Here is a 56080-nt window from a genome sequence, read left to right as displayed (position 1 = left end):
CTACATAAAACTCCGAAGGGTCGAGTCAAGGGATTATGTAATCGTGACTACAAATATATTGCGCCGGCGCGGACGCCCCCGGCGCTTCGATCCCGACGAGGCTGTCGCCACCGCTCAGCATCTCTTCCACGCTCGCGGGTATGACGCCGTCAGCGTCGCGGACGTCACTGAGGCGCTGGGCATCAACCCGCCGAGTTTCTACGCTGCCTTTGGCAACAAGGCCGGCCTCTACACCCGCATTCTGGATCACTGGGCGGGCACTCGGGCGATTCCCCTCGACGAGATCCTGCGCCCCGACCGCCCCGTCGCCGAAGCCCTTGCGGCCTTGCTGGAAGAGGCTGCCCGCCGCTACGCCGCCGATCCCGCGGCGGGCGGCTGCCTGGTGCTGGAGGGCATTCGCTGCAACGATCGGGAGGCGCGCGAGGCTGCCCGCGCGTTCAACCTCGCCGCGGAGGACGCCATCCAGCGCTATATTGCCGCCCGCCACCCGGAAGAGGCCGAGCGTCTGATGAATTTCGTCAGCACCACGATGTCCGGCCTCTCGGCCAAGGCCAGGAACGGGCATGGCCTGGACCAGCTCCTTGCCACTGCCCGCCTTGCCGGCACGGCCGTCGCCCTGGCCCTTCCGGCCTGAACGCCGAGCTTGGCTCAGCCGGCGCCCCATAGGCTCGCCGGGACCATCACCTCGCCATCCTTGTAAAGGCTCGCGGCGAGCGGATCATCGGCGAGGAACCAGGGGCCGTCGAGATCGACCACGTCGCAGAGCTGGGCGAGGATAAAGGCGGGCGCAGTCGACAGCGTCGCACCGGCCATGTTGCCGACCATCACCTTCAGCCCAAGCCGGCGGGCATGATCGGCCATCAGCAGTGCCTCGGTGAGGCCGCCGCATTTGTCGAGCTTGATGTTGATCACCTGGAAACGGCTGCGCTGCGCATCGATCTCCGCCAGGTCCTGCACGCTTTCGTCGGCGGCGACCGGGATGGGCGACTGCCAGCCGTCGAGCAGCGCCTCCGCGCCGCGGCGGACCGGCTGTTCGAGCAGCGCGACATTGTTGTCGACCAGCATAGCGACCAACCCGTCGAGATCTTCGCCGCCATAGCCCTGATTGGCATCGACCCCGAGCCAGACCTGCGGGCGTGCCCGGCGCACGACGCGGACGCGTTCGGTATCGGCGGCGAGATCGCCCTCGAGCTTGAGCTTGATCGCGAGCGCGGTCGGCAGCGCCGCGAGACGCTTGAGGATTTCGGCCGGATCGTCGGCGGGAAGGGTGAAGGTGGTGACGCGCGGCCGGGGCGGACCGACACCGGCGAGCTGCCATACCGGCACGCCGGCGCGACGCGATTCGAGTTCCCACAAGGCACAGTCGAGCGCGTTGCGCGCGCCGCCCGGGGGCAGGAGGTCGCGCAGGCCCTGGCGATCGATGCCCGCCTCGATCGCGTCGCGGCACCGCTCGATCTCGCCTTCGATATGGTCGGGGTCGTCGTCGAGATAATAGACCCCGGCGGCTTCGCCCCGCCCGGCATGCGCGCCGTCGGAGAGCGTGGCGATCACCGCGGGCATCGATTCGAACAGATAGCCCGAGATACGGAACGGCTCGCGCATCAGCATCGCGTCGCGGCGATGGATGAGGTTGAGCGGGCGGGCGCGCGTCGTCGCGGTCGGGGTCTCCATGCCCCGTCACATCACATGAAAGCGCTCACGTTTCAATATGAGAAACATCGTTCCCGGATAGCGAACCCGATTCGTCGGAGGAGATGAGATTCCAGCTTTTCCCGGCAGACTGTACCACGCGTTGCATGCCCGGGCCCGCGCACACCGCCAGCACGCGGCACGGCTCCTCGCCAACCAGCGCATAGCCGTGCGCCATGCCCGAATCGAAATAGACCGAGTCGCCCTCGGTCAGCAGCAGGGGCGCGTAGAGATCGGAATGCAGCTCCATCGCGCCCTGCAATATATAGAGATATTCCTCGCCCGAATGGCGCACCAGCCCGCCCAGTTCGTCGATGCTGCGCGCCTTCACCTCAATGATGATCGGCACCATCATCTTCCCCAGCAGGTCCGACGCGGGATAGTGATGCGTGTGGCGTTCGGAGCTGGCGCCGGGCAGTTTCCCGGCGCGTTGCACGCTGCGGCGGCCCAGTGCGGCGGGGGCCTGTGGGGTTGCCGCCGTGCCGGCCACGAGGCTGCCCATGTCGATGCCCAGGCCCTGCGCCAGGCGCACGAGCTTGTCATAGGTCATGGCCATCTTGCCGTTCTCGAGCTTGGACAGCGTCGAGAACGGCATGTCGATCTTCGCCGCGAGCGCGCGCAGCGTCAGCCCCTGCTCGATTCGCGCCGCGCGCAGCGCGAGGCCGGGGTGCGGACTGTTGGTGCTTGCCTTCTTCGCCATATGCCCTCTCGCCCGGACGCTAGCGCAAAGCCGGGGGATTGGGAATGCTCGTCGCTCGATAAGAAAACAGTTGCCATAAGTGAAACATCCGGCATGATGACGCCCATGTTTCGAAGGGATTGGGCGATGGCGTTTCAATCAAGGGCGTTGTGGCTGGCAGCCACGGCGATGGCGGCATGGGTACCGGCGGCGCAGGCGGCGGAAGCGGCGCAGGACGCCCGGACGCCGGCGGCGGAGGACCGCGAGGGCTGGGGCGAGGATATCGTGGTGACCGCCCAGAAGCGGAGCCAGAACCTGATCGACGTGCCGCAGTCCATCTCGGTCGTCTCGAGCCAGGTACTCGAGCAACGGCATGCGACGAGCCTGGTGGATTATGCGGCGCTCGTTCCCGGCCTGACCCTGCAGCAGCAGAATGCCGGCGAAACGCGCGTCATCCTGCGCGGCATCAACACCGGCGGCGCCAGCCCGACCGTCGCCATCTATATCGACGATACCCCCTTCGGATCGAGCACCAGCCAGACCAATGCCGCGCATCTTGCCGGGGACATCGACCCGTTCGACATCGAGCGGATCGAAGTCCTGCGGGGCCCGCAAGGCACGCTTTACGGGGCGAATTCGCTGGGCGGGATGCTCAAATATGTGACCGCGACGCCGAAGTTCGACCGTTTCTCCATCCGCGGCCAGGCCGGTGTCGAGACGGTCGACGGCGGCGGCACCGGCTGGTCCGGCAATGGCGTGGTCAATGTGCCACTGAGCGATACGCTCGCCGTCCGCGTCAGCGGCTTCTACCGCAAGACGCCCGGCTATATCGACGCGGTCGGCATCCCGGACCGCGACATCAACGATTCCGCCAGCTATGGCGGCCGCGCCTCGCTGCTGTTCAAGCCGAGCGACCGCTTTTCGGTCCGGCTGACCGCGATCGCGCAGAATATCCGCGCGCATGGCCGGGACGCCGTCGATGCCGATCCGCAGACGCTCACGCCGATCACGGCCGATCCCTTTACCGGTGCGGCGGGGGACGGCCTGGTTCGGTATCAGACGCTGCGGGAGAGCAACTCGGTCGATTACCGGCTCTATTCCGGTACGCTGGACTATGATTTCGGGCCGCTCAGCCTGACCTCGGTCACCAGCTACGCCACGTTGCGCCAGCATGAGGACATCGACGCCACGCCGTTGTTGGGCGACATCGCTCCCTTCTACGGCGCGGCGACGCCCTATGGCACGGACCAGCCGTCCAATATCAGCCAGAAGAAGTTCGCGCAGGAAGTGCGGCTGACATCCGCCAAGTCGGACAGTTTCGAATGGCTGATCGGCGGCTATTACACCCGCGAGCCGGGCCAGATCTATCAGCTCTACCGGCCGTTCGATCCCGCGACGGGGGCGTTCCTTCCCGAGGCCGGCACCATTCCGCAGGATCTGTTCGGTCCGGGCGTTCCCGCCAGCCCGCTTCCTTTCACCCATTTCCTGACGGCGCAGCTGGATTCGGTGTACAAGGAATATGCGGCGTTCGGCAGTGCGACATGGCATGTCACCCCGGCCTTCGATATCACCGGCGGGGTCCGGTACAGTCACAATGAGCAGCGCACGACCCAGAGCCTGGGGGGTGGATTCGCCGTGTTGCAGGGCGCCGACGCGACGCTGCTCGGCAACTCGTCGGAAGGGGTGTGGACCTGGTCGGTCTCGCCTCGGTACGAGATCAACGACCGGGTCGCGGTCTATGCGCGCGTCGCCAAGGGCTATCGGCCGGGTGGCCCCAATGTCGTTCCGCCCGGCGCGCCCGCCGATTATCCGGCGCAGTTCAGGGCCGATACGCTGATCAGCTATGAAGCCGGCGTGCGCGCGGAAACGCCCGACCGGACCTTCGGCATCGATGCCTCGGTCTATTATCTCGACTGGAAAGACACCCAGATCACGACCACCTTCGACACCGCGATCGGCCCGGTCACGGCGGACGGGAACGGCGAGGGCGCGAAGAGCTATGGTGCCGAAGTAACCGCGACGCTCCGGCCGATCCGCGGTATGTCGGTGGTCGGCTCGGTCGCGTACAACCACACCGACCTCAAGGGGAACATCCTGGTGGGCGGATCGGACGGCGACCAGCTTCCTTATGCGCCGCGCTGGAGTGCCAGCATGTCGGCAGACTATGACTGGGCGCTCAACGACCGGATGAACGCGTTCGTCGGCGGATCGGTCATGCTGGTGAGCGATCGCCCCGCGGACTTCGATTCGGGCTATCAGGCCACTTTCGGCCATCGCCTCATGCTCGACGGTTATGACAGCGTCGATCTGCGTGCCGGCATCGAGATGAAGCCGGTCACGCTGAGCGTCTATGCCAAGAACGTCACCAATTCGCGCGGGCAGACCTATGCCGGCATCTATAGCGGTCGCTATGCCGGGTTGATCGACCTCGCGATGATCCGCCCGCGCACCATCGGCCTCAGCCTGGGATTCGATTTCTGATGCATATTGGATTGATCGACCTCGCCACGCGCCTGCTCCGGCACGCGCTCCCGTCCCTGTTGCTGGTGGCGGTGCCGATCGCCGCGCAGGCACCGACCCAGCTCGACCCCATCAAGCCGCCTGCGTCCGAACAGCCTGCCGGCTCGGCGCCCGGCGTGCTCCCGGCAACGGGCGGCGCGCCGCTGACCGCGACCGATGTCGATGCCTGGCTCGACGGGCTGATGCCCTATGGCCTCGAATCGGGCGGCATCCCCGGCGCGGTGGTCGTGGTGGTCAAGGATGGCAAGGTCCTCACGCAGCGCGGCTTCGGCAAGGCGGACATGAAGACGGGCAAGCCGGTCGATCCGGCAGCGACGCTGTTCCGGCCCGGCTCGGTCTCGAAGCTGTTCACCTGGACGGCGGTGATGCAGCAGGTCCAGGCGGGCAAGCTCGATCTCGACAAGGACGTGAACACCTATCTCGACTTCAGGATTCCGCCCGCCTTCGGCAAGCCGATCACGCTTCGGAACCTGATGACGCACACCTCGGGCTTCGAGGAGACGGCGAAGTTCCTGATCACGACCGATCCGAAGGCGGTCAAGCCGCTCGGCGACGTGCTGAAGCGCTGGGTGCCGCACCGCATCTATGCGCCGGGCAGTACCGCGTCCTATTCCAACTATGGCGCGTCGCTCGCCGGCTATCTGGTCGAGCGCGTGTCGGGCGAGAAGTTCGAGGATTATGTCCAGCGCCACATCCTGACGCCGCTCAACATGCGCCATTCGAGCTTCGCCCAGCCGCTGCCGGCCGCGCTCGTACCCGGCATGGCGCAGGGGTATGAAGTCGCCTCGGGCGAGCCGCAGAAATTCGAGATCATCCCGATGTCGCCGGCCGGCGCGCTCTCCGCGACGGGCGCCGACATGGGGCAGTTCATGATCGCGCATCTCGCCCAGGGCGGGCCGCTGCTCAATCCGCAGACCGCGGCGCTGATGCATGCGACGGCCAACACCCCGATCCCGGGGCTGCCGGGCATGGCGCTGGGTTTCTATCATGAGGGCGCCAATGGCCTGAACATCGTCGGGCATGGCGGCGACACCAATTTCTTCCATTCCGACCTGCACCTCTATCTCGACAAGAATGTCGGCGTGTTCGTGTCGTTCAATGCGGGCGGCAAGGCGGGGGCGGCGCATATCCTGCGCGGCAAATTGTTCGACAGCTTCACCAACCGCTATTTTCCGCAAGCCAAACCACCGCTGCCGACCCTGGCCACCGCGGCCGAGCATGGGCGGACCCTGGCGGGCCATTATGTCAGCAGCCGCGGGTCGCTGACCAACTGGCTGCGCCTGGTGACTCTGCTCGGCGAGACGACGGTCGCGCTCAACGACGACAATACGATCACCGTTGCCGCCCTGACCGATGCCGCCGGTGCGCCGAAGCGCTGGCGCGAGGTGGCGCCCTGGCAGTGGCAGGAAGTCGGCGGCGAGGGCCGGCTCGGCGCGCTGGTCAAGGACGGCAAGGTCGTCAGCCTGTCTCCTGCCGAGTTCGCCCCGATCATCCTGTTCCTGCCGGCGTCCGGCTCGCTGAATGCCGGGTGGATCATTCCCATGCTGCTCGCCGCGCTGGCGGTGATGCTGGTGACGGCCTTGTCCTGGCCGATCGTGGCGCTGGTCCGCCGGCGGTACGGCTATCGCCCACAGATCGCTGGGCGGCCGCTGATGCTGCACCGCGCGACGCGGGTCACCGCATGGATCGCGGTGATCGTGGCGGGGGGCTGGATGGCGATGGTCGGCGTGCTGAGCAGCAACCTCGAGGCGCTCGACGGCCGGCTCGATATCTGGATGCGCCTGTTGCAGTTGCTGACGCTCGTCGCCGTCGCCGGCACGGTCCTGACCCTGTGGAACGCCTGGACGATGGCGCGCAGCCCGGAGCGCAAGCGGCTGGCGACGGCATGGACGGTGCTGGTCGCGCTCTCGGCGGTCTATCTGGTCTGGCTGGCGTTCAGCCTCAAGACGATGACCTTCGGCCTGAACTTCTAAGGCATGGCATCAGGCACATCGGTTCCGGCGGGGAAGGCGCTGTTCGGTCACCCGCCGGGCATGACCGTGCTATTCATGACTCAGATGTGGGCCGAATTCTCCTATTTCGGGCTGCAGGCACTGCTGGTCTATTACATGACTCAGCATCTCGGTTTCAGCCAGGGCAAGTCGTCGCTGATCTACGGCACATATGGCGCGGCCGCGTTCTTCAGCCCGTTCTTCGGGGGGATCATTGCCGATCGCTGGCTGGGCCGGAAGCGCAGCGTAGTGCTGGGCGGCGTGCTGATGATGCTCGGCCATTTCGCCATGGCGTTCGAGGCGCTGCTGTTCCCGGCGTTGGCGCTGGTCGCGATCGGCAACGGGCTCTTCATCCCGCCCCTGGCCGTCCAGGTCGGCAATCTTTACGCCGACAAGGATCCGCGCCAGACCCAGGCGTTCAGCGCTTATTATATGGGGATCAATCTCGGCGGGCTGCTCGCGCCTTTGGTGTGCGGCACGCTGGGCGAAATCTATGGCTGGCACTGGGGTTTCGCGGCGGCCGGCTTCGGCATGCTGGTCGGGCTCGCCGTGTATCTCGGTTTCGGGCATTTGCTGCCGCCCGATCCGCCGACGCGGTCGCGATCGCCGGGGGGCGTTCCCGTCGCGCTGACGAAGCCGGAATGGCGCAACCTTCGCCTGCTGGTGGCGATCGTCGCGGTCGTCGTGCTGTTCCGCATCGCGTACGAGCAGAGCGGCAACGTCATTGCGCTGTGGGTCGAGCATCAGACCGACCGGCATATCGCGCTGCTCGGATCGGGCGTCGAGATTCCGGCGACCTGGTTCCAGTCGATCAATCCGCTGCTGATCATCCTCGCGACGCCGTTCCTGATCCGCTTCTGGGCGAAGCGCGCCGAACGGCGCGGGCCGGCGAACCTGTTGCAGCGGATGAGCCTGGGCTGCGCGGTGGCGACGCTCGCGATGCTGGTGATGGTCGTCGCGGCGGCACTGAATGCCGAGACCGGCCAGCGCGTCGGGGCGGAATGGGTGACGGCCTATTTCATCCTGCTCACCCTGGGCGAGCTGATGGTGATCCCGGTCGGGCTGACGCTGGTCGGCGCGCTTTCGCCGGTGCAGGTCGCGGCGATGGCGATGGGCGCCTGGTATATCGCGAAGTTCCTCGGCAGCCTGCTCGCCGGCGCGATGGGGGCGTGGTGGGGCGCCATCCCGGCGACGCTGTTCTTCGGTGCAGGCGCGCTTTCGGTCGCGCTCGCCGCGGTGGTGCTGTTCGCGATGAGCCGCAGGACGCCGATCGAGATCGGCTGACCCGGGCGCTTTTTGAAGGCAAGTCCCGGGGTGTGTCGATCCGCCGGCGGGGCCATGTCATGATCCGCAAGAACGGAGCGATGACATGACCTATTCTTACAAGACGATCCCGTCGCCGGTCGGCGAGTTGAAGCTGGTCGCGCGCGACACCGGGCTGGCCGCGATCCTGTGGGAGAATGACCGGCCGGGCCGCGTGCGGTTGGGCGCAATGATCGAGGATGTGGACCATCCCGTGCTGGTCGAGACGGAGAAGCAACTCGGCGCCTATTTCGCCGGCACGCTGACCGCCTTCACCGTCCCGCTCGATTTCGCGGGCACCGATTTCCAGAAGAGCGTGTGGCATGCGCTGCTGACCATCCCGTTCGGCGAGACGCGCAGCTATGCCGAGATCGCGCGGCAGATTGGCCGGCCGAGCGCAGTGCGCGCGGTCGGTGCGGCGAACGGCAGGAATCCCATCTCGATCATCGCGCCCTGCCATAGGGTGATCGGATCGAACGGCGCGCTGACCGGCTTTGCCGGCGGGCTTGCCGCGAAGGAGCGGCTGCTCGGGCTCGAAAGCGGGCAGGCGGCGTGATCGACTGGGAGGCAGTCCGGGCGGATCTGGACGGGCAGGGCTGGGCGATCCTGCCCGGCCTGCTTTCCGCCGCCGAGTGCGACGCGACGGCCGCGCTCTACGGCCCGGGGCCGATGTTCCGCAGCCATGTGGCGATGGCGCGGCACGGCTTCGGGTCGGGCGAATATCGCTATTTCGCCTATCCCCTGCCGCCGCTCGTGGCGGGCCTGCGCGCGGCGCTCTATCCGCGGCTCGCGCCGATCGCCAATCGCTGGAACGAGCGGATGGGGATCGATATACGCTTCCCTGACGCGCATGCCGATTTCCTCGACCGCTGCCATGAGGCGGGACAGGTCCGGCCGACGCCGCTGCTGCTCCGTTACGGCGCGGGCGACTATAACTGCCTGCACCAGGACCTGTATGGCGAGCATGTCTTCCCGCTGCAGGTCGCGATCCTGTTGTCGGCGCCGGGCGAGGATTTCACCGGCGGCGCGTTCGTGCTGACCGAGCAGCGCCCGCGCATGCAGTCGCGCGCCGACGTCGTGCCGCTGGCCAAAGGCGATGCCGTGGTCTTCGCGGTCAGCCAGCGGCCGCACCGGGGTTCGCGCGGCGACTACCGCGTGACGATGCGGCATGGCGTCAGCACGTTGCGGTCGGGGCATCGCCACACGCTGGGCGTCATCTTCCACGATGCTCACTGATGGCGAGGCGATCCTAAACCAAGGTGTGGATTATATCGTCCCGGCCAAAGCCTATCTGACGAGGCGGGCGGCACCTGCCGTCCCCGACTTCGAGGAGACGCTTGATGACCAGCCCGACCATCGCCGAACGCTTTCTGGGGACCCCGACCGATCTCGGCACCGAGGCGACGCGCGACATTTCCGCCGGGCTTGCCGGGCTGCTCGCCGATGTGTTCGCGCTCTACCTCAAGACCAAGAATTTCCACTGGCACATGAGCGGCCCGAATTTCCGGGATTATCACCTGCTGCTCGACGAGCAGGGCGACCAGATCTTCGCGATGACCGATGCGATCGCGGAGCGCGCGCGCAAGATCGGCGGGACGACGATCCGCTCGATCTCCGACATCGCCGGCCGCCAGCGCATCCTCGACAACAATGCCGATTATGTCGACCCGCAGGACATGCTGGCCGAGCTGCACGGCGACAACAAGCAGCTCGTCGCCGAGATGCGCCGGGTACACGCGCTGTGCGACGACTATGCCGATGTCGCGACCGCCAGCCTGCTTGAAGTCTGGATCGACGAGACCGAGCGCCGCAGCTGGTTCCTCTATGAGAGTTGCCGGTCCCCAGTCTCCCGCTGAGGGACGGCCGCGGCGGCGCGCCTTCCCTCCCCCCGGTCCGGGCGCGTCGCCGCGAAACTATTGGAGCGAAATTTGCGGCGGCGGGCCTGGCTCGTCGCCAATTCCTTGCGTGTGGGCCGAGCCGAAACATCCCCTTTCCGTTCGTGTCGAGCGACGTCGAGACACTTGGTTGGGTTCGACGCAGGTTTCTCGACTTCGCTCGACACGAACGGAAAGGGGGATTGTAGACGGCTGGACTAATTCGCCGCCCGCTCGATCGCCTCGATCAGCGCATCCGGATCGATCGGCTTGGACAGGAACGCCACGGCCCCCGCCGCCAGCGCCTGGTCCCGCGCCGCGTCGGTCGGATAGGCGGTCATCACGATCACCGGATGGCGCCACCCGCGCCGCACGATCTCGGCCTGCAGTTCGAGGCCGGTCATGCCTGGCATGTGCAGGTCGGTCACGATGCAGGCGATCTGGCCTTCCAGCCCGCAGCCGAGCAGCGCCTCGCCGCCGGAAAAGCATCGCGGCGTCAGGCCGGCCGACCGCATCAGGCTGTTCAGGCTGCCCCGCACGCCCGGATCGTCGTCGACGATCGCGATGAGGGGGGATGCGGTCACGGTGGATACTCCAGTCACGATAAGGGCCTAACGCCGGGGTCAGTCCTCCGGATGCGCCGCGCCGAAGAATTCCACCATTATACTCAGGCGTTAAACCGGTGGATCGACTCGTCGCGCACGCCGAGCTGTTCGGCCATGCGGACGAGGTCGGCGAGCGACTGCGCCTCCATCTTGCGCATCACATTGCCGCGGTGGATCTTCACCGTGATCTCCGACAGGGCCAGCCGGCCGGCGACCTGCTTGTTCATCAGGCCAGTGACGACCAGCCCCATCACTTCGCTCTCGCGCGGCGTCAGCGAGGCGTAGAGTTGCTTCAGCCGCTCGCTGCCGGCCGATTCGGCGCGCCGCGCCCGGTCGCGCTCGATCGCGGCGGCGACGGCTTCGAGCATCTGGTCCTCGCTGAACGGCTTGGGCAGGAAATCGACCGCGCCCGCCTTCATCGCGCGCACCGTCATCGGGATATCGCCATGCCCGGTGATCAGGATCACCGGGATATGGATTCCCCGCGCGGCAAGGCCCTCCTGGAAATCGAGTCCGTTCTCGCCCTTGAGCCGGATGTCGAGCACCAGGCAGGAAGGAAGGCCCGGCACGCCCGCGGCAAGGAAGGAAGCGGGCGACTCGTGAAGCGCGACCGCGAGCCCGGTCGAGCGGAACAGGCTGCCGAGCGCGCCGCGTACATCATCGTCGTCGTCGATGACGCACACACAGCCCTGGTCGATGCTCATGCCACGGCCCTTTCGTCGTCGGCGACGGGCAGGCGGAAGCGAAAGCTCGCGCCGCCCTCGGGGTTGTTGCCGGCGGTCAGGCTGCCGCCATGCTGCTCCAGGATCGACCGGCAGATCGACAGGCCCATGCCCATGCCGTCCGCTTTGGTGGTGAAGAAGGGGCGGAACAGCGCCTCCGGATCGTCGCCGGCAATGCCGGGGCCGCAATCGCGCACCGCCACGGTCACGCCGCCGGCGTCGGTCTCGGCGTCGAGGCACAGGTCGCGGCGGTCGAGCGGGTTCTGGCCCATGGCCTGCTCCGCGTTGAGCATCAGGTTCATCAGCACCTGCTGGATCTGCACCCGGTCGCCCGTCACTTCGGGCAGGCCCGCCGGGATCGCGGCCTGGACCGTCACATGGTTTGCCTGGAAATCGCGGTCGAGCAGCGCGATCGTCTCCTCGATCAGCGCGGCGAGATCGATGCGGCTCTGTTTCGGCTCGGCCCGGCGGGCGAGGTTGCGGATGCGCTCGATCACGCTCGCGGCACGCGTGCCGTTGGAGGCGATATGGTCGAGGCAGTCGGACACTTCCGCCGCGCCCGGCGCCTCGCGCGCCAGCCAGCGCTTGCCCGATTTGGCATAGGTAATGATTGCCGACAGCGGCTGGTTGACCTCATGCGCGATCGAGGCTGCGAGCTGGCCGAGCGTGGTGATGCGCGCGACGTGAGTCAGTTCGGCCTGGGCCTGGGCGAAACGCGCCTGGGCGCGGTTCCGCTCGGTGACGTCGAGCGCCATGAGCAGCACGCGCGACCAGCCCCGATTGTCCTGCGGCAGGGTCACGCGCAGCACCACGTCGACGGTCTCGCCCGACAGCGTGCGGAACTGCGATTCCTCTTCGATCCATTCCTCGCCGCGCTTCAATGCGTTGAAGATGCGGATCAGTGCCACGCCGCCGAGCGGCGTATAGTGGCGGAAGATGCCACCGGCGATCAGCGTCTCGCGGTCGGGCAGGCCGAACAGCAGTGCGGCGGCCAGATTGGCGTCGCGCAGGCGCGCGCCGCGTGCCGCCTGTTCGACCAGCTCCTGGTCGGCCTCGCGTCCGTCCCGCAACAGGGCAAAGGCCGTCGACCAGTCCGATTCCCAGATCGGGAAGCCGGCGGCGTTGAAGATGGTGCGATAGCGTTCCTCGGACCGGCGCCGCGCCTCGATGTCCGACAGATGCCGGGCCGACAAGATGGTGGTGATGCCGATCGCGACGAGGCTGACGACGAGCCGCATCGCGGGGGAGCCGAGCGGCTCGGCCCAGTGGCTCATGACATAGCCGATCATGGCGAGCAGTGCGCAGACCAGGCCGGCGGCGATCACCATGATGCGATCGTTGCTGCGCGAGGCGATCAGCACGACCGTGGTGTAGAGCACGGCGACCGCGCCTTGCAGCGGGCTCAATATGTCGAGCGCCAGGATGCCGAGCGCCACGACCATCGCCGTCGCGGTGCGCAGGCGGGCGGCCAGTCGCCTTCCCTCCCGGTCTCCGCGCATCATCGTCTCCCGCCACCGCCGGGGCCATCCCGACCAGACGGGTTCCACGCTGAACGAGAGGGTGCGCGAGCGCAACAGTTCCGATTGGTGGGACCAGGGGATCATCGCGTCCCGACGCACAGTTCGAAACAGGTGCCGGGGTTGGCGTCGAGCCAGGCATGATGGCCGCCCAGCCGCGCCGCCATCATGCCGACCAGCCGGCCGCCCAGGCCGGTTCCCCTTGCGGCCTGGTTCGGGTCGCGGCCCCGGCCGCAATCCCTGACCTCGAGCAGATAGCCGCCGCCCGCGCCCACGCGCAGCACGACGCTGACGATGCCGGCTTCACCCGGCGCATAGGCGTGCTTGAAGGCGTTGGTGACGATCTCCGACACGATGATGCCGACCGACGTGGCCTCATCCGCCGGCACGAGCACGCCGGCGGCGTGCACGATCACGAAGCGGCCGGCGGCGCTGTCGGCGACGCTTTGCTCCAGCTCGCCGCCAAGCTCGTCGAGATAGGTGCCGAGATTGACCATGGCCGCCTGGTGCGACCGGTAGAGCTGGCGATGGACACCGGCGATCGCGCCGATCCGGCGGAGCGTCATGTCGAACGCGGCGGCGGCCACCGGATCCTGGATGCCGCGCGCTTCGGCCGAGACCATCGCGGAGAGCAGCTGGAGGCTGTTCGCCACGCGGTGGTTGACCTCGTCGGCGGTGCTGGGTTCGGGCGCCGGCGGCAGGACGGTCACACGGGCATCCTGCGCAACGCGGTCGATGGTGGTCATCATCATGACGGTCCCCTCCGGGCAGCACTCCCGCTGCCGAGGACTGCAGTGATCCCCGATCGTCGCCGGGCGGGCCATCATACGGTGGTTTAGGGTCGGACCACCCCTTGGTATGATGGCAACAGCCCATCGTGCGGCAGATATCCGGCGTCATCATAACCGAGAGGAATAGTGTCATGATGGATCGCCGGACTTTCACCCTGACCCTGGGTGCCGCCATGGCGAGCGCCGCGCTTGCGCCGGTCGCCCGCGCCGCCGCGCCCGCCATCCGTAACGTCGTTCTGGTGCACGGCGCTTATGCCGACGGATCGAGCTGGAGCGCGGTCATCCCGCTGCTCCAGGCGGCGGGCATGAAGGTGACCGCGGTGCAGAACCCGCTGACCTCGCTCGCCGACGACGTCGCCGCAACAAAGCGGGCGATCGCGTTGCAGGACGGGCCGATGGTGCTGGCGGGTCACAGCTATGCCGGCATGGTGATCAGCGAAGCCGGTGCCGATCCCAGGGTTGCCGCCCTGGTCTATGTCGCCGCCCGCGCGCCCGATGCGGGCGAGGATTATCCGGCACTGACGAAGCAGTTTCCGACGCCGCCGGCCTCGGCCGGGCTGACTCATGCCGGTGGCTTTGCCCAGTTGAGCGAGGAGGCGTTCCTGCGCGACTTCGCCAATGGCGTCGATCCAGTGCGCGCCCGTGCGCTCTACGCCGTGCAGGGGCCGATTGCTGACACCTTGTTCGACAGCCGCACCACCCAGGCGGCGTGGCGCAGCAAGCCGAGCTTCTATGCCGTGTCGCGCAACGACCGCACGACCAATCCCGACCTGGAGCGCTTCCTCGCGCGGCGGATGAAGGCGGCGACCATCGAGCTCGACTCAGGTCATTTGTCGCTCGTCACCCATCCGCGCGAGATCGCCGGGCTGATCCTGCGCGCCGCCGATGGCGGCGCGGCCTGATCGCCGGTTAGTCGAGCCGGTTCTCAGAACCGCTCGCCGACCATCTCCTCGCTCTTTGCCCAGAGCGCGCGGGCATGGTCGGGGTCGAGCGCATAGGCGCGCACGCCGCCGCGAATGCCTTCGCCCTCGACGATCTCGGCGACATGGCAATCCTCGCAATATCTGCCGCCGACCTCTTCCGGGGCGGCGACGATCGCGGCCCAGACCGAGGTCGCGGCGCCTTGCGGGATGGTCTTGAAGCGGAAAGCCTCGGCGCCTGCCGCCTTCTGGGCTTCGTTGATCGATGCGATCAGTGTCTCCATCGCCTCCTGCGTCATGTGGCGCGCGAGCTCGGTATGGATGCCGCCGGGATGGACCGCCGTCGCGCGGATGCCCTGGTCCTTGTGGCGCCGGTCGAACTCGACCGCGAACAGCGCATTGGCGGTCTTGGACCGGCCATAAGCGACGAACTCGGCATAGGGCGTATGCTCGAAATTCGGATCGTCGAGATCGACATCGGCGAAGCGGTGCCCGGCCGAGGACAGGTTCACCAGCCGCCCGCCCGGATTGATCAGCGAGGCGATGCGGTTGACCAGCACGAAATGGCCGAGATGGTTGGTGCCGAACTGAGTCTCGAAGCCGTCGGCGGTTTTGCCCTGCGGGGTGGCCATCACGCCCGCATTGGCGATCACCACGTCGAAGCGGCGGCCATCGGCGAGCAGCGCATCGGCGCAGGCGCGCACGCTGGCGAGATTCGCCAGGTCGAGCTCGATCAGGTCGAGGCCGCCGCCATTGGCGGCCTGCTCGCGGACCACCTCGGTCGCGCGGTGTGTCTTGTCGAGGTCGCGGGCGGCGCCGACGACCTGTGCGCCATGCGCGGCGAGGACGCGCGCGGTCTCGACGCCGAGGCCGGCCGAGACGCCGGTCACCAGGATGCGCTTGCCGCGCAGGGATACGCCGTCGAGGACCTCGTCAGTGGTCGTGGTGTCGCCGAAAATGCTGCTCATGGGAGATCTCCTTGGAGAGGGGGCATTGCGGCGCCTATCTGGTCGCCGGACGCGCGAACCGGACGCCCGATCGTGTCGAGTTCTTGCCTGATCCTCTCAGTCCCCCGTTCGCGGCGCTTGTTTCGCGGGCCGCGTGCGCCATGTTGCGCCCATGCGGGAACAGCTCGATCGATTGTGCGCCCTCGCGCTGCGGCATCAGGGCGATGGCGAACGCGGCAGAGTCATTCCGCGCCTCGGCATTCATGTCAGCGGCGCTCCCACCGGCGCTTTGCCCGGCATGTACGAACCGATGATCTGCATCGTGCTGCAAGGAGAAAAGCAGGTGATGATCGGCGACCGCCTGCTCCAATATGGTGCCGGGGATCAGCTGATCGCCTCGATCGACCTGCCCGTATCGGGGTGCATCGTGAAGGCGAGTCCCGACCGGCCCTATATCGTCGTCGGCATGGCGCTGAACCAGGACATGGTGACGTCGCTGTTGTCGGAGCTGCCGCCCCGGGCGGAGGAGCCGACCGCCGGCTTCGCCGTCGGCGCGGCGAGCCCGGCCTTGCTCGACAGCTGGGGCCGGCTGCTCGCGCTGTTCGAGACGCCGGAGGACGTGCCGGTGCTCGCGCCGATGCTCGAGCGCGAGATCCTGTACCGAATCCTGCAGGGGCCACAGGGCGGCATGCTCCGCCAGGCGGCGATCACCGACAGCCGCCTGTCGCAGATACGCGCCGCGATCGGCTGGATCAGGAGCCATTTCGACAAGCCGCTCCGGATCGAGGCGCTCGCCGATATCGCCGGGATGAGCCTCGCGTCCTTCCACCGGCACTTCAAGGCGGCGACGGCGATGAGCCCGCTGCAATATCAGAAGTCGCTCCGCCTTCATCAGGCGCGGCGCCTGCTGATCGCCAGCGCCGACGCGTCGCGCGCGGCCTATTCGGTCGGTTATGAAAGCGCCTCGCAGTTCAGCCGGGAATATGCGCGGATGTTCGGCTGCCCGCCGGCGCGCGACGCGGAGCGGCTGCGCGGGCAGGGGCTTGTTCAGGCCATCGTCGCGGCGTGAGTCGCACGGCAGCTATGGCGTCGGCCTGTCCGGCGCGCTAGGGTTTGTGGATTATATATCCTATAGGAGCGGGTTCGGTGACAATCAGCATATGTCGGTCGGCGGCACTTTCGGCCGCCCTGGTTCTCGGCGGCGTCGCGGCGGTGCCGGCCCAGGCGCAGGATTGCCGGTCGATCGCCGATCCGACTCAGCGCCTCGCCTGTTACGACCGGCAGCAGGGCGTACCGGCCGAGGTGCCCGCACCGGCCGCCGAGCCGGCCCAGCCGGTCAACCGCACCGGCCTGCGCGAGGCCAAACCGCCCAAGCCGCCCAAGGCTGCCAAGGCGGCGCAGGCGAAATCCGGGTTCACCAGCACGATCGTCGGCATCTCGCCGCTGAACTTCGGCCTGTTCGAGCTGCGCCTGGCGGACGGCAGCGTGTGGAGCACCACGACCAGCAGCGGCCGCCGGCCGGTGGTAGGCGACGTCGTATCCTATCGCCGCAGCATGCTCGGCGCGCATTTCTTCGACATCAAGGGCCAGGGCCCGGTGACGGTGCGCCGCGAGCGGTAAAGCAATAGCTCCCCTCCGTTCGGGCTGAGCTTGTCGAAGCCCTGCTCTTCTCTTCCTGGGAAGAAAGAACAGCCCTTCGACAGGCTCAGGGCGAACAGAGGGATTTCAGCCACCCCCCAGCACGTTGATCGAAAACGCCAGCACGCCGATGTTGAACACGAAGGCGGCGAGGCAGTGGCCGATCACCACGCGGCGGATGCGCGGCGACGTTATCTGGCTGTCGGACGTCTGGAAGGTCATGCCCAGGGTGAAGCTGAAATAGACGAAGTCCCAATAATCGGGCTCCTTGGTGTCGGGAATCTCGATGCCCCCGGCATCCCCGCCGCCGCCGCCGCGCGAATAGTACATATGCGCATAATGCAGTGCGTAGATGGTGTTCGAGAACAGCCAGGCCAGCACCAGGGTGGCGACGAGCAGGGCCGTGGTGAGCGGACTGCCCTTGCCGTTCATCATCTCGCTCGCGACCGAGACGAGCACGACCAGCGAAACCACGGCGCTCAACCCCAGCAACAACGCGCGATTGGCGTCATTGTCCTTGGCGCGCTGTCGCATATCGTCTGCGCGGTGACGCAGCAGGGGGGCGACGATCACCAGGAACAATGCGCTGGCGATGTCGAACGCGGCCATGGTGCCCAGGCCCTTGCCCATCCGCGGGATGAGGATCGCGAGGCCCGCCACGAACACCAGCACGAAGATGACGAATCGGGTCGGCGCGATCTTCCTGCCGAGCTGCATGGCATCATCCTCGAATATGCGCCGTCGGGTCTGATGCGCGTTTATCCAGAGGCTAGCGCTTGACGCCGCCGTCGCATAGATAGCGCGCCCTTATGGCCCGTATCGAAACCCCCAAACGCATCCGCGGCACGCAGGACATCTTCGGCGACGAGCAACGGCGCTTCGCGCGCGTGCTCGAGGCGTTCGAGACGGTGCGGCGCCTCTATGCTTTCCGCCGCCTTGAAATCCCGGTCTTCGAGGCGACCGAGGTCTTCTCCCGCTCGCTCGGCGAGACGACTGACGTCGTGTCGAAGGAAATGTACACGTTCGAGGACAAGAGCCAGCGTTCGATCACGCTGCGGCCCGAATTCACCGCCGGGATCGCGCGCGCCTATCTGACCGAGGGCTGGCAGCAATATGCGCCGCTGAAGCTGGCGACCGCCGGGCCGGTATTCCGTTACGAAGCGCCCCAGGCCGGCCGCTATCGCCAGTTTCACCAGATCGATGCCGAAGTGATCGGCGCGGCCGAACCGATGGCGGATGTCGAATTGCTGGTGCTCGCTGACCAGCTGCTGCGCGAGCTGGGCATTTCGGACGGCGTCACGCTCCAGCTCAACACCCTGGGCGATGCCGAGACGCGCGATGCCTGGCGGGCCGCGCTGATCAGCCATTTCGGACAGCATCGTGCCGATCTGTCCGCGGAAAGCCAGGACCGGCTGGACCGCAATCCGCTCCGTATCCTCGACAGCAAGGATCCGAGGGACCGGCCGATCGCCGAGGCTGCGCCCGATATCGACGCCTTCATGACGAGCGAGGCCGGCGCGTTCTTCGACAGCGTGACCAAGGGCCTCGACGCGGCCGGCGTCGCCTGGACGCGCAACGCGCGGCTGGTGCGCGGGCTCGATTATTACCGGCACACCGCGTTCGAGTTCGTCACCGACCGGCTCGGCGCGCAGGGTACGGTGCTGGCCGGCGGGCGCTATGACGGGCTGATCGGCGCGCTGGGCGGCAACGAGACGCCCGGCGTGGGCTGGGCGGCCGGCGTCGAGCGGCTGGCTATGCTGATCGACGAGCCAGTGGCCGAGCGGATCGACGCGGTGATCGTGCCGATGGGCGAGGCGGCCGAGGCGCGCGCCATCGGCATCCTCGCCGATCTGCGCCGCGCAGGGATCGCGACCGACATGGCGTTCAAGGGCAATATGAAGCGGCGCATGGCCAGGGCCGATGCGCAGGGCGCGCGCTTCGCGGTGATCATCGGCGATGACGAACTCGCCAAGGGCGTCGCTTCAGTCAAGCTGCTCGGTGCGGGCACGCAGAGCGAGGTGGCGTTCGACGATCTCGCAAGGGTATTGAGAGCCTGATGACGACGATCTCGGCGGAGAGGATCGCGCAGATCGAAGCGCGGCGGGACGAGTTGCAGGCGCTGATGGCGACCGGCGATCTGCCGTCCGAGCGATTCGTCGCCGTCTCCAAGGAATATGCCGAACTCGAGCCGGTCGCGCGCGCCGCGGGCGAGGTGCGGCGGCTGCGCGCCGAGCTGGGCGTGCTGGCGGGCATGGAGAGCGAGACCGATCCCGAGATCCGCGCGATGGCGCGCGAGGAGATCGATTCGATCCGCGAGACCCTGCCGCTCGCCGAGCGCGGGCTGGCGCTGTCGCTGCTGCCGCGCGACTCCGCCGACGAGCGCGCCGCGATGCTCGAAATCCGCGCCGGCACCGGCGGCGACGAAGCGGCTTTGTTCGCCGGCGACCTGTTCCGCATGTATCAGCGCTATGCCGAATCGCAGGGCTGGAAGGTCGAGCTGATCTCCGCCTCCTCGTCCGAATCGGGCGGCTTCAAGGAAGCGATCGCCTCGGTCGAGGGCAAGGGCGTGTTCGCCAAGCTGAAGTTCGAAAGTGGCGTGCACCGCGTCCAGCGCGTGCCGGTCACCGAAGCGGGCGGGCGCATCCACACTTCCGCCGCGACCGTCGCCGTGCTGCCCGAGGCGGAGGAGGTCGACGTCAAGATCGACGACAAGGATCTGCGCATCGACATCTACCGGTCGTCGGGGCCCGGCGGGCAATCGGTCAACACGACCGATTCCGCGGTGCGTATCGTGCATATCCCGACGGGCCTGGTGGTGATCCAGCAGGACGAGAAATCGCAGCACAAGAACAAGGCCAAGGCGATGAAGGTGCTGCGCACCCGCCTGTACGAGCTGGAGCGCGACCGGCTGCACACCGAGCGCGCCGGCGCGCGCAAGTCGATGGTCGGGTCGGGTGATCGGTCGGAGCGGATCCGCACCTATAATTTTCCGCAGGGGCGCGTGACGGATCACCGCATCAACCTGACCCTGCATCGCCTGCCGGAAATCCTGCAGGGCGAGCTGGACGAGCTGATCGGCGCGCTGATCGCCGAGGACGAGGCGGAACGCCTGGCCTCGCTGGATGGCTAAAATCCCCCTCTCGCTTGCGGGAGGGGAGTGCGGCGGCTCTTTGCCCTGCCCGGGGGGCAGGGCTGCTGCCGCACTGGGAGGGCCTGTCCTCCCCGGTCCGCTACTGTGACAAGCCCTCCCCCAACCCCTCCCGCAAGCGGGAGGGGAGTAAGGCAGGCGCTTGCCGAAGCCGCCACCTCCTTCACTACCCTCTCCCAAACCCCCCGCCTCGACGCCGAACTCCTCATGGCGCACGCCCTCGGCACCACGCGCGAATCCCTGCTCCTCCGCCATCTCGACGACCCGGCCCCTGCCACCTTCGCTCCGCTCGTCGTCCGCCGCCTGAAGCACGAGCCGATCGCCTATATCACCGGCACCCGTGCCTTCTGGACGATCGAGCTGCAAATCGGCCCCGGTGCGCTCGTGCCCCGCGCCGATAGCGAGACGCTGATCGAGGCGGCGGTCGAGTATTTCGCTGACCGCGCGCCGAGGACGATCCTCGATCTCGGCACAGGCCCTGGCACCCTGCTGCTCGCCGCGCTCGACCAATGGCCGGGCGCGACCGGCCTCGGCGTTGACGCGTCGGACGTCGCGCTGGACATGGCGATGGCCAATGCCGCGCGCCTCGGCATGGAAAAGCGCGCGCGTTTCGAGCCGGGCAATTGGGCGGACGGCATTGATGGCGCTTTCGACCTGATCCTCGCCAACCCGCCCTATATCGGCACCGGCGAGGCGCTGCCCGCCGAAGTGCGCGACCATGAACCCGCCTCGGCCCTGTTCGCCGGAGCCGACGGCCTCGACGACTATCGCTGCATCGCGCCCCAGCTCCCGCGCCTGCTCGCACCCGGCGGCGCCGCGATCCTGGAGATTGGGTCGACTCAGGCGGAGGCTGTCACCGCGCTGCTCGTCGCGCAGGGCCTGTCGGTCATGCTGCGCTGCGATCTGGGTAATAACCCCCGCGCGCTCATCGCGACTTGAATCAGCACAAAAACGTCACAATATTCTGCTTGGAGATTGCGTCGCCAGCCGCTATTGAGCGGAGCAGGGGCACGCGTTTTCATCATAACCGGTTGAAAACGGGCTGTTGCCCGCCTCCTTCGTCATGCAGTCGCTGCCGTCCGGCGACCGTGGCAGGCACGTATCGCCGATGATCGGCGACGACGAGCCAAGGAGCATGCATCCACATTTCTGGAGCACGACCGGGTTGGTTACGAACGACAGGACACACAAGAATTGATCAATAATCGTCAGGCCGGCCGCCGTCGCGGCCGTGGCGGGCAGCAGCAGCGCCCGCAAGGTAATTCGGGCCGTCAGGATAACGGCAACCGCATCGACAATCGCGCGCGCGGCAACGCCGCCCAGTTGCTCGAGAAATACAAGACTCTCGCCCGCGACGCGCAGATGCAGGGGGATCGGGTCAACACCGAATATTACCTGCAGTTCGCGGATCATTATTTCCGCGTGCTCGCCGAGACGCGCTCGCGCTTCGAGGAGAACCGGCGCCAGAATGGCGGCGCGGCGTTCGACGAGGACGAGCAGGAATATGACGAGGACGGCGAGCCGATCGCCCGCGAGCCCGTTCGCGAATCCCGTCAGGGCAATGGCAATGGTCAGGATCGGGGCCAGGATCGCGGCAACGAGGATCGCGGCAACCAGGCCGGCCAGTATGACGACGAGCGTCCGCGCTCGCGTAACGGCAATGGCGACCGGGCCGAGCGCAACGGCAACAGCTATGGCGACAATGCCAATGGTAACGGGGGCAACAACGGCAATGGCCGTTATGCCCGCGAGGACCGGAACGGCAACGAGCGCAACGGTAACGAACGCAACGGCAATGACCGGGGCAACGACCGGAACGATCGCGGCAACCGTGGCGAGGATCGCGGCAATCGCGCGGCCTATGTCTCGGACGAGGATGTCCGGCAGGAAGCGCCCCGCCAGGAAGCCCCGCGCGCTGAAGTCGCCGCCGAGCCGGTAGCCGAACGCCCGCGTCGCGGCCGTCCGCCCCGCCGCCCGGTGGAGGAAGAGGCCCCGGCCATGTTCGAGGCCAATCTGCTGCCGCCGTCGCTGAGCATCTCGGCGGTGACGGTCGAGGAAGAGCCGGCCGAAAAGCCCAAGCGCCGTCGCGGCCGTCCGCCCGCGAGCGAGACGACGACGGCCGGCTGATCCGGGTCGAAGCGACGAGAACAGGCCGGTCCCGCGAATGCGGGGCCGGCCTTTTTCATGCCTCGCCCGGCAGCGAGGGATCAGTGGAAATCATGCGAGCGGATCGGGATCACCTCCTCCATCTCGGTCTCGAACAACGGCAATCTCCGCCGGTCGCGCGGATCGATCGTGCCGCCATGAGTCGCACCGTCGCCCGGCATCGTCATGTTGGGCAGATCCAGGCCGCCGATCCCGCGCAGCAAAGGGGTGTGATCGACGATCCGGTCGGCAACGACATGGATCACGCCGCTTTCCGATTGCACGCGGCCGACCACACTGATCATCGATGCCGACATCAGGATGCGGCGCTGCGCCTCGAACCGGTCCTTCCACAGGATCGCGTTGGCGATGCCGGTCTCGTCCTCCAGGGTCACGAACACCACGCCCTCGGCGCTGCCCGGTCGCTGCCGTACGAGGATGATTCCCGCCACCTCGACCCGCGCCCCGTCCTTCATCGTCTTGAGGTCGGCGCATTTCCGGATGCGTAGTCGGTCGAGTTCGCCGCGCAGGAAATGGAGCGGGTGGTTGCGCAGGGTGAGCTGAGTCGCCCGATAATCCTCCACCACCTCCCGCCCGGCGGTGAGCGGGGTCAGCGCGACGCCCGGCTCGCGCGCTTCGGGAATGATCGCGCCCGCCCGATTGTCGGCGGCGGTCAGCAGCGGCAGGGGCGCCTGGCCCAGCCCCTTGATCGCCCAGAGCGCCTGGCGCCGGTTGAGGCCGAGGCACTGGAACGCATCGGCCCGGGCGAGCTTTTCGAGCGCCGCCGGCTTCACGCCCGAGCGGCGCCAGGCATCCTCGACCGAGGTGAAGGGCCCGGCTGCGCGGGTTTCCACGATCCTGCCGGCATCCTCCTCGCTGAGCCCCAGCACGATGCGCATGCCGAGCCGAAGCGGCAACAGGCTTTGCCAGTCCGCGTCGGTGCCCCAGAACCGCTCATCGCGCGGCCTGGCATTCGGCGTCCCCGGTACGACGATCGTGTCCCAGTCGCTCCGGTTGATGCACACCGGCAGTGCCTCGACGCCATGCTCGCGCGCATCGCGGACGATCTGCGCCGGCGCGTAGAAGCCCATGGGCTGCGCGTTGAGCAGGGCGGTACAGAAGATCTCGGGATGATGGCACTTCATCCAGGACGAGGCATAGGCGATCTTCGCGAAGCTCGCGGCATGGCTCTCGGGAAAGCCATAGCTGCCGAACCCTTCGATCTGCTTGACCAGCCGCTCGGCGAAATCGAGCGTGATGCCGTTCGCCAGCATGCCCGAGATAAGCTTGTCTCTGAATTCGCCGACACCGCCGGTCTGCTTGAAGGTCGCCATCGCCCGGCGCAGCCTGTCCGCCTCTCCCGCGCTGAAACCGGCTCCAACAATCGCGACCTGCATCGCCTGTTCCTGGAAGAGTGGCACCCCCAGTGTTTTCTTCAGCACTTCTTCAAGTGCGGGGCTGGGATATTCGATATCCACCTTGCCTTCACGCTCCTGTTCCCGGCGCTTGAGATAGGGGTGGACCATGTCGCCCTGGATCGGCCCCGGACGGACGATCGCGACCTGAATGGCGATGTCGTAGAAATTGTCGGGACGCATGCGCGGCAGCATCGACATCTGCGCCCGGCTCTCGATCTGGAACACGCCGAGCGTATCCGCCGTGCAGATCATCGCGAAGGTTTCAGGGTCCCGGTCCTGCAGCACTGCATTGTCGAGCCGCAGATCGATATGCTTGTGCGCGCGCAGCAGGTCGAAGGTGCGCCGCATGCAGCCGAGCATGCCGAGGCCGAGGATATCGACCTTCATCAGGCCAAGCTCCTCCACGTCGAGCTTCTCCCACTCCACCACGCGACGATCGACCATCGCAGCGGGCTCGATCGGCAGCAATTCGTCGAGTCTGTCATGGGCCAGAACGAACCCACCGGGGTGCTGCGACAGATGCCGGGGTGTGCCGATCAACTGAGTCGCCAGATCGAGCGTGAGGGCGAGGCGCGGCTCGGTGGGGTCGAGGTTGAGCGCCTCGACATGGGCTTGCGGCACGCCGTCACTCGACCATCCCCAGACCTGGCCCGCAAGCGCCGCCGTCATGTCTTCGGACAGGCCCAGCGCCTTGCCGACTTCGCGCACGGCACCGCGCGTGCGGAACCGGCTGACCACTGCCGTCATCGCAGCGTGGTTCTCACCGTAAGTCTCGTAGATCCACTGGATCACTTCCTCGCGCCGCTCATGCTCGAAATCGACATCGATATCGGGCGGCTCGTGGCGTTCGGTCGAGATGAAACGCTCGAACAGCAGCTTGTGGAAGACCGGGTCGATCGAGGTGATGCCGAGCACGAAGCAGATCACTGAATTGGCGGCCGATCCGCGGCCCTGGCACAATATCTCCTGGCTGCGCGCGAACCGCACGATCGAATTCACCGTCAGGAAATAGGGCGCGTATCCCATCTGCTCGACCAGCGCGAGTTCATGCTCGAGGAGTGTCGTATAGGCAGGCGGGATCGGTTCGGGCGCGAAGCGTTCCGCCAGCGCGGTGCGCGCCATCTTCGCCAGCGCGTCCTGCGGTGACCTGCCGCTGATCACCACTTCGTCGGGATAGCGATATTGCTCCTTCAGCTCGCGCAACGAAAAGGTGCAGCGCTCGACGATCGCCTCGCTGGCCGCGATCGCCTCGGGATAGCGCTTGAACCGCCGCGTCATTTCCTCGGGCGATTTCAGGTGCCGGTCGGCGCTGCGTTCGCGTCGGAAGCCGAGATCGTCGATCGTGCAGGTGTTGCGGATCGCGGTGACGACATCCTGCAACATGCGCCGCTCAGGGCTATCGTACAGCACGTCCCCGGTGGTGAGCGGTGCCAAACCGAATTGCTGCGCCTTTTCCGCCAGCAAATGCAGCCGTAGCGGATCGCCCGGCCGGCGATGCTGAGTCAGGCACAGATGCCCGCGCGCGCCGAACACATCCGCCATCCAGCGCAGCGCGAGCTGATCTTCCGCGAAGGTCTCGGTCATGCCGGGCACCAGCGCGCCGACCAGTCCCATCGCATGCGCCGCCACATCCTCCCAATGCAGGAAGCATCGCCCTTTCTCGCCCTTCTGCGCATCGGCCCGACCCTTGCCGAGGGTGAGCAGTCTTGTGAGCCGGCTCCACGCCGCCCGGTCTTCGGGCCAGACGAGCAGGGAGGTGCCGTCGACCAGGTCGAGCCGGCAGCCGGCGATCATGCGGATCGGGTAGCCCTGTTTGGAAATCTCCTCCGCGGCGACCAGCGCGCGCACTACCCCGCCGACCGAATTGCGATCGGTGATGCCCAGCGCCGGCATGCCCGCCAGCGCGGCAGCCGCAAACAATTGCTCGGGGGAAGAGGCGCCGCGCAGGAAGCTGTAATGCGTCGTCACCTGCAGTTCGGAATAGGTCATTGGCGATGCGGCACGAAATGACTATATGAGATGTACATTTCATCGAGAGCAGCCGCGATGGGCAAGATGGTGAGCGCAACGGAATTTAAGGCAAAAAGCCTGAAGCTAATCGACGAAATGGAGCGGAGCGGCGAGCCCTTGACCATCACGCGTCGCGGCAAGCCGTCGCTCACCCTCAGCGCGCGCAGGGCAAGTGTGCCTTTGGGGCAGAGCATGTTCGGGTGCATGCGGGGATCGGTGACGATTCTGGGGGACATTGTCGGGCCGGTCGATCCCGATTGGGAAGCCGAATGGCTCGCCAATAATCCGCCAGAGCTGTACGCGCCGAGCACCCCGTCCAAGTGATTCTGCTCGACACGCATGTGCTGCTCTGGCTGGTAGAGGACGGCAAGCGGCTGGGCACCACGGCACGCAAGCGAATCGAGGCGGAGGCGGGCGACGTCTATTTGTCGGCCATGTCGTTCTGGGAAATTGCGATGCTGGCGGACAAGCGGCGCATCGCTCTTTCGATGCCCATGCCGCAATGGTCCGAACGGCTTCTGGGTCAGGGCCATTTCAGGGTCGTGCCGGTCGATGCCGTTATCGCAAGCGATGCCGGCGCCTTGCCCGGCGACATTCATGGCGATCCGTCGGACCGGATGATCATTGCCACGGCGCGGTCGCTTGTTTGCCCGATACTGACGGTCGATCGGCCCATTCTTGCCTATGCGGTGAGAGGCCATGTGGAGGCAATCGACGCAGGGCGCTGACATCACCCGAACGCCCCATGCATGAACCAGGCGAGGTCGCCCGTCTCGGCGCGCTCGCCGTCGCCGCGGCGGAACAGCCAGAAGCGCTGGCCCGCCTCGTCCTCCACCCGGAAATAATCGCGCACCGAATGCCGTTCGGTCGCGCGTTTCCACCATTCGCCGTGAACGCGCTCGGGGCCGTCGGCGCGCACCACCTTGTGCGTCGTGCCGCGCCAGGTGAAGCGGCGCGGCGGCTGGTCGGGCATCTCGGCGATGACGTGATCCAGCAGCTCGGGCCGGCGCAGCATGCGCACCGGGCGCGGCCAGCGATGGTGCCAGGGATGGAGATCGGGCGTGCGGTCGAGCCGCCGGACATCGGCCGGCTTGAGTGGCGGCGCGGCGCGTTCGGGCGGGTCTAGCGCCGGGGCTGGCTCGACCGACCGTTCGGGCACGTCGCTTTCCACGGGTCTTGTGCGCCACAGCCGCGCCGCGCCGATGCGGTTGGCCAACGTATCGACCAGCGGCGCGATGTCGGGCGGGGTCTCCTCGAGCCGCTCCTCGAACGGCACGGGGCCGAGCGGATCGGCGCGGCGGACGTGCAGCGCGAGCGCGTCGATGCCGAATCCCGGCGCGATCTCCTCGATCCGGCGCACCATCAGCCGCAGCAGATGCGCGGGGTCGCGATTGGGTCGGGCAAGGCCGATGCGCAGCCGCTGCGGCACGCCGTCGATCCGGTCGGCGACCAGCTCGATCACGCGCGCGCCCTGGCCTGACTGCGCCAGCGCGGTGACGAGGCGTGGCATCAACAGGGCCAGCCAATGCTCGATCGCCTCGGCGGTCGCGATCGGCTCGGCGAAACGCTGGATCACGGCGATATGCTCGGGCGGCACGACCGGGTGGAGCGGTTCGCCGATCCGCCCGCTTGCCTGGTCGAGCCGCAGCACCAGCATCTTGCCGAACCGGCGCGCGAGCGGCGCGCGCGGCATGGCGGCAAGTTCCCCGATCGTCTCGACGCCCAACCGCTTGAGCAGCTCGATCGCGCCGGGCTCGGCCCGCAGCGCGGCAATGGGCAGGGGGGCGATGGCGGAATCCTGCGCGCCTGGCGGACAGACCGTCACCCCGTTGTGTGGCTGGTGGCCGTAACGCGCCAGCGCCCAGGCCGCGCCCGTGCTGTCCGCCACCGCGATCCGCGCCCGCACGCCCATGCGTGCGAGCAGCCGCACGATCCGCCGCGCCATCCTTTCCTCGCCGCCGAACAGATGCGCGGTGCCGGTCAGCTCGATGAACAGCCCGTCCTCGCCCGACAGCGCGACGATCGGCGACCAGCGCCGCGCGGCAATGAGGGCGAGGCGTTCGAGATCGGCGCGGTCGCCCTCGGGATCGGCCGGACGGATGTCGAGATCCGGCACTTGTGCGCGCGCCTGAGTCACCGCCATGCCGGCGCGGATGCCGAGCAGATACGCGGCATGGCTGGTCGCGGCGACGAGGATCCTGCTGCCCTCGCGGATCGAGGTGACGAGAGGGGCACTTAATTCCTCCCCCGCAGGGGGAGGGGGACCAGCGAAGCTGGTGGAGGGGCTGGCTTGGCGAGACCGTGCCGCGCTCCAAGCCCCTCCACCGCGCAAGCGCGGTCCCCCTCCCCGTTCCGGGGAGGAATTGGGGGAGGAGCCGGGTGCCCCGTCATCGCTTCTCAATCGCGGCAGCGTCGGCCCATCCTCCCCCCGAGCCCAGCGCGCACCCGGGCGCCAGCCACCGTCGCGCGGGGCTGCCTTGATATCGATGACCGGCTGTGTGACCCGCCGCGCGTCAGGCGGCGCGGCGGTGCGTTCCGCCCGCCGCAGCCGATCGATCGGCCAGTCGGGCAGGTAGAGCGAGGCGACCCGTTTCATCGCATGCCTCCATCGTCCATTTATGAGGTTCGCCGCCGCGCTGACGGACCAGTTCGATCCGCCAGCGCGGGCAACCGACACCCTCGACCGGGAGCGGAGTCGAGGGCGCGGCGGCGATTCGCCAGCGCGTCACCGCGGCCGAGGGCACGGCGAGCGGATTGCCGCCCTCGCGCGCATGGCGCTTGAGCAGCAGTGCGATTGTCTTGCCGCCTTCGGCCGCGAGCTGCAGCCGGCGGCTATTGGCCATCGATGCGCTCTTCACCTCGCCGATCACGGCGCCCAGCCCGCGGTGGCGCAGGCCTTCCTCCATCAGCGCGAGCAGCTCGGCATCGTCGCCTGCTTCGGCATAGAGGATGCGCTCGGGCGCGAGCCCGGCCTGATACAGTCCCGGCGCGAACAGGTCGCGCCGCCGCACCACCCACAGGACCGGGCCCCAGGCGCGCGCGGCGATGCCGGCCATGAACAGGGTCGCCGCAGCATCGTCGCCCATGCCGGGGCTGGCCGCGGCGATCTCGTGCAGCGCGCCGAGCGTAAGGCCGCCCGTCGCCAGCCGCGAATCGATCGGGCCGATCCCGAAGGGCAGCACGGCACGACGGCGCAGCCCATCCCCCTCGATCGCGCGAAGCGTATCGCGTAAGGCGGAAAGGGCGGCGGCAGACGACAAACACACGACTCGCTGAATGAGGGTGTTCCTATTTTGTTCCTATCGGCGCCGGAGTCAATCGGCGATGGGAGCGCGGCAGGCGGACATGTGCGGCAATGCGCGTTCCCCGGTCCACAAACGCCCGATTGGCCTGCATTTTTGCACGTGCCGTGGCACGGTCGCTCACAAAGGCCATTTGCCGCGGAAAACACCTGCTTCAGCCTGGATGTCTCACTGCCCCCGTCACCCGGCCAGACCCTCGCCAAGCGCTTTGAAATTTTATAACAAGGCCCGAATGGCGAATCCACGCGTTGCTCTCATGCGAACGCGAACGAAACGCACAATGATCGGAGAGAGCATGGCAAGCGACAGTCCGCGCGCCAATTTACAACCCTTGTCGCTCTACGTGCCGGAACCCAGGTTCCGCCCCGGCGATACGGTCGACTTTACCGAGGTCGCCATTCCAGCGGCTGGCGATACCCGCCGCCCCGACACCGCCGATCGCGCCGGGACCTTCACCGATCTCGCATACCAGCTGGTCCGCGTGCTGGATGACGAGGGCAATGCCGTCGGCCCGTGGAACCCGCGCCTGTCGCCCGATACGCTGCGGGCGATGCTTCGCTCGATGGTGCTGGTCCGCGCCTTTGACGAGCGCATGTTCCGCGCCCAGCGCCAGGGCAAGACCAGCTTCTACATGAAGTGCCTTGGCGAGGAGGCGGTCGCGGTTTCCGCTGCCTTCGCGCTCGATTATGAGGACATGTGTTTCCCGTCCTATCGCCAGCAGGGCCTGCTCATCGCGCGCGGCTGGTCGATGGTCGACATGATGAATCAGATCTATTCGAACAAGGGCGACCGGCTTCAGGGCAAGCAGTTGCCGATCATGTATTCGGTCAAGGAGGCCGGCTTCTTCTCGATCTCCGGCAATCTCACCACGCAATATCCCCAGGCTGTCGGCTGGGCGATGGCGTCGGCAGCAAAGGGCGATACGCGCATCGCCGCCACCTGGTGCGGCGAGGGCTCGACGGCGGAGGGCGATTTCCATTCTGCCTGCACGTTTGCCAGCGTGTACCGCGCGCCGGTSATCYTCAACGTCGTCAACAACCARTGGGCGATCTCGAGCTTTTCGGGCTTTGCCGGCGCTGAATCGACCACCTTCGCGGCACGTGCGATCGGTTATGGCATTGCGGGCCTGAGGGTCGACGGCAACGACGCGCTCGCCGTCTATGCCGCGACTGCCTGGGCGGCCGAACGGGCGCGGACCAATCAGGGCCCGACCCTGATCGAGCATTTCACCTATCGCGCCGAGGGCCATTCGACCTCGGACGATCCCGGCCAGTATCGTTCGGCCGGCGAGGCCACGGCCTGGCCGCTCGGCGATCCGATCAAGCGGTTGAAGGATCACCTGATCCATATCGGCGAATGGGACGAGGATCGGCATGCCGCGCAGGATCTCGATCTCGCCGAGCAGGTGAAGCGCGCGCAGAAGGAAGCCGAGCAGAACGGCATCCTTGGCCACGGCCTCCACCAGCCGCTGGACACGCTGTTCGACGGCGTGTTCGAGGAGATGCCCTGGCATCTGAGGGAACAACAGGCACAGATGCTCGCGGAAGAAACCGCCTCGGGCCGGCCATGGGCACGCAAGTCATGAGCGACATTACCGATCCCGCCGACATCATCGCGCCCGAGGCTGGTCCCGGCGACGTAGTCGCCCCTGAAGGCGGTCCGGACGGCAACGCCCGCATGAACATGATCCAGGCGATCAACTCCGCCATGGACGTGATGATGGCGCGCGATCCCGATGTGATCGTGATGGGCGAGGATGTCGGCTATTTCGGCGGCGTGTTCCGCGCGACCGCGGGCCTGCAGGCGAAATACGGCAAGACCCGCGTGTTCGACACGCCCATCACGGAATGCGGCATCATCGGCGTCGCGGTCGGCATGGGCGCGTACGGGCTTCGGCCGGTGCCGGAGATTCAGTTCGCCGACTATATCTATCCCGCGCTCGACCAGCTCGTGTCGGAGGCGGCGCGGCTGCGCTACCGCTCGGCTGGCGAGTTCACCTCGCCGATCACGGTGCGCTCGCCCTTCGGCGGCGGCATCTTCGGCGGCCAGACGCACAGCCAGAGCCCCGAGGGCATCTTCACGCACGTCTCGGGCGTGAAGACGGTAATTCCCTCGACCCCCTATGATGCCAAGGGCCTGCTGATTGCGGCGATCGAGGACAATGATCCGACGATCTTCTTCGAGCCCAAGCGCATCTATAACGGCCCGTTCGATGGCCATTGGGATCGCCCGACCAAGAACTGGTCGCAGCATCCCGCGGGCGAGGTGCCGACCGGCTATTACAAGATCGAGCTGGGCAAGGCGAAGATCGTCCGCGCCGGCGAGGCGCTGACCATCCTGGCCTATGGCACCATGGTCCATGTCTGCCTCGCGGTGGTCGAGGAGGCCGGAGTGGACGCCGAGGTGATCGACCTGCGCACGCTCGTCCCGCTCGACATCGAGACGATCGAGGCGTCGGTGAAGAAGACCGGCCGCTGCATGATCGTGCACGAGGCGACCCGCACCAGCGGCTTCGGCGCCGAGCTGTCGGCGCTCGTCCAGGAACGCTGCTTCTACCATCTCGAAGCGCCGATCGAGCGCGTGACCGGCTTCGACACGCCTTATCCGCACAGCCTGGAATGGGCCTATTTCCCGGGCCCGGTCCGCATCGGCGAAGCGCTGAAAAAGGTAATGAAGGACTGATTTCGATGGCGCTGCCCATCCCCGTTCGTGTCGAGCGAAGTCGAGACACCTGCGCGGCCCCCTGTTTCTCGACTTCGCTCGAAACGAACGGATTAGACTAATGGCACGCTTCACCTTCAAACTGCCGGATATCGGCGAAGGCATCTCCGAAGCGGAGATCGTCGCGTGGCACGTGGCCGTGGGCGACCGTGTGGAAGAGGACCAGGGCATCGCCGACATGATGACCGACAAGGCGACGGTGGAGATGGAATCTCCGGTCGCCGGCACGGTGGTCGAGCTGGCCGGCGAAGTCGGCGATCAGGTGTCGATCGGCGCCGCCTTGGTGGTGATCGAGACCGATGCGGTTGAAGGCGCGACTGCGCCGTCGACCGAGACGGTGGCCGATGTCGCGCCGGGCGATCTGCCGGAAGAGACCAAGACCGAGGAAGTCGAAGAGCAGATCGAGGCGGAAACGCCGGGTGAGGAGGGCATCGAATCCCCTCAACCGTTCGTTTCGAGCGTAGTCGAGAAACCGGCCCCGGCAGTTGAGCCAGGTGTCTCGACTTCGCTCGACACGAACGGTGAGAATAAGGCCGCCGCGCCCCACGCCCATGTCCTCGCCTCCCCCGCGGTCCGCGCCCGCGCGGCCGATCTCGGCATCGACCTCGCCTCGGTAAAGTCGGAAGGTGACCGCATCCGTCACGCCGATCTGGACGCCTTCCTGCGCTACGGCAGCGGACAGGGCTATCACGCCCCGCACGCATCGCGCGCTCGCGTCGATGAGGCGATCAAGGTCATCGGCATGCGCCGTCGCATCGCCGAAAACATGGCTGCCTCGAAGCGCGCCATCCCGCACTTCACCTATGTCGACGAAATCGACGTCACTGCGCTCGAAGACATGCGCGCCGATCTCAACGCAAATCGCGGCAACCGGCCCAAGCTGACCATGCTGCCGCTGATGATCGTCGCGATCTGCAAGTCGATCCCCGATTTCCCGATGATCAACGCGCGCTATGACGACGAGGCTGGATTGGTCACCCGCCATGGTTCGATCCATCTCGGCATGGCGACGCAGACGCCGGCCGGTCTGATGGTCCCGGTGATCCGCGACGCACAGGATCTCAATGTCTGGCAGCTCGCGACCGAGATCGCCCGCCTCGCCGAGGCCGCCCGCACCGGCAAGGCGAAGTCGGAGGAACTCAGCGGCTCCACCCTCACCATCACCTCGCTCGGGCCGCTCGGCGGCATCGCCACCACGCCGGTGATCAACCGGCCCGAGGTCGCGATCATCGGCCCGAACAAGATCGTCGAGCGCCCCGTCTTCCGCGGCGACGACATCGTCCGCGCCAAGCTGATGAATCTTTCGATCAGCTGCGATCACCGCGTGGTCGACGGGTGGGATGCGGCAAGCTATGTGCAGGCGCTGAAGAAATATCTCGAGACGCCCGTGCTGCTCTTCGCCGACTGACCATGTCGAACCGCCTTGTCCCAGGGTCGATCGAGGCGCAGCAGCGCACGCTCGCGATGGGCGTGGTGCTGGCTTTGCCTGTCGCCATCGGGCTGTGGTTCTTCATCGACCGTTCCATGCCACCCGTCCCGGGCATGGCGACTCAGACCGCGCGCTTCTTCTTCGCGCTTCACTGCGTCGGCATCGCGACCCTGCTCGCCCTGCTGCCGGGGATCGAGGCGGTCGCGCATGAAAGGCTGGTGACCCCCGCGATCGATCCGCTGGCCGGCGCCGAATCGCGGCGGATGCGGGTCAACCAGCGTTATGTCCAGAACACGATCGAGCAGCTCTGGCTGTTCGTCCCCGGCCTGCTCCTGCTCGCCGTCCAGGCGCGCGACGGCGCGTCGATGCGCGCGGTCGTCGCCTGCACCATCGTCTGGGTCATCGCGCGCTGGGTGTTCTGGATCGGCTATCTGCTCGCGCCCCGCTTCCGCTCGGCGGGGCTGGTCGGGATGGTGCAGAGCATGATGGTCCTGCTCTATTGCGTCGGCCGATTCGGCTATCTCTGGCTCGGCTGGTGGGGCGCGGTCGCGCTGGTCGCGCCCTTTGTCGCCGCGGAGCTGTTTATCATGCTCCTGCTCCGCTGGGAACATTGGCGGGCCGAAGAGGCCGCCTGACGCATCCCGCCTGTCCCCTCGCGCGTTTCAGCGGCGAAGAGGAGGCAGACCATGTCCGAACCGCTCACTGACTGGAAGGTCCTGCCGCACGGCCGGCTGGCCGAGGTCGCGCCGAACATCCTCACCGTCACTGGCACGATCCACATGCCGATCGGCGATTTCCCGCGCCGCATGACGATCGTCCGGCTGCGCGACAGCCGGCTGGTGGTGTTCAGCGCGATCGCGCTCGACGAGGAGCAGATGCGCGAGATCGAGGCGTTCGGCGATCCCGCCTGGCTGATCGTGCCCAATGCCCATCACCGCCTCGACGCCGGCATCTGGAAAAAACGCTATCCCTCGCTCCTGGTCATCACCCCGCCCGCCGCGCGGGAAAAGGTCGCTCAGCTGGTGCCGGTCGATGCCACCAATGTCGATTTTGGCGATCCTGCGGTGACGTGGATCGTGGTGCCCGGCACGCATCAGGGCGAATCGGCGCTGCGAGTCGACGGGACGGACGGCACGACGCTGATCCTCAACGACATCATCGGCAATATCCGCGACGCGCACGGCTTCAGCGGATGGCTTCTCAAGCTGATGGGCTTTGCCGGCGAGGAACCGCACGTGCCGGGCCCGGTCAAGCTGGGCATGCGCAAGAACAAGACCGATCTCGCGGTACAGCTTCGCGCCTGGGCCGCCTTGCCCGGTCTGAAGCGCATCATCGTATCGCATGGCGACACGATCGAGCACGATCCGCGCGGCGCCCTGGTCGCGCTGGCCGAAGCGCTGGAATGACCGTGCCGCCGGGCGCGGCGCCGCTCCGCGACCTTATGGCCGCCGCAGCAGCGATACCGTGCCGTGCCCGCCATCGGCGCAGACGCTGACCACCGCCCAGGTGCCGCTGGGCTTGTCCCACAGCTCCTTCACGGCCTGGCTGAGGTCGCGCGCGCCGGTCGCGGCGAAGGGATGGCCGATCGCCACCGATCCGCCGTTCGGGTTGACCCGATCCCAGGGGAAGGGCCCGAAATCGAAATCCACGCCGGCGCGGTCGCGCGTCCAGCCCGGCTTCTCCAGCGCGGCGACATTGGCCAGCACCTGCGCCGAAAAGGCCTCATGGATCTCCCATAGCGCGACGTCCTCGTAACGCAGCCCGTGCCGCGCCAGCAGCCGGGGAATGGCGAAGCTCGGCGCCATCAGCAGCCCATCCTCGGCATGGTCGACCGCCGCGGTTTCGTGGTCGACCAGCTCGGCGTGGAAAATGCCGTCGGGCAGTTTCTTCAGCCCGGCTCCGGTCGCGACCCAGCAGCCGGCGGCGCCATCCGTGATCGGCGAGCTGTTGCCCGCGGTCAGCGTGCCCGTGCCGCTGGTCTTGTCGAAGGCGGGCGGCAGGGTGGCGAGCTTCTCGGCCGAGGTGTCGGCGCGCGGATTGGCGTCGCGGGTGATTTCGGGCAGCGGGATGACCAGGTCGTCGAAAAAGCCGTTCTCCCAACCGGCGACGGCGCGCTGGTGGCTCTTCAGCGACCAGTCGTCCTGCGCCTCGCGCGAAATTCCCCAGATCTTCGCCGTCTCCTCCATATGGTCGCCCATGGTGCGCCCCGTGATGCGGTTGGCGAAACCCTTGATCGGCAGCACTAGGTCGTTCGGGGTCAGTGCCTGCAGCGCGGCGAGCGCGGCAGCGGGGTCGGTGCGGAACAGCTTCACGATCCGCTTCGACGCGTCGAGCTTCAGCCCGATCGGCGGGTTGCTCATCACTTCGGACCCGCCGACCAGCGCCAGATCCTTGTCGCCGCCGAGCATGCCCGCGGCGGCGAAGGCCGCGACCATCGAGGTCGAGCAGGCCAGCACCGCCGAGAAGGACGGCACGGTCGGGTCGAGTCCGGCATCGAGCCAGATTTCGCGCCCGATATTGCTCCAGCCGAGGCTCGGGATCACCGTACCCCACACGAACAGGTCGGGCCGCGCGACTGCCGCCATCGCCTGGGCGACCGGCACTGCCATGGTGATCGCGTCATGATCGGCGAGCGCCCCGCCGCCACGTCCGAACGGCGTTCGAAGACCGGCCGCGATATAGATGGGCTGGGCGAAGCGCTGCATGTCCGGTCTCCTTCGTTTCGACCCCGAATCTGATGTCGCGGGCCCGCGCCTGCAAGGCCGCGAGGCGAAGAAGAATTATTCAACCGATTAGTTGACAGTTTGGGCTTGCGCGGCAATATTAAACCACATGGTTGAACGACTCGACATCACCTTCGCCGCCCTCGCCGACCCGACCCGGCGTGCAATGCTCGCCAGCCTGTCCGGCGGCGAGCGCAGCATTAGCGAGCTCGCCGCGCCGCATGCGATGAGTTTCGCCGGCGCCTCGAAACATGTCCAGGCGCTGGAGCGCGCCGGGCTCGTCGAACGCCGAAAGGCCGGCCGGCAACAGCTGTGCCGGTTGAAGGCGGAGCCGCTGCGCGAGGCCCAGGCCTGGCTGCGCCAATGGGAGGCGTTCTGGACCGGGCGGCTCGACATCCTCGACGAACTGCTCAAAGCCGAGAAGGAGAGAGCAGAATGACCGCACCCGTCATCCTCACCATCACCCGCGATTTCGACGCCACGCCGGAGGCCGTGTTCGATGCGTGGCTCGACCCCGAAAAGGCGGGGCAGTTCCTGTTCAAAACACCTGATGGCGAGATGTGCACGGTCGAGATCGATGCCCGTGTCGGCGGCCGCGCGCTGATCGTCGAGCGTCGCGCTTCGGGCGATGCCCATCACCGCCTCCGCTATGAGGAGATCGATCGCCCGCGCCGCCTGGTCTTCCTGTTCGCGGCGGATCCGGCGGAGGAAGGCGAATGGACCCGAGTATCGATCGACATCGTGGCGAAAGGGCAAGGCGCAACGCTGACCCTCACGCACGAGATGGACCCCGCATGGTCCGCCTATGAGGAACAGACCCGCAAGGGCTGGACGATGATCCTCGACTCGCTCGCTTCGGCTCTGGAGAAATGACCATGCCCGCCATCGAAAAGACTGCACCCGGCACGATCCGACTCGAACGCGTACTCGACGCGCCGATCGACACCGTGTGGAAATATCTGGTCGATGCCGATCTGCGCGCCTTGTGGTTCGCCGGCGGCACGCTCGAACCGCAGGTCGGCGGCCAGGTCGAGCTCGTTTTCGATCACGACAATCTCTCGGCGGACGACGTGTCCTATCCCGAGAAATATTGCGCGCATCGCGGCGCCGTGTCGCACGAGCGGGTGACGGCGTTCGAGGCGCCGCATCTGGTCGCCTGGAGCTGGGACGGCGGCAAGGAAGGCGAGGCCCGGTTCGAACTGACCGCGATGGGTGACAAGACCCGGCTGGTGCTGACGCATAGCGGCATTTCCGGCCCGGCCGGCATGGCCGATTTCGGTGGCGGCTGGCACGCGCATCTCGCGGTGCTGATGTCGAAATTCACAGGCGAGCCGGTCCGCGATTTCTGGGCGCTCCACGCGGCCTCCGAGGTCGCGGTCAGGGAAGCGCTTGGCGGGAATGGGTGAAGCCTTCAGCGCAGGGCCGTTGAACGAGGGCGGAAATTTGCAGGTGCCGAGTTTACCTTTCCGATAATTTGCCTGATAGAACATGACGGTCCCGTGACAGAGCCGATAGTGGTTCCTGTCTTGGGGATGGCGGGCAAAGGGGTGGCTTGATGGTCGCGTCAAGGGGTGGCTTCGGCAAGCGCTGCGCCGCGCGTCCTGTCCAGGCGATATCCGCTCTGTCCAACCGGGCTGTTCGATGAGCATGGCGATCAGCGCCATTGCTGCCCTGCTGCTGACCGGCATCTCTTCAAGCCCCGACCCGATCCAGCCCGCGACACCGTCGCCGACCATCGCCGCCGTCGATCAGGATGCGCCCGTCCTGCCTGCGCCGGTGACATCTCCGGCGAAGGAACAGGATGTCACGACGGCTCCGGGAGCGCCCAGGCCCTCGGCCGCGACCCCGCCCGCGCCGCATTCCACCACGCAAGGCGGCGATATCGTGGTCACCGCGCGTCCACATGTCGTCGCCGGAGATCCGCTGCAGCAGGTGAACGCCGATTCCTTCGCCGCCACCCAGAAGGTCGACCGGGTCCTGGTCGGCCCGGTGGCGCTGACCTATAAGCGCGCTGTCCCCAAACCAATCCGCACCGGCCTGCGCAACGTTCTCAACAATCTGCGCGAGCCGGTGGTGTTCCTGAACTTCCTGCTGCAGCTCAAGCCGGGCAAGGCCGCGGAAACGGCCGGGCGTTTCGCGATCAATTCCACCATTGGCGTCGGTGGACTGGTCGATGTCGCGAAGCTCCAATCGATCAACCTGCCGCGCCGTCCGAACGGGTTTGCCAATACGCTCGGCTATTATGGCGTGAAGCCAGGCCCCTTCCTGTTCGTGCCGCTGATCGGGCCAACGACCCTGCGCGACCTGATCGGGGGCGGCGTCGACCGCCTCGTGTTGCCCATCGCCGTGGGCACGCCATTCGACAAAACCTATTATTCCATTCCGAGCGGGGTCCTCAGTGCGGTCGATTATCGCGCCGAGTTCGACGAGCAGCTCAACAAGCTGCGCGAGGATTATCCCGATCCCTATGCGGCCGCGCGCGCTTATTATCTGAACCGTCGCCAGGCCGAGATCGACGCATTGCATGGCAAGGGCGGCAAACAGCCTCGCCCGGCGATCACCCCCGTCGAAGCGGTCTTCCCGCAATCGACGCCGGTGCCTCCTGCCGCGCCGGCACCGGCGGACGATCCCGCCGCCGCGCCAGCGGATCCACCGTCCCAACCGCCATCGGCCGCGCCGCCCCAGCCGTAACGCCGGGCCCCCTCGACGGGGTATCGCCCCGTTCAGACGATCTCGAACAACCCCGCCGCGCCCATGCCGCCGGCAGTGCACATCGACACCACGACATAACGCACCCCGCGCTTGCGCCCTTCGATCAGCGCATGGCCGACCAGCCGCGACCCGGTCATGCCGAACGGATGCCCCACCGCGATCGCGCCGCCATTGACGTTGTACTTGTCCGGATCGATGCCGAGATGATCGCGGCAATAAAGGCACTGGCTGGCGAACGCCTCGTTCAGTTCCCACAACCCGATATCCGCGACCGACAGCCCGGCCCGCGCCAGCAGCTTGGGGATCGCGAAGATCGGGCCGATGCCCATCTCGTCCGGCCCGCACCCGGCCGCCTGGAAGCCGCGATAGATGCCGAGAATCTCCTTGCCCTCGGCCTCGGCAGTCGCCCGGTCCATCAGGATCTGCGCCGAGGCGCCGTCGGACAATTGGCTGGCATTGCCCGCGGTGATGTTCGATCCCGGCCCGGTGAATTCGCCGCCGGGCCATACCGTCTTCAGACCCCGAAGCGCCTCCAGCGTCGTACCGGCGCGAATGCCTTCGTCCTGCGACACGGTCACCGTCTCGGTGCCGGTCCGGTTGCCTTCCTTGTCGAACACGGCCTTGTCGACCGTGATCGGCGCGATCTCCTCGGCGAACGCGCCCCGCTCCAGCCCTGCCGCCGCACGCTGCTGGCTCTGCGCGCCGTATGCGTCCTGCGCCTCGCGGCTGATGCCATAGCGCTCGGCGACGATCTCGGCGGTCTCGATCATCGGGATATAGGCGGTCGGTTCCTTCGCGATCACTGACTTGTTGATGAAGCGCGGTGCGTCCTTGGTCACCGTCAGGCTGATCGATTCCATGCCCCCGGCCAGCGCCACGTCCATCTCGTCGCACATGATCGATCGCGCCGCGAGCGCCACCGCGGTCAGCCCCGATCCGCATTTCCGGTCGAGCGAAAAGGCCGGCACGCTTTCGGGCAAGCCGCCGGCGAAGATCGCCATCCTCCCGGCATTGCCGCCCTGCGTGCCCCATTGCCCGCCGACGCCCCAGAATACTTCGTCGATCCGCGCCGGATCGATCCCGGCACGCGCCACCGCGGCGTTCATCACATGCCCGGCCAGCACCGGCGCCTCAGTGATGTTGAACGCCCCGCGATACGCCTTGCCGATCGGGGTACGGGCCGTGGCGACAATGGCAGCTTCACGCATGGAGAGTCCTTTCGAGGATTGGGTATGGCGAGCGCTCTAGGCGGGATGGAAGGATTTGGGAAGGCCGCGCCTCTGCACGATTTCTCCACATGCGCCGGATGAGGCGTCGATGGAGCCCGCCTAGACCAGATCGGGCATGACGAAGGATTGAGCCGTTGACCGCTAGCGCGACAGGACCACAATGAAACCCATGAGCCACCGCATCCTCGTCGTCGACGACGATCCCCATATCCGCGAGCTGCTCGTCTTCGCGCTGGGCAAGGCCGGCATGCGGCCGAGCGAGGCGGCGGACGGCCAGGAAGCGTTCGAGACGATCGGCCGCGAGATGCCCGACCTGATGGTGCTCGACATCAACATGCCACGCCTGAACGGCCTGGACCTGTGCCGCCGGCTGCGCGCCGCGGGCGGGGCAGGGGCAGCGTTGCCGATCCTGTTCCTTTCCTCGCGCGACGACGAGATCGACCGGATCGTCGGCATCGAGATCGGCGGCGACGATTATGTCGTGAAGCCCTTCTCGCCGCGCGAAGTGGTCGCCCGGGTCGGCGCCATCCTTAAGCGCGGCGCGCCGCCGCCCGAGCCCGAGAATGTGACCCGCAACCGCCTGACGCTCGATACCGAGGGCTGGGAAGCGCGCTGGGACGGCGCGCCGGTGCCGCTGACCGCCACCGAATTCCAGCTCCTGCTGCTGCTCGCCGCCAATCCGGCCAAGGTCTATACCCGCGATGCGATCATCGACCGGCTGCACGGCCCCGGCTTCGCCATTACCGACCGGACGATCGACAGCCATGTCCGCAACCTGCGCGCGAAATTCGGTGCGGCCGACCTGATCGAGACGCGCGCCGGCATCGGCTACCGGATCGGCGCCTGTCGTTGATCGGAGCGCTCAAGAGCTTTGCCAAAGCGCATTGGCCGAAGCTCAGGCTGCGCTCGATCCTGCTCGGCACCCTGTTGTTCGTCGCCGCGCTTCCCGGCGTCGCCGCCCTGTTCCTGCGCGTCTATGAAAACACCATCGTCCAGCAGACCGAGGCGGAGCTGATCTCGCAAAGCGTGGTGCTGGCCTCGGCCTATAAATCGGCGTGGCGGGGCGGCGTGCCCGATCCGTCGCGCCGCCTGCTCGCGCCGGAAAGCCCGACGATCGACCTGCGCACCATGCCCGTCCTGCCGGCGCGCCCGGCCGAGACGCGGCGCGGCATGCCGGATCGCCATGCCGCGATGGTCGCCCGTACCCTGATGCCGATGGCGAGCGACGCGGCGGCGGTGACCCTGACCGCGACTCGTCTGCTCGACGCGAACGGTTTGGTCGTGCTCGGTCGCGACGATGTGATGGTGAATTACGACAATCTGCCCGAAGTCCGCACCGCGCTGGCCGGCAGCCCGCGCACCGTGCTTCGCGAGCGCAGTCGTTATGAAGCGCAAAGCTGGCTCGCTTTATTCAGCCGGGCCTATGCCATCCGGGTCCACCATGCGCGGCCGGTGATCGACCAGGGCAGGGTGATCGGCGTGGTCATGCTGTCGCGCACCCCGCGCGGCCTGTTCGTCGGGCTCTATCAGGATCGCGGCAAGATCCTGCTCGGCATCGGGCTGATCTTCACGACGCTGCTGGTGCTGGTCGCCCTGCTGTCGCGCGGCATCGCGCGCCCGATCGACGCGCTGGCCCGGGCCAGCGAGGATATCGCGCGCGGCCGGGTCGCGGTGCCGGAGACGCCGGTCACCGCCGCGATCGAGATCGCGCAGCTTTACGACAATTTCCGGGCCATGGCCGACCGGATCGAGCGCCGCTCGCGCTACCTCAAGGATTTCGCGGCGGCGGTCAGCCACGAATTCAAGACGCCGATCGCCGGCATCCGCGGCGCGCTCGAACTGCTCGACGAGCATGGCGAGGAAATGAGCGAGGAGGAACGCCGCCGCTTCATCGCCAATGCCTCGGCCGATGCGGAGCGGTTGGCCCGGCTGGTCCAGCGGCTGCTCGATCTCGCCCGCGCCGACATGGCGAGCATCGATGCCGCCGCGCGGGCCGACATCACGGCGTCGGCCCGGCGCGTGGCGGATTCCTTCCGTTCGGACCGCTTCGCGGTCGATGTCGCCGCCGCCGACGCGCCGATGGCGCGCATCACGCCGGAGGTGGTCGAGACGCTGCTCGAAACCCTGGTCGAGAACAGCCGCCAGGCTGGCGCGCGGCGGGTGAGCATCCGTATCGAGCCGGCGGACAGCGAGGTGATCCTGTGGGTCACCGACGACGGCCCCGGCATCGCGGTTGCCGATCTGGAACGGATCTTCGAACCGTTCTTTACGGGTCGGCGCGAGGCGGGCGGGGCCGGGCTCGGCCTCGCCATCGCGCGGTCCTTGCTGGCCGCGACCGGCGGCACGATCGTCGCGAAGGAAGTGCCCGCGGGCGCGTGCTTCCGGCTGAGGCTGCCGGTGGCGTGACTTCTTCTTCCCCTCTCCCAGCGGGAGAGGGGTGGCCTGCGCAGCAGGTCGGGGTGAGGGCGACCGGCCTTGTCACCCTCACCCTTCCGCCGCTACGCGGCTCCCTCCCTCTCCCGCCGGGAGAGGGATTCAGGTAGCGCTCGTCTTTAATGACCAACCCCCAACCCTATGACACGATCATCCTCGGCGCCGGCGCCGCCGGCCTGATGTGCGCGCTCACCGCCGGCCAGCGCGGCAGGCGGGTGCTGCTGCTCGATCACGCGGAGGAGCCGGGCAAGAAGATCCTGATCTCTGGGGGCGGGCGCTGCAACTTCACGAACGTGAACACCGGGCCCGACCGCTACCTCTCTGCCAATCCGCATTTCGCCAAATCGGCGCTGGGGCGCTATTCGGCGCAGGACTTTATCGACCTGGTCGATCGCCACGGCATCGCCTGGCACGAAAAGACCCTTGGCCAACTCTTCTGCGACGGTTCGGCGAAGCAGATCGTCGCGATGCTGCTCGACGAATGCGATGCCGGCAATGTCACCATCGGCCTCGGCCAGCCGATCCGCGAGGTCGACCATGCCGACGGCCAGTACCGCGTCACTTTCGGCGATCGCACCGCCACTGCGCCTGCTCTGGTCATCGCCACTGGTGGCCCCTCAATCCCGAAAATGGGTGCGACCGGTTTCGCCTATGATCTCGCCCGCCGCTTCGGCCTGAAAGTCGTCGAGCCGCGCCCCGCGCTGGTGCCCTTCACGCTTGGTGGTGAAGAAACCCTGTTCCGCTCGCTCTCCGGCGTCGCGGCGGAGGTCGTCGCGCGCTGCGGCAAGACCGCTTTTCGCGAGGCGGCGTTGTTCACGCACAAGGGTCTGTCCGGTCCCGCGATCCTGCAAATCTCTTCCTATTGGCGCCACGGCGAGTCGATCAGCATCGATTTTTTGCCGGACCTGAAACCTGCCTGGCTGGCCGAGGCGAAGCGGGCCAATCCGCGCACCGCTTTCCGCAAGTTGCTGGCCAGCCAGCTCCCCGCCCGCCTCGCCGAAACCCTTGCCGACCGGCTTGGTGTCGAGGGCGATCTCGGCGCCCAGACCGACAAGCGCCTCGACGAGGCCGCCCGCCGCCTCGCCGACTGGCGTTTCACGCCCAACGGCACTGAAGGCCTGGCCAAGGCAGAAGTCGTCGCCGGCGGCATCGCGACGGACGGGCTGTCCTCGCAGACCATGGAGGCCCGGAAAGTCCCCGGCCTCTACGCGATCGGCGAAGCGGTCGACGTCACTGGCTGGCTCGGTGGCTATAATTTCCAATGGGCTTGGGCCAGCGGCTGGGCGGCGGGGCAGGTCGTTTGACGCGGGCTCTCGCTCCGGCCCGCCGAATTCCGGGTCGAAGCGGCCGCGATTTACGGCCTCATTTCTGGCACGCGACGATCGCGGCGATCACTGACAAGGTATCTTCGGGATCGCGCACCCGCACCGTGTCCAGTCCGAGCTCCTTGGCCGGGTAATCATTGCCGCCCGGGAAGATCGCGTCGCCGATGAACATCATCGCGTCCAGCTCGATGCCGCTCGCATCGCGCAGCTTCTTCAGGCCATAGGCCTTGTCCACGCCCTCGCGCGTGATGTCGATCGAGGTGGCGCCGCCCATGTTGATCGACAGGCCGGGCAGGCGTTTGCGCAGATCGGCCTGGATCACCTTGCGCTTGGCGAAATCCGGGTCCCAATGCTCCTTCGCGTCGAGCGGCGCCTGCTGGCCGAGCGCGGAAAAAGTGATCTGGCTGCCGCGGTCCTCGATCCGCTCGCCCCAGGTCTGTTCAGGTACGAATCCTGTCGCCTTCAGCGATTCGTCGAACGCGGCGAAGATGGCCTGCTTCTGCGCGTCGTCGAACAACTCGGCATACACCGCATACCAGGCGTTGTCATACCGGTAGAGCTTGGTGCCCGTCGTCGGCATCAGCCATAGCCGGCCCAGGTCGGCCCGGGCGGGCAGACGGCTTGCCACCTGCTTCTCGAACTGCGGCCAGTCCCCGCCCGAGATGACCGCGACATGCGCCACGCCGAGCAGATCGGCCAGCGCTTCGCCCATCGGCTCCTGCAGCGGCTGCTTGCTCTCGGCGAGCGTTCCGTCGAGATCGAACGCAACCAGCTGCTTCATTCCTGGGCTCCCTGAAGATGGATTTGCCGCGGTGCGGCGAGACGGGATGCAAGCGCCCGATCCCGCCGGAAGTTCCCTCGCGATTCACGCGCCGATTTCACATGGGCGTGGAACCGTTATGGAATCGCATCGTTCGTTCCCCAACAACAGGGGGCATCATGTCGACGCAGAATCTCTTCGCCTGGTCCGGTCGTACCCAAACCGGCCTCGCCCTGTTCGCGGCTTCGCTTCTCTATCTCGCGGTCGCCGCGCCCAACGCCGTCGCGATCGCCTTTGCGGTCGGTGCGGGGGCATGCCTCGCCCTGTTCGGCATTACCGGCTCGCGCTTCTGGCTGACCATCGTCACCGTGCTGATGCTCGCCGTTTCGGCCACCGGACTGTTCGCCGCCCTGGTCGTCGGCAGCTATGTCCTGCTTCCCGTCGCCTTCGCCCAGATCGTGGCGGTCTCGCTGATCGAGGGCCGGCGCGAGAGCGACTGGGTCAGTGACGCGAGCGCCCGGCCCGGGCTGCTCGCGGCATGGAAACGGCAGCGCATCTGACCCATTTTCGCCATGGGCGTGCTTTAATCCGGATTATCTGCTAGGGCCCCGCTTTGCCGCGACGCCGCGTGCCCCCATATCCGGAATATCATGCCCTTCTCAACGCTGCCCCCGCTTCTCGCCGAAGCGCTCTCCGCCCGTGGTTACGCCGCGCCGACTCCCGTGCAAGCCGCGGTAATCCAACCCGAAGCCGAAGGCCGAGACATGATCGTCTCGGCGCAGACCGGCTCCGGCAAGACCGTCGCCTTCGGCCTCGCCATCGCGCCCCAGCTGCTCGGCGAGGAAGGCACGCTGCCGCCGGCGCGCGCGCCGCTCGCCCTCGCCATCGCGCCGACTCGCGAACTCGCGCTCCAGGTCAGTCGTGAACTTGCCTGGCTCTATGAAAAGGCCGGCGCGAAAATCGCCACCTGTGTCGGCGGCATGGACGCATCGAGCGAACGCCGTGCCCTGTCGCGCGGCGCGCATATCGTGGTCGGCACGCCTGGACGGCTGCGCGACCATATCGAACGCGGCGCGCTCGATCTCGGTGCATTGAAGGCGGTCATCCTCGACGAAGCCGATGAGATGCTCGACATGGGTTTCCGCGAGGATCTCGAGCAGATCCTCGACGCGACGCCCGACCAGCGCCGCACGCTCCTGTTCTCGGCGACCATGCCCAAGCCGATCGTCGCACTCGCCAAGCGCTACCAGCGCGACGCGCTGCGCATCTCCACCGTCGGTGAGGATCGCGGGCATGGCGACATCAGCTATCAGGCCGTCACCGTCGCCCCGGCCGATATCGAAAATGCCGTGGTCAATCTGCTGCGCCTGTACGAAGCCGAATCGGCGATGCTGTTCTGCGCGACGCGCGACAATGTCCGCCACCTCCATGCCAGCCTGGTCGAGCGCGGTTTCGCCGCCGTCGCGCTGTCGGGCGAGCACAGCCAGAACGAGCGTAACGCCGCGATGCAGGCGCTGCGCGACAAGCGCGCCCGGGTCTGCGTCGCGACCGACGTCGCCGCGCGCGGCATCGATCTGCCCTCACTCAGCCTGGTCATCCATGTCGAGTTGCCGCGCGACGCCGAGACGCTTCAGCACCGTTCGGGCCGCACCGGCCGCGCGGGCAAGAAGGGCACAGCGGTCCTGATCGTCCCGTTCCAGCGCCGTCGCCGGGTCGAGATGATGCTGCGCGGCGCGCGTATCGCGGTGGAATGGGTCAACGCCCCGACCGCCGACGACATCCGCAAGGCCGATCACACCCGCCTGCTCGAAATGCTGCTCGAGACGGTCGAGGTCGACGACGACGACCGCGCGCTCGCCGCGACCTTGATGGCGCAGAAATCGCCCGAGGATATCGCGGCTGCCCTGGTCAAGACCTATCGCGCGCGCCTGCCCGCCCCGGAAGAGATGCTGACCCAGGGGGCTGCCCAGCCCGCTGGCAAGGAGCATCACCGCGAGGGTTTCGACGATATCGTGTGGTTCCGCATGGACATCGGCCGCCGGCAGAATGCCGATCCGCGCTGGATCCTGCCGCTGATCTGCCGCCGCGGGCACATCACCAAGAATGAGGTCGGCGCGATCCGGATCGGTCCGAACGAGACCGCGTTCCAGATCCCGCGCGCCATCGCCGGCAAGTTCATGGCCTCGGTCAAGCGCACCGTCGGCGAAGAAGCCGAAGGCGGCGTCCAGTTCGAGGTGATGGAAGGCGGCCCGGAACAGGCCTCGCGCGAGCCGCGCCGCCACAACGGCCCGGCCCCCGTCCGTCATCAGCCGCGCCCGACCCTGCGCAAGCGCCCGCGGAACTGACGACTCGCCGTTACCCCGGAACGGCCCCGGGGTAACGGCGCGGACATCGGCAACTTTGCTGTTCCAGTCGGGCCGGAATCCTTCTAGTGCCCGCGCCCATGAGCAAATCAGCCACCGACGTGATGCAGGACATCGTCTTTTCCGCCGTCATCGATTCGATCGGGGCGTTGAAGGCCGCGTCGAAGGGCGTGCCCAACACGCTCCTCCGCGATCTGAATTCGGTGCACGCCAACACGACGCTGGCCGATCTGCCGCCCGAGCTTCAGGCAGCGATCGCGACCAATGTGCGCGCAGCGTTCACGCGCCTGCTCAAGGAAGGCTATAATGTCGCGCCGGCGGGTTCGGCGGTACCCCGCACCCCGCCGCCGCCACGCCCCGTTTCGCGCGACGCCCAGCGCCATCGCCGGCCCAACGCGCCCCCGCCCAAGCCCGGCGGCAATGATCCGGCCAAGCCTCGCGGCCCGCGCCCGAATCGTCCGCCGAAACCGCGCGACTGACTTTCGCCTGCCTGCGCGGCACCATGGCATTGCGGAGCGCGGGGATCGACCTTAGGGCACCCGCATGACCGCACCGAAACCCAAAGACTGGATCATGGCGATCGCCCCCTATGTGCCGGGGCGTTCCACCACTGATGCCGGCGCGCCGATCGCCAAGCTGTCGTCCAACGAGAACCCGCTCGGCACCAGCGACCAGGCGCGCGCCGCCTTTTCGGGGCATGTGGGCGATCTTTATCGCTACCCGGATGCGAGCGCGGCCGAGCTGCGCGAGGCGATCGCGGAATATCACGATCTCGATCCCGCCCGGATCATCTACGGCACCGGTTCGGATGAAGTGCTCCATCTCGCGGCGGGTGCCTATGCCGGTCCGGGCGACGAAGTGATCTTCGTCCACTACGGCTTCGCGGTGTACGAGATCGCCGCGCGCCGTGTCGGCGCCAGGCCGGTGGTCGCGCCCGACAAGGATTATGCGACCGATGTCGACGCCATCCTCGCCTGCGTCACCGATCGCACCCGCATCGTGTTCATCGCCAACCCGAACAACCCGACCGGCACCTATGCTCCGCGCGGCGAGATCCTCCGTCTTCACGCCAACCTGCCGTCGGACGTGATGCTGGTGATCGACCAGGCCTATTCCGAATATCTGACGCCGGAAGAGGATGACGGCGGGCTCGATCTCGCGCGCCACGCGCCCAACGTGATCGTCACGCGCACCTTCTCCAAGATCCACGGCCTCGCCGCCGAGCGGATCGGCTGGGGCTATGGCTCGGCCGAGGCCGTCGCCGCGATGCACCGCATCCGCGCGCCCTTCTGCATCACCACCGCCGGCCAGAAGGCAGCGATCGCCGCGCTCGGCGCGACCGATTTCATCGAACACAGCCGTGCCCACAATATCCAATGGCGTGCCTGGCTCGCCGACGAGATCGCGAAGCTCGGCAATGCGGGTCTCCGCGTCGTGCCCAGCCATGCCAATTTCCTGCTCGTCCTGTTCGAAGGCAAGCTGACCGCCGAGGTCGCCTACCGCCTGTTGATGGAACGTGGCATCATCGTCCGCTGGCTGCCGGGGCAGGGGCTCGCCCAGGGCCTGCGCATGACGATCGGTACCGAGCAGGAAACACGCGTGCTGGCCGATGCCCTGCGCGAGATCGTGGACCAGGAAAGTTGATGGCGGCGCCGATCGAGGCGCTGGCGTTCGACGTGTTCGGCACGGTGGTCGATTGGCGCACGAGTATCGCGCGCGAGGCGGCGGCCGTCTTCGCTGGTCTCGGCCGCCCCGACATCGACCCCGCCGCGTTCGCCGATGAATGGCGGGGGCTCTATCAGCCGGCGATGGAGGAATGCCGCGCCGGCAGGCGACCTTTTGTGCGGCTGGACGTGCTCAACCGCGAAACGCTCGACACCCTGCTCGACCGCCATAGCGTGACCGGCATGGACGAGGCTGCGCGCGACCATTTCGCGCATGCCTGGCGCCGGCTCGATCCCTGGCCCGACACGGTCGAAGGGCTGATCCGGCTGAAGGCGCGCTATCCGATCGTCACGCTGTCCAACGGCAATATCGCGCTGATGCTTGAGATGGCCCGGCGCGGCGGCCTGCCCTGGGATGCGATCCTCGGCGCGGAAGTGACGGGCGCCTACAAGCCCGAACCGCGCGCCTATCTCGGCACCGCCGAAGTGCTCGGCATCGATCCAGCGGCGCTCTGTCTCGTCGCCGCCCATCACAGCGATCTCGCCGCCGCGCGCGCCTGCGGTCTCGCCACTGCCTATGTCGATCGCCCGATGGAACATGGCGGACGATCCGCGCCAGACCGGCATTGCCGGCAGGATTGGGATTATCTCGCCGACAGCATCACTGGTCTCGCCACCCGGCTCGGGTGCTGATGTACTGGACTTGTTCGCGCTGACGTGATCCTGCGTTCTCCTGTCACAAAAATGACATACGGAGCCAAGCCAGATCGACCAGATTGCCGCCCTTCCCTATCGCATCAGGCCTGATGGCAGCGCCGAGGTGATGTTGATCACCTCGCGCGATTCGGGGCGTTGGGTGATTCCCAAGGGCAACCCGATCAAGGGACTGGCGTCGCACGAGGCGGCGGCCGAGGAAGCGTTCGAGGAAGCCGGGGTGCGCGGCATCGCCTGCCCCTCGCCGATCGGGCGCTTCTCCTATCTCAAGCGTCGCCGCACCGGGCAGGACCGCGACCTGGTGGTGACGGTCTATCCGGTCGCCTTTGTCGAGCAGGTCGACGACTGGCCCGAGCGCCATCAGCGCGATACCCGCTGGTTCGATCTGCCCCGCGCCGCGGCGGCGGTCGACGAACCCGAGCTGAAGACGCTGATTGCCGCTTTCCGGGCACCGGTGATTCCGGCTAGTCTGGCGCAGCGCGTCCTTCCCGCGTTCCGGACCCAGGCAAGAAAGAGAATACCGATGGTCGCGTGGTTTCAGGCGCTGATGCCCAAGCAGGGGCGGTTCTTCGATCAGTTCGAGGCGCATGCCGCGACGCTGGTCGCCGGCGCCGACGCGCTCGCGCGCCTGCTGCACAATCAGGGTCCGATCGCCGAGAATATCGCCGCGATCGTCGATCATGAACATGCCGCCGACGATATCACGCGCGAGGTTCTTCAGGATGTGCGCCGCGTATTCGTCACGCCGTTCGATCGCAGCGCGATCACCAGCCTGATCGGCGTGATGGATGATGCGATCGATCAGATGAACGGGACCGCCAAGTCGATCGAACTGTATGAAGTCACCAGCTTCGAGCCGCAGATGCGCGACATGGCCGGCATCGTGGTCGAGGCGGCGCGCATCACGGCGGAGGCGATCCCCTTGCTCCGCTCGCTTGGGCAGAATTCCGGCCGCCTGCACGATCTCACCGCCCGGCTGATCAGGATCGAGGGCGATGCCGACGATATCCATGATGCCGGGTTGAAAGCCTTGTTCAAGGCGCATGGCCCCAATGCACCGATGGACTTCATCGTCGGGCGGGAAATCTACAGTCACCTGGAAAAGATCGTCGACCGCTTCGAGGATGTCGCGAACGAGATCCAGGGTCTCGTGATCGACCACGCCTGATCCCGCGGTGACGCTTTCCCTTCCCCTGCTGATCGCCCTGATCGGCGTCGCCCTGCTGTTCGATTTCCTGAACGGCCTGCACGATGCCGCCAATTCGATCGCCACCGTCGTGTCGACCCGCGTGCTGAAGCCGCATCATGCGGTGCTGTGGGCCGCATTCTTCAACTTCATCGCCTTTGCCGTGTTCGGCCAGCATGTCGCGCAGACTGTCGGCACCGGCATCATCTCGACCCAGATCGTCGATCCGCAGGTGATCTTCGCCGCCCTGATCGGCGCGATCGTGTGGAACGTCATCACTTGGATGCTCGGGATCCCGTCGAGCAGCAGCCACGCGCTGATCGGCGGCCTGCTCGGCGCCGGCATCGCCAAGGCGGGGCTAAGCGTCGTGGTGTGGGCCGGCGTGCTGAAGACGGTGGTCGGCATCTTCGCCTCGCCCGCGGTCGGCCTGGGGCTGGCGCTGGTGCTGGTGCTGATCGTCGCCTGGACCAGCCTCAAGCTCACGCCGATGGGCGTCGACAAGCGCTTCCGCAAATTGCAGCTTTTCTCGGCCGCGGCCTATTCGCTCGGGCATGGCGGCAATGATGCGCAGAAGACGATGGGCATCATCACTGTCCTGCTCTTCTCGCAGGGCATCTATCACGGCGCTTTCCATGTGCCCTTCTGGGTGGTGCTTGCCTGCCAGGCGGCGATGGCGCTCGGCACCATGTCGGGCGGGTGGAAGATCGTCCACACCATGGGCTCGAAGATCACGCGACTGACCCCAGCACAGGGTTTCTGCGCGGAGACCGGCGGCGCGATCACCCTGTTCATGGCGACCTTTGGCGGCGTGCCGGTGTCGTCGACGCACACCATCACCGGCGCGATCGTCGGCGTTGGCGCCGCGCGGCGCTTCTCCGCGGTGCGCTGGAACATCGCCAGCAATATCGTCGTCGCCTGGTTCGTGACGTTGCCGGCGGCTGCTCTGGTCGCCGCGCTGACCTGGTGGATTACCGGGCTGTTTCTTTAGAGGCTTCGGTCAGGTTCCCGAGACGGGGCATTTGCCATCGCACATCCCGATGCCACGCCGCGACAACGCAGAACCGGCACTTTCCTCGGTCTGGTTGTTCATGTCTTTCCACTCCTGCTTGGTCAGGCAGAAGCGCTTGGCCATGATCGATCCGGTCGGGACGATCATCCGGCAAATCTTCTTGTCCGCGGGCGCTGGGGTCTGCCCTGACGCGGCGACCTCCTGGGGAAGAGCGCTTGAGGTAGCAAAAGCCGCGGCCGCGGCGATCATGGACAACAATGCATGGGCCATTTGATATCTTCCCCGTTTTTCCTGCCGAGCGCCGAAATACCGCGGCACGCGGTATCCTGCTCATGTCCTTTTAGAAGCCCCCCATTCCCCCCGGGGTCGTGGAGCATTTTCCGTCGCATTTCCCCGCCCCGCTACGGGCAAGCGTTGCGTTGGCGCTCTCCTCCGTTTGCGTGTTCAGCTCTTTCCACTCCTGCTTGGTCAGGCAGAAGCGCTTGCCCATGATCGATCCGGTGGGCACGATCATCCTGCAGATCTTCTTGTCCGCACCGACTTGCGTCGCCGCCGCACCTTGGGTCGGCCCATCGGCTGGAGCATAGGACGCAACAGCGATCAGGATGGAAAGCAACGCATATGCCATTTTTGTGTCTTCCCCCTTCTCGATTCTGACGATCTTCTCATGCAATGTCGTCAGGGGCAAGCGACAGCTTCGACACTTCTGTAGTTGAATAATAATAGGTCCGAATAGGATCCATATTCGTTCCCTTTTCGGGGAGAACAAGACGCTTTGCCGACCAGGTCGCTTCGACGGCGCGATACCCCGGTGGAAGCGGAACGGAAAACGCGCCCGGCCGCTTTGGGGTGGTCGACATGCATCAGCGGAACGAACTCAATGGACAATGTTGCCGTCGCGCGAATCCGGTCCGGCATCTGACACGGTGGATATCGCCCGCGCCCTGGCTCAACCGATCCCGCCGATGGAGGCGCGGCTCGTTTCGGACTTGCCGGAAGGCCCGGACTGGCAGTTCGAGCCCAAATGGGACGGCTTCCGCGCTATCGCGGTGAAGCAGGATGGCGAGGTCGCGATCTGGTCCAAATCCGGCAAGCCGCTCGGCCGGTATTTTCCGGAGCTGGTCGCGCTGCTCGGTGCCAACATGTCCCCGCGCTTCATCCTCGACGGAGAGATCGTCGTGCCGCTCGGCGACACCCTGTCCTTTGGCGCGCTCCAGGCGCGGCTCCACCCGGCGCCGAGCCGCATCACCCGCCTCTCGCAGGAGACGCCGGCGCTGATGATGCTGTTCGATGCACTGGAACTGGAGGGGAGGGATCTGACCGGCGATCCGCTTGAGCATCGCCGCGCCGCGCTCGAGGACTTTCACCGCCATCACGGCAATGACAGGCTGCGTCTGTCGCCGAGCACCGCCGATGTGGCGGACGCGCGCGCCTGGCTGCGCGAAGCGGGCGGCGCGCTCGACGGCGTCGTCGCCAAGCGGCTCGGCCTGCCCTATCTCGCCGGCGAACGCGCCATGGCCAAGGTTAAGCAGCTGCGCACGGCCGATTGCGTGGTCGGCGGCTTCCGCAAGACGGCGGACGGCAAGGGTGTCGCGTCGCTGCTGCTCGGCCTTTACGACGATGACGGAAAGCTCGACCATGTCGGCTTTACCTCCGGCATGCCCGCCGCGGATCGACCGGCATTGCTGAAGAAACTCACCCCCCTCGTCGAAGCACCAGGCTTCACCGGAAAAGCTCCCGGCGGCCCCAGCCGCTGGGCGACCGAACGTTCCACCCGATGGAGTCCGCTCAGGCCCGACTGCGTGGTCGAAATAGTGTACGACCAGATCACTGACGGCCGCTTCCGCCATGGTACACGGCTGCTCCGCTGGCGACCCGACAAGGCACCCGCGCAGTGCACCCGCGACCAGCTGGTGCGCGAGATCAGCCCGACGGAACTGGAGGAAATCATCAACGCCGCCGGCTCCCCGCCGGCGCACCGCTGACGTCGCTCACCGGCCCCTAGCCGCCATCCCGTTAGCCCGATACGTTCCGGCCGAAACCGACACGGGGCGATCATGATTCAGACGACACGGCGCGAACTCCTCACCGGCGCGGGCGCGCTCGGCCTCACCGTGGCACTCCCCGCCTGGGCCGCGGCCGCGCCCGCCGACGCAAGCGCCCAAAAACTGCTCTTGACGCTGGCCGAGGACCTTCTGGCCGACTCGCCCGAATATGCCCTGTCGCTCGGCCTCGACCGCGGCGAGCGTGCCGCGCTGCACGGGCGATTCATGGATCGGAGTATCGCCGGCGATCTCGCCCGGTCGCGTCGTTGCACTGCCCGGCTCGGGCAGATGCGCAAGCTCGATCGCACCGGCCTGTCGCCGTCGACGGCGCTCGATCTGGACACCGCCGAAACTGCCTATGCGCTTGCCGAAGAGGGGTGGCGCACCATGCCTGTCGGCGCCAACGCCGTGCTCGACGCCAATGTCAGCTATCGCAACTCGCCCTATATCGTCACCCAGCTCGGCGCGGCTTATTCGGACCTGCCCGATCTGCTCGAGAACAAGCATGACGTGGCGGGCGCGGCTGATGCCGATGCCTATCTGTCGCGCCTCGAAAGCTATGCTGCCGCGCTCGACGGCGAAACCGGCCGCATGCATGCCGATGCCGGCAAGGGCGCGATCCCGCCGGTGCTGGTGATCGACATCACTGCCGACCAGCTGAAGGGCATCCGCGGCACGCCCGTCGCCGACTGGTCGATCGTCAAGAGCTTCGGCGAGAAATGCACCAAGGCTGGTCTGCCCGTATCCTTCGTGCAGCGCGCGGCGGCGCTCTGCACCGACAAGGTCTCGCCCGCGCTCGACCGCCAGATCGCTGCCTTCGCCGATCTCCGCAACCATGCGAGCGAGATCCCCGGCGTGTGGCAGCGCCCGCATGGCGACGATTATTATGGCTGGCTGGTGAAGGCCGGCACCACCACCAACGCCACGCCGGACGAGATCCACGCGCTCGGCCTCGCCCAGAACAAGGCGATCAATGCGGAGATCGACACGCTGCTCAAGGGCCAGGGCCTGACTCAGGGCAGTGTCGGCGACCGGCTGACCGCGCTCAGCAAGCGGCCCGACCTGCTCTTCAGCAATGACGATGTAGGGCGCGAGAAGCTGCTCGTCTATCTCAACGGCCGCATCGCCGATGTCCGCACGCGCCTGCCGCGCGCCTTCGGCAATCTGGTGAAGGGCAATCTCATCATCAAACGCGTGCCGCCCGCGATCCAGGACGGCGCGCCCAATGGCTATGCCGGTCCGGGCTCGATCGACGGTTCGCAGCCCGGCATCTATTACATCAACCTCAAATCGACCGAGACCTGGCCGCGTTATTCGCTGCCGACGCTCTGTTATCATGAGGGCATTCCGGGCCATGTCTGGCAGGGCGAGTATAGCTATCGCCTGCCGCTGATCCGTTCGCTGCTTGCCTTCAATGCCTATTCGGAAGGCTGGGCGCTCTATGCCGAACAGCTCGCGGCGGAACTCGGCGCCTATGACGAGGATCCGCTCGGCCGCATCGGCTATCTCCAGTCGATGAACTTCCGCGCCTGCCGGCTGGTGGTCGACACCGGCATCCATGCCAAGCGCTGGACGTTCGAACATGCGCTGGCCTGGTTCCAGCAGGCGACCGGCATGCCGCTCGGCCAGCTCACCGCCGAGTTGCAGCGTTACTGCGCGATGCCGGGGCAAGCCTGCGGCTACAAGATGGGCCATAACGAGATCAACCGCCTGCGCGACAAGGCCAGGGCGGCGCTCGGGCCTGGCTACGATCTCAAGGCCTATGACGATGTGGTTGTGGAGACGGGCAACGTTCCCCTGACCCTGCTCGAACGCGTGGTCGACGGCTATATCGCCAGGGCGAAGGGGTAGGGGAGAACGGGTCTTCGAGTCGAACGGGCCCGACTCACGCGAATCGTCGCTCCAGCGCCGGGCACGCGTCGAAGCGTTCGATCGAGCGGCAGCGGCCATCCGCGTCAGCGGTCCTCGCTCCCCACGATCTCGGCCGGAAATCGGCGGAAAACCAAGGGAATCCGTGGGTAAGCAAGGGACGAACACGTCGTGAAGGAGCCCCCGACCCAGGGAAACGCTGCCGGATGACGGATAAAAGTCACTTCGATGCATTTTGTGCTTGCGCGGTCGAAAAGTGGCCCATATAGAGCCCCCTCACCGCAGCGGTGGCCGACACGGTCGCTTCTGAGGTCACCATAAACCAGGCGCTGAACCGCCCCGATAAAAAGGGGTTTGGAGTGGCGTCGGGCTTTTGCGCTCTTTGACATTGTTGGTATAGATGAAGGGACATGTGGGCGGCGGCTCCGGGTCTTGCATTCAAGGTGCAAGGAGCTCGGTTAAATAAGCCGTTCCTATATGTCCTTATTACAATTCCACAGTATTTGTAATTTGTGCAGGAACGGCTCCTTGAGATCGCTTTCTCGTCGTGGTTATTCCACTGCGATTGGAAGGTTCATCAACTTGAGAGTTTGATCATGGCTCAGAATGAACGCTGGCGGCATGCCTAACACATGCAAGTCGAACGAGACCTTCGGGTCTAGTGGCGCACGGGTGCGTAA

Annotated in this window: 53 protein-coding genes and 1 rRNA gene; 38 read left to right on the top strand and 16 right to left on the bottom strand. The window is 66.9% G+C overall.

All coding sequences use genetic code 11. The features are described 5' to 3' along the window. The first annotated feature begins 43 nt into the window (after positions 1-43). Positions 44-634, top strand: a complete 591-nt coding sequence (locus AC1DX5_RS04750; RefSeq protein ID WP_465174960.1) for a TetR/AcrR family transcriptional regulator — start codon at positions 44-46, stop codon at positions 632-634. A gap of 14 nt (positions 635-648) precedes the next feature. Here the strand turns inward: AC1DX5_RS04750 and AC1DX5_RS04745 are convergent, their stop codons facing one another. Together AC1DX5_RS04745 and AC1DX5_RS04740 are read right to left on the bottom strand one after the other, a co-directional pair. Further along, positions 649-1671, bottom strand: a complete 1023-nt coding sequence (locus tag AC1DX5_RS04745) for a dipeptide epimerase (protein ID WP_478014382.1) — start codon at positions 1669-1671, stop codon at positions 649-651. Between the two features lie 25 nt (positions 1672-1696). Next, positions 1697-2389: a helix-turn-helix domain-containing protein gene (locus AC1DX5_RS04740; RefSeq protein WP_465170823.1), complete on the bottom strand. Its 693-nt coding sequence runs from the start codon at positions 2387-2389 to the stop codon at positions 1697-1699. 126 nt (positions 2390-2515) lie between these two features. Here AC1DX5_RS04740 and AC1DX5_RS04735 point away from each other — a divergent pair, with 126 nt between their 5' ends. The 6 genes from AC1DX5_RS04735 (at position 2516) to AC1DX5_RS04710 (ending at position 10037) form a co-directional block, all read left to right on the top strand. Then, entirely contained in the window at positions 2516-4849 is a 2334-nt protein-coding gene (locus AC1DX5_RS04735; protein WP_478014381.1) for a TonB-dependent receptor, read from the top strand. After that, positions 4849-6861, top strand: coding sequence for a serine hydrolase domain-containing protein (locus AC1DX5_RS04730; RefSeq protein ID WP_478014380.1), 2013 nt, complete (start codon positions 4849-4851; stop codon positions 6859-6861). Before AC1DX5_RS04735 ends, AC1DX5_RS04730 begins: the two co-directional genes overlap by 1 nt. A 3-nt stretch (positions 6862-6864) precedes the next feature. Next, positions 6865-8163: a peptide MFS transporter gene (locus AC1DX5_RS04725; RefSeq protein ID WP_478014379.1), complete on the top strand. Its 1299-nt coding sequence runs from the start codon at positions 6865-6867 to the stop codon at positions 8161-8163. 85 nt (positions 8164-8248) lie between these two features. Continuing rightward, positions 8249-8737 carry a methylated-DNA--[protein]-cysteine S-methyltransferase gene (locus AC1DX5_RS04720; RefSeq protein ID WP_478014378.1) on the top strand — a complete coding sequence of 163 codons (489 nt, stop codon included), beginning with the start codon at positions 8249-8251 and terminating at the stop codon, positions 8735-8737. Next, a complete protein-coding gene (locus tag AC1DX5_RS04715) occupies positions 8734-9417 on the top strand; it encodes a 2OG-Fe(II) oxygenase (RefSeq protein ID WP_478014377.1) in 684 nt (227 codons plus the stop codon). Before AC1DX5_RS04720 ends, AC1DX5_RS04715 begins: the two co-directional genes overlap by 4 nt. A gap of 104 nt (positions 9418-9521) precedes the next feature. Then, positions 9522-10037: a Dps family protein gene (locus AC1DX5_RS04710; RefSeq protein ID WP_465170817.1), complete on the top strand. Its 516-nt coding sequence runs from the start codon at positions 9522-9524 to the stop codon at positions 10035-10037. Positions 10038-10273: 236 nt separating this feature from the next. Here the strand turns inward: AC1DX5_RS04710 and AC1DX5_RS04705 are convergent, their stop codons facing one another. The 4 genes from AC1DX5_RS04705 to AC1DX5_RS04690 all read right to left on the bottom strand — a co-directional run bounded on the left by AC1DX5_RS04705 (position 10274) and on the right by AC1DX5_RS04690 (position 13651). Next, positions 10274-10639 carry a response regulator transcription factor gene (locus AC1DX5_RS04705; RefSeq protein WP_465170816.1) on the bottom strand — a complete coding sequence of 122 codons (366 nt, stop codon included), beginning with the start codon at positions 10637-10639 and terminating at the stop codon, positions 10274-10276. Between the two features lie 83 nt (positions 10640-10722). After that, positions 10723-11364: a response regulator transcription factor gene (locus tag AC1DX5_RS04700; protein ID WP_465170815.1), complete on the bottom strand. Its 642-nt coding sequence runs from the start codon at positions 11362-11364 to the stop codon at positions 10723-10725. Then, the gene (locus AC1DX5_RS04695; RefSeq protein ID WP_478014376.1) at positions 11361-12884 is read right to left on the bottom strand and encodes a sensor histidine kinase; all 1524 of its coding nucleotides are present in this window, start codon (positions 12882-12884) and stop codon (positions 11361-11363) included. Before AC1DX5_RS04695 ends, AC1DX5_RS04700 begins: the two co-directional genes overlap by 4 nt. 98 nt (positions 12885-12982) lie before the next feature. After that, entirely contained in the window at positions 12983-13651 is a 669-nt protein-coding gene (locus AC1DX5_RS04690) for a sensor histidine kinase (protein WP_478014375.1), read from the bottom strand. Positions 13652-13821: 170 nt separating this feature from the next. Between AC1DX5_RS04690 and AC1DX5_RS04685 the strand changes: the two genes are divergently transcribed. After that, complete coding sequence (locus AC1DX5_RS04685; protein ID WP_478014374.1) at positions 13822-14592, top strand: alpha/beta fold hydrolase; 771 nt, start codon at positions 13822-13824, stop codon at positions 14590-14592. Between the two features lie 23 nt (positions 14593-14615). Here AC1DX5_RS04685 and AC1DX5_RS04680 read toward each other — a convergent pair whose 3' ends face one another. Beyond that, positions 14616-15578, bottom strand: coding sequence for an SDR family NAD(P)-dependent oxidoreductase (locus AC1DX5_RS04680; RefSeq protein WP_478014373.1), 963 nt, complete (start codon positions 15576-15578; stop codon positions 14616-14618). Between the two features lie 151 nt (positions 15579-15729). On the opposite strand from AC1DX5_RS04680, the gene AC1DX5_RS04675 reads away from it, so the two are divergent. After that, positions 15730-16626, top strand: a complete 897-nt coding sequence (locus AC1DX5_RS04675; protein ID WP_465170810.1) for an AraC family transcriptional regulator — start codon at positions 15730-15732, stop codon at positions 16624-16626. A 77-nt stretch (positions 16627-16703) separates the two neighbouring features. Continuing rightward, positions 16704-17177 (top strand): hypothetical protein, encoded by a 474-nt coding sequence (locus tag AC1DX5_RS04670; protein ID WP_465170809.1) that lies wholly within the window; start codon positions 16704-16706, stop codon positions 17175-17177. Positions 17178-17282: 105 nt separating this feature from the next. Here the strand turns inward: AC1DX5_RS04670 and AC1DX5_RS04665 are convergent, their stop codons facing one another. Further along, positions 17283-17912, bottom strand: coding sequence for a DUF1345 domain-containing protein (locus AC1DX5_RS04665; protein WP_465170808.1), 630 nt, complete (start codon positions 17910-17912; stop codon positions 17283-17285). Between the two features lie 92 nt (positions 17913-18004). Between AC1DX5_RS04665 and hisS the strand changes: the two genes are divergently transcribed. The 4 genes from hisS to AC1DX5_RS04645 all read left to right on the top strand — a co-directional run bounded on the left by hisS (position 18005) and on the right by AC1DX5_RS04645 (position 22470). After that, positions 18005-19252, top strand: a complete 1248-nt coding sequence (gene hisS / locus AC1DX5_RS04660; RefSeq protein ID WP_465170807.1) for a histidine--tRNA ligase — start codon at positions 18005-18007, stop codon at positions 19250-19252. Next, entirely contained in the window at positions 19252-20325 is a 1074-nt protein-coding gene (gene prfA, locus AC1DX5_RS04655) for a peptide chain release factor 1 (RefSeq protein ID WP_465170806.1), read from the top strand. Before hisS ends, prfA begins: the two co-directional genes overlap by 1 nt. A gap of 105 nt (positions 20326-20430) precedes the next feature. Beyond that, positions 20431-21282 carry a peptide chain release factor N(5)-glutamine methyltransferase gene (prmC, locus tag AC1DX5_RS04650; RefSeq protein WP_478014372.1) on the top strand — a complete coding sequence of 284 codons (852 nt, stop codon included), beginning with the start codon at positions 20431-20433 and terminating at the stop codon, positions 21280-21282. 255 nt (positions 21283-21537) lie between these two features. Further along, positions 21538-22470: a DUF4167 domain-containing protein gene (locus tag AC1DX5_RS04645; RefSeq protein WP_478014371.1), complete on the top strand. Its 933-nt coding sequence runs from the start codon at positions 21538-21540 to the stop codon at positions 22468-22470. A gap of 80 nt (positions 22471-22550) precedes the next feature. Here the strand turns inward: AC1DX5_RS04645 and AC1DX5_RS04640 are convergent, their stop codons facing one another. Beyond that, entirely contained in the window at positions 22551-25895 is a 3345-nt protein-coding gene (locus AC1DX5_RS04640; RefSeq protein ID WP_478014370.1) for an error-prone DNA polymerase, read from the bottom strand. Positions 25896-25952: 57 nt separating this feature from the next. On the opposite strand from AC1DX5_RS04640, the gene AC1DX5_RS04635 reads away from it, so the two are divergent. Both AC1DX5_RS04635 and AC1DX5_RS04630 read left to right on the top strand, forming a co-directional pair. Then, positions 25953-26240, top strand: a complete 288-nt coding sequence (locus tag AC1DX5_RS04635) for a type II toxin-antitoxin system Phd/YefM family antitoxin (RefSeq protein ID WP_465174941.1) — start codon at positions 25953-25955, stop codon at positions 26238-26240. Beyond that, entirely contained in the window at positions 26237-26644 is a 408-nt protein-coding gene (locus tag AC1DX5_RS04630) for a type II toxin-antitoxin system VapC family toxin (protein WP_465174940.1), read from the top strand. The genes AC1DX5_RS04635 and AC1DX5_RS04630 overlap by 4 nt, the downstream gene beginning before the upstream one ends. 2 nt (positions 26645-26646) lie before the next feature. Here the strand turns inward: AC1DX5_RS04630 and AC1DX5_RS04625 are convergent, their stop codons facing one another. Both AC1DX5_RS04625 and AC1DX5_RS04620 read right to left on the bottom strand, forming a co-directional pair. Beyond that, entirely contained in the window at positions 26647-28512 is a 1866-nt protein-coding gene (locus AC1DX5_RS04625) for a Y-family DNA polymerase (RefSeq protein WP_478014369.1), read from the bottom strand. Beyond that, on the bottom strand, positions 28430-29176 hold the full coding sequence (locus AC1DX5_RS04620; protein WP_465170799.1) for an ImuA family protein: 747 nt from the start codon (positions 29174-29176) through the stop codon (positions 28430-28432). The genes AC1DX5_RS04625 and AC1DX5_RS04620 overlap by 83 nt, the downstream gene beginning before the upstream one ends. Positions 29177-29513: 337 nt before the next feature. Here AC1DX5_RS04620 and AC1DX5_RS04615 point away from each other — a divergent pair, with 337 nt between their 5' ends. From AC1DX5_RS04615 to AC1DX5_RS04595, 5 genes are all read left to right on the top strand, one after another. Next, positions 29514-30803 (top strand): thiamine pyrophosphate-dependent enzyme, encoded by a 1290-nt coding sequence (locus tag AC1DX5_RS04615; protein WP_478014368.1) that lies wholly within the window; start codon positions 29514-29516, stop codon positions 30801-30803. A 92-nt stretch (positions 30804-30895) separates the two neighbouring features. Then, on the top strand, positions 30896-31900 hold the full coding sequence (locus AC1DX5_RS04610; RefSeq protein ID WP_465177182.1) for an alpha-ketoacid dehydrogenase subunit beta: 1005 nt from the start codon (positions 30896-30898) through the stop codon (positions 31898-31900). Between the two features lie 100 nt (positions 31901-32000). Next, entirely contained in the window at positions 32001-33347 is a 1347-nt protein-coding gene (locus tag AC1DX5_RS04605; protein WP_478014367.1) for a dihydrolipoamide acetyltransferase family protein, read from the top strand. A gap of 2 nt (positions 33348-33349) precedes the next feature. Then, a complete protein-coding gene (locus tag AC1DX5_RS04600; protein WP_478014366.1) occupies positions 33350-34003 on the top strand; it encodes an MAPEG family protein in 654 nt (217 codons plus the stop codon). 51 nt (positions 34004-34054) lie between these two features. Further along, positions 34055-34774 carry a hypothetical protein gene (locus AC1DX5_RS04595; RefSeq protein ID WP_478014365.1) on the top strand — a complete coding sequence of 240 codons (720 nt, stop codon included), beginning with the start codon at positions 34055-34057 and terminating at the stop codon, positions 34772-34774. A 33-nt stretch (positions 34775-34807) separates the two neighbouring features. Here AC1DX5_RS04595 and AC1DX5_RS04590 read toward each other — a convergent pair whose 3' ends face one another. Further along, complete coding sequence (locus tag AC1DX5_RS04590) at positions 34808-36073, bottom strand: thiolase family protein (protein ID WP_478014364.1); 1266 nt, start codon at positions 36071-36073, stop codon at positions 34808-34810. Between the two features lie 127 nt (positions 36074-36200). Here AC1DX5_RS04590 and AC1DX5_RS04585 point away from each other — a divergent pair, with 127 nt between their 5' ends. The 4 genes from AC1DX5_RS04585 to AC1DX5_RS04570 all read left to right on the top strand — a co-directional run bounded on the left by AC1DX5_RS04585 (position 36201) and on the right by AC1DX5_RS04570 (position 38782). Further along, complete coding sequence (locus AC1DX5_RS04585; RefSeq protein ID WP_465170793.1) at positions 36201-36530, top strand: ArsR/SmtB family transcription factor; 330 nt, start codon at positions 36201-36203, stop codon at positions 36528-36530. After that, on the top strand, positions 36527-36964 hold the full coding sequence (locus AC1DX5_RS04580; RefSeq protein ID WP_478014363.1) for an SRPBCC family protein: 438 nt from the start codon (positions 36527-36529) through the stop codon (positions 36962-36964). Before AC1DX5_RS04585 ends, AC1DX5_RS04580 begins: the two co-directional genes overlap by 4 nt. 2 nt (positions 36965-36966) lie before the next feature. Then, positions 36967-37497: an SRPBCC family protein gene (locus AC1DX5_RS04575; protein WP_478014362.1), complete on the top strand. Its 531-nt coding sequence runs from the start codon at positions 36967-36969 to the stop codon at positions 37495-37497. Positions 37498-37732: 235 nt separating this feature from the next. Continuing rightward, positions 37733-38782 (top strand): MlaA family lipoprotein, encoded by a 1050-nt coding sequence (locus AC1DX5_RS04570; protein ID WP_478014361.1) that lies wholly within the window; start codon positions 37733-37735, stop codon positions 38780-38782. 32 nt (positions 38783-38814) lie between these two features. Here the strand turns inward: AC1DX5_RS04570 and AC1DX5_RS04565 are convergent, their stop codons facing one another. Further along, positions 38815-40011 (bottom strand): acetyl-CoA C-acyltransferase, encoded by a 1197-nt coding sequence (locus AC1DX5_RS04565; protein WP_478014360.1) that lies wholly within the window; start codon positions 40009-40011, stop codon positions 38815-38817. Positions 40012-40201: 190 nt separating this feature from the next. On the opposite strand from AC1DX5_RS04565, the gene AC1DX5_RS04560 reads away from it, so the two are divergent. From AC1DX5_RS04560 to AC1DX5_RS04550, 3 genes are all read left to right on the top strand, one after another. Then, entirely contained in the window at positions 40202-40885 is a 684-nt protein-coding gene (locus AC1DX5_RS04560) for a response regulator transcription factor (RefSeq protein WP_478014359.1), read from the top strand. Beyond that, entirely contained in the window at positions 40882-42438 is a 1557-nt protein-coding gene (locus AC1DX5_RS04555) for a sensor histidine kinase (RefSeq protein WP_465170787.1), read from the top strand. Before AC1DX5_RS04560 ends, AC1DX5_RS04555 begins: the two co-directional genes overlap by 4 nt. A 149-nt stretch (positions 42439-42587) precedes the next feature. Next, entirely contained in the window at positions 42588-43769 is a 1182-nt protein-coding gene (locus AC1DX5_RS04550; RefSeq protein WP_465170786.1) for a BaiN/RdsA family NAD(P)/FAD-dependent oxidoreductase, read from the top strand. A 58-nt stretch (positions 43770-43827) separates the two neighbouring features. On the opposite strand, the gene AC1DX5_RS04545 is transcribed toward AC1DX5_RS04550, so the two are convergent. Next, positions 43828-44571 (bottom strand): HAD-IIB family hydrolase, encoded by a 744-nt coding sequence (locus tag AC1DX5_RS04545; protein WP_478014358.1) that lies wholly within the window; start codon positions 44569-44571, stop codon positions 43828-43830. Between the two features lie 158 nt (positions 44572-44729). On the opposite strand from AC1DX5_RS04545, the gene AC1DX5_RS04540 reads away from it, so the two are divergent. The 7 genes from AC1DX5_RS04540 (at position 44730) to AC1DX5_RS04510 (ending at position 51465) form a co-directional block, all read left to right on the top strand. Next, positions 44730-45110, top strand: a complete 381-nt coding sequence (locus tag AC1DX5_RS04540) for a hypothetical protein (protein WP_465170784.1) — start codon at positions 44730-44732, stop codon at positions 45108-45110. A 90-nt stretch (positions 45111-45200) separates the two neighbouring features. Next, a complete protein-coding gene (locus AC1DX5_RS04535; protein ID WP_465170783.1) occupies positions 45201-46895 on the top strand; it encodes a DEAD/DEAH box helicase in 1695 nt (564 codons plus the stop codon). Between the two features lie 98 nt (positions 46896-46993). Further along, positions 46994-47392 (top strand): hypothetical protein, encoded by a 399-nt coding sequence (locus AC1DX5_RS04530; RefSeq protein ID WP_465170782.1) that lies wholly within the window; start codon positions 46994-46996, stop codon positions 47390-47392. Positions 47393-47456: 64 nt separating this feature from the next. Continuing rightward, positions 47457-48557 carry a histidinol-phosphate transaminase gene (gene hisC / locus AC1DX5_RS04525; RefSeq protein ID WP_465170781.1) on the top strand — a complete coding sequence of 367 codons (1101 nt, stop codon included), beginning with the start codon at positions 47457-47459 and terminating at the stop codon, positions 48555-48557. Next, a complete protein-coding gene (locus AC1DX5_RS04520; RefSeq protein WP_478014357.1) occupies positions 48557-49270 on the top strand; it encodes a haloacid dehalogenase type II in 714 nt (237 codons plus the stop codon). Before hisC ends, AC1DX5_RS04520 begins: the two co-directional genes overlap by 1 nt. 73 nt (positions 49271-49343) lie before the next feature. Continuing rightward, positions 49344-50459, top strand: coding sequence for a DUF47 family protein (locus tag AC1DX5_RS04515; RefSeq protein ID WP_465173998.1), 1116 nt, complete (start codon positions 49344-49346; stop codon positions 50457-50459). 7 nt (positions 50460-50466) lie between these two features. Then, a complete protein-coding gene (locus tag AC1DX5_RS04510; RefSeq protein WP_478014356.1) occupies positions 50467-51465 on the top strand; it encodes an inorganic phosphate transporter in 999 nt (332 codons plus the stop codon). A 9-nt stretch (positions 51466-51474) separates the two neighbouring features. Here the strand turns inward: AC1DX5_RS04510 and AC1DX5_RS04505 are convergent, their stop codons facing one another. Together AC1DX5_RS04505 and AC1DX5_RS04500 are read right to left on the bottom strand one after the other, a co-directional pair. Further along, positions 51475-51756, bottom strand: coding sequence for a hypothetical protein (locus tag AC1DX5_RS04505; RefSeq protein ID WP_478014355.1), 282 nt, complete (start codon positions 51754-51756; stop codon positions 51475-51477). 70 nt (positions 51757-51826) lie between these two features. Beyond that, positions 51827-52174 (bottom strand): hypothetical protein, encoded by a 348-nt coding sequence (locus tag AC1DX5_RS04500; RefSeq protein ID WP_478014354.1) that lies wholly within the window; start codon positions 52172-52174, stop codon positions 51827-51829. A 238-nt stretch (positions 52175-52412) separates the two neighbouring features. Here AC1DX5_RS04500 and AC1DX5_RS04495 point away from each other — a divergent pair, with 238 nt between their 5' ends. From AC1DX5_RS04495 to AC1DX5_RS04485, 3 genes are all read left to right on the top strand, one after another. After that, complete coding sequence (locus tag AC1DX5_RS04495; RefSeq protein ID WP_478014353.1) at positions 52413-53471, top strand: ATP-dependent DNA ligase; 1059 nt, start codon at positions 52413-52415, stop codon at positions 53469-53471. Between the two features lie 72 nt (positions 53472-53543). Then, entirely contained in the window at positions 53544-55382 is a 1839-nt protein-coding gene (locus AC1DX5_RS04490) for a DUF885 domain-containing protein (protein ID WP_478014352.1), read from the top strand. Between the two features lie 596 nt (positions 55383-55978). Then, positions 55979-56080, top strand: a 16S ribosomal RNA gene (locus AC1DX5_RS04485); the annotation flags it as partial.

It is taken from the genome of Sphingomonas sp. P2_B6 (assembly GCF_056404755.1).
This window is presented reverse-complemented; position numbering and strand designations above follow the sequence as displayed.

What these genes read in the sequence shown, in the direction of transcription:
- AC1DX5_RS04600 (WP_478014366.1), top strand. Translation starts at nt 33,350, where the DNA reads ATGTCGAACCGCCTTGTCCCAGGGTCGATCGAGGCGCAGCAGCGCACG.
- AC1DX5_RS04545 (WP_478014358.1), bottom strand. Translation starts at nt 44,571, where the DNA reads ATGAAGCAGCTGGTTGCGTTCGATCTCGACGGAACGCTCGCCGAGAGC.
- AC1DX5_RS04530 (WP_465170782.1), top strand. Translation starts at nt 46,994, where the DNA reads ATGAGCAAATCAGCCACCGACGTGATGCAGGACATCGTCTTTTCCGCC.
- hisC (WP_465170781.1), top strand. Translation starts at nt 47,457, where the DNA reads ATGACCGCACCGAAACCCAAAGACTGGATCATGGCGATCGCCCCCTAT.
- AC1DX5_RS04700 (WP_465170815.1), bottom strand. Translation starts at nt 11,364, where the DNA reads ATGAGCATCGACCAGGGCTGTGTGTGCGTCATCGACGACGACGATGAT.
- AC1DX5_RS04740 (WP_465170823.1), bottom strand. Translation starts at nt 2,389, where the DNA reads ATGGCGAAGAAGGCAAGCACCAACAGTCCGCACCCCGGCCTCGCGCTG.
- AC1DX5_RS04595 (WP_478014365.1), top strand. Translation starts at nt 34,055, where the DNA reads ATGTCCGAACCGCTCACTGACTGGAAGGTCCTGCCGCACGGCCGGCTG.
- AC1DX5_RS04710 (WP_465170817.1), top strand. Translation starts at nt 9,522, where the DNA reads ATGACCAGCCCGACCATCGCCGAACGCTTTCTGGGGACCCCGACCGAT.
- AC1DX5_RS04745 (WP_478014382.1), bottom strand. Translation starts at nt 1,671, where the DNA reads ATGGAGACCCCGACCGCGACGACGCGCGCCCGCCCGCTCAACCTCATC.
- AC1DX5_RS04635 (WP_465174941.1), top strand. Translation starts at nt 25,953, where the DNA reads ATGGGCAAGATGGTGAGCGCAACGGAATTTAAGGCAAAAAGCCTGAAG.
- AC1DX5_RS04640 (WP_478014370.1), bottom strand. Translation starts at nt 25,895, where the DNA reads ATGACCTATTCCGAACTGCAGGTGACGACGCATTACAGCTTCCTGCGC.
- AC1DX5_RS04540 (WP_465170784.1), top strand. Translation starts at nt 44,730, where the DNA reads ATGTCGACGCAGAATCTCTTCGCCTGGTCCGGTCGTACCCAAACCGGC.
- AC1DX5_RS04610 (WP_465177182.1), top strand. Translation starts at nt 30,896, where the DNA reads ATGAACATGATCCAGGCGATCAACTCCGCCATGGACGTGATGATGGCG.
- AC1DX5_RS04490 (WP_478014352.1), top strand. Translation starts at nt 53,544, where the DNA reads ATGATTCAGACGACACGGCGCGAACTCCTCACCGGCGCGGGCGCGCTC.
- hisS (WP_465170807.1), top strand. Translation starts at nt 18,005, where the DNA reads ATGGCCCGTATCGAAACCCCCAAACGCATCCGCGGCACGCAGGACATC.
- prfA (WP_465170806.1), top strand. Translation starts at nt 19,252, where the DNA reads ATGACGACGATCTCGGCGGAGAGGATCGCGCAGATCGAAGCGCGGCGG.
- AC1DX5_RS04730 (WP_478014380.1), top strand. Translation starts at nt 4,849, where the DNA reads ATGCATATTGGATTGATCGACCTCGCCACGCGCCTGCTCCGGCACGCG.
- AC1DX5_RS04520 (WP_478014357.1), top strand. Translation starts at nt 48,557, where the DNA reads ATGGCGGCGCCGATCGAGGCGCTGGCGTTCGACGTGTTCGGCACGGTG.
- AC1DX5_RS04720 (WP_478014378.1), top strand. Translation starts at nt 8,249, where the DNA reads ATGACCTATTCTTACAAGACGATCCCGTCGCCGGTCGGCGAGTTGAAG.
- AC1DX5_RS04680 (WP_478014373.1), bottom strand. Translation starts at nt 15,578, where the DNA reads ATGAGCAGCATTTTCGGCGACACCACGACCACTGACGAGGTCCTCGAC.
- AC1DX5_RS04505 (WP_478014355.1), bottom strand. Translation starts at nt 51,756, where the DNA reads ATGGCCCATGCATTGTTGTCCATGATCGCCGCGGCCGCGGCTTTTGCT.
- AC1DX5_RS04735 (WP_478014381.1), top strand. Translation starts at nt 2,516, where the DNA reads ATGGCGTTTCAATCAAGGGCGTTGTGGCTGGCAGCCACGGCGATGGCG.
- AC1DX5_RS04560 (WP_478014359.1), top strand. Translation starts at nt 40,202, where the DNA reads ATGAGCCACCGCATCCTCGTCGTCGACGACGATCCCCATATCCGCGAG.
- AC1DX5_RS04605 (WP_478014367.1), top strand. Translation starts at nt 32,001, where the DNA reads ATGGCACGCTTCACCTTCAAACTGCCGGATATCGGCGAAGGCATCTCC.
- AC1DX5_RS04585 (WP_465170793.1), top strand. Translation starts at nt 36,201, where the DNA reads ATGGTTGAACGACTCGACATCACCTTCGCCGCCCTCGCCGACCCGACC.
- AC1DX5_RS04580 (WP_478014363.1), top strand. Translation starts at nt 36,527, where the DNA reads ATGACCGCACCCGTCATCCTCACCATCACCCGCGATTTCGACGCCACG.
- AC1DX5_RS04685 (WP_478014374.1), top strand. Translation starts at nt 13,822, where the DNA reads ATGATGGATCGCCGGACTTTCACCCTGACCCTGGGTGCCGCCATGGCG.
- AC1DX5_RS04535 (WP_465170783.1), top strand. Translation starts at nt 45,201, where the DNA reads ATGCCCTTCTCAACGCTGCCCCCGCTTCTCGCCGAAGCGCTCTCCGCC.
- AC1DX5_RS04590 (WP_478014364.1), bottom strand. Translation starts at nt 36,073, where the DNA reads ATGCAGCGCTTCGCCCAGCCCATCTATATCGCGGCCGGTCTTCGAACG.
- AC1DX5_RS04665 (WP_465170808.1), bottom strand. Translation starts at nt 17,912, where the DNA reads ATGCAGCTCGGCAGGAAGATCGCGCCGACCCGATTCGTCATCTTCGTG.
- AC1DX5_RS04695 (WP_478014376.1), bottom strand. Translation starts at nt 12,884, where the DNA reads ATGATGCGCGGAGACCGGGAGGGAAGGCGACTGGCCGCCCGCCTGCGC.
- AC1DX5_RS04625 (WP_478014369.1), bottom strand. Translation starts at nt 28,512, where the DNA reads ATGAAACGGGTCGCCTCGCTCTACCTGCCCGACTGGCCGATCGATCGG.
- AC1DX5_RS04570 (WP_478014361.1), top strand. Translation starts at nt 37,733, where the DNA reads ATGAGCATGGCGATCAGCGCCATTGCTGCCCTGCTGCTGACCGGCATC.
- AC1DX5_RS04565 (WP_478014360.1), bottom strand. Translation starts at nt 40,011, where the DNA reads ATGCGTGAAGCTGCCATTGTCGCCACGGCCCGTACCCCGATCGGCAAG.
- AC1DX5_RS04690 (WP_478014375.1), bottom strand. Translation starts at nt 13,651, where the DNA reads ATGATGATGACCACCATCGACCGCGTTGCGCAGGATGCCCGTGTGACC.
- AC1DX5_RS04575 (WP_478014362.1), top strand. Translation starts at nt 36,967, where the DNA reads ATGCCCGCCATCGAAAAGACTGCACCCGGCACGATCCGACTCGAACGC.
- AC1DX5_RS04725 (WP_478014379.1), top strand. Translation starts at nt 6,865, where the DNA reads ATGGCATCAGGCACATCGGTTCCGGCGGGGAAGGCGCTGTTCGGTCAC.
- AC1DX5_RS04675 (WP_465170810.1), top strand. Translation starts at nt 15,730, where the DNA reads ATGCGGGAACAGCTCGATCGATTGTGCGCCCTCGCGCTGCGGCATCAG.
- AC1DX5_RS04550 (WP_465170786.1), top strand. Translation starts at nt 42,588, where the DNA reads ATGACCAACCCCCAACCCTATGACACGATCATCCTCGGCGCCGGCGCC.